Origin of the sequence: Ferrovibrio sp. (assembly GCF_035304305.1) — a bacterium.
In the GTDB taxonomy this organism is placed as follows: Bacteria; Pseudomonadota; Alphaproteobacteria; order Ferrovibrionales; family Ferrovibrionaceae; genus Ferrovibrio.
Genome location: NZ_DATGQG010000124.1, coordinates 1 through 55,385 on the forward strand (window position 1 = coordinate 1; position 55,385 = coordinate 55,385).

Below are 55,385 nucleotides of genomic sequence, written 5' to 3' on the forward strand. Positions count from 1 at the left end.
CACCGCACCGCCAACGTGAACGAGTATTCGGCGCGCTACTCGATCCTCGACAACGAATTCTACATCCCCGCGCCCGACCAGCTGGCGGCGCAGTCCAGCAGCAACCGCCAGGGCCGCGGCGACCTGCTGACCGGCGCCGAGGCCGCCCGCGTGCTGGAACTGCTGAAGCGCGACGCGCTGCAGTCCTATGCTTCCTACGAGGAGATGCTGAACGAGCATCCGGATGGCAGCAAGCGCGACGAGAACCGCCAGGGCCTGGCGCGCGAGCTGGCGCGCATGAACCTGACGCTGAACTTCTATACCCAGTGGTACTGGAAGACGGATCTGCTGAACCTGCTGCATTTCCTGTCGCTGCGCGCCGACAGCCATGCCCAGTACGAGATCCGCGTCTATGCCGAGGCGATGCTGGAGACCGTGAAGCGCTGGGTGCCGGCCTGCTACGACGCCTTCATGGAATACCGCGTCGGCGGCGCCAGCCTCTCGGCGACCGCCATCAAGGTGGTGCGCCGCATGCTGGCCGGCGAGAAGGTCGAGCAGGCCGACTCGGGCCTGAGCGCCCGCGAATGGCGCGAGCTGATGGCGGTGCTGAAGCCGGAAGGCTAGCCCTTCTCGTTCGTCACCCTGGCGGCAGCGCCACGGTTGAGCAGCCAGACGAGGCCGCCGAACACCGCCGTCCCGCCGAAGGCCAGGCCCAGCGAGAGCGGATCGCCGGCCGGAAACAGCGAATTCGCCGCCGAGCCGAAGCCGCCGCCCACCGTCTGCAGGAAGCCGGACAGCGCCGCCCCCGCGCCCAGGGTCGCGGGATTGACGCCCACGGCGGCCACCACGGTATTGGGCAGCGCCAGCCCCATGCCGATCGCCCAGAGCAGGCGCGCGCCGATAATCGCGCTCACGCTCGGCTCGAGCAGTTCCACCCAGAGCGCCAGTCCCGCCGCGCCGGCCAGCATGCAGACCACCCCGGCATCGATCAGCCGCGTCATGCCCAGCCGGCCGACCAGCCAGGAGGACAGCAGCGCACCGATGAAGAAGCCGGCGGCGCCCAGCGCGGCGAGGATGCCGAACAGCACCGGGCTGAGGCCGAAGGTGTCGATCAGCACCGCTGGCGCGCCGGCATTGAAGCCATGCAGGCCGGCGAAGATCGCGAGGTTCAGCAGGCCGAAGGTCAGGAAGGCCCGGCTGGTGAGCAGGAAGCCGTAGGCCCGGGCGATGCCGCGCAGCAGCGGTCCGGCATCGCCGCTCGGGCGATGGGTTTCGGGCAGCCGCCGCATCAGGATCAGCAGCACCGCCGCCGTGATCCCGCCGCTGATCCAGAAATTCCAGCGCCAGCCGAGATACTGCTCGATCAGGCCACCGAGCAGTGGGGCGATGATCGGCGCCAGCGCCAGCGAGGCGCTGATCGTCGCGGTCGCCCGCGCCGCCTTCTGGCGGTCATAGGCATCGTTGACGATGGCCCGTCCCACCGCCATGGCGCTGGCGGCGCCTAGGCCCTGGATGGCCCGGGCCCAGAGCAGCGCGGTCAGGCTCCCTGCCAGCGCACAGGCCGCCGAGCCCAGAACCATCACGACCAGGCCGCCCAGCAGCAGCGGGCGCCGGCCGTAGCGGTCGCTCAGGGGGCCGTAGACCAGCTGTCCGGCGGCAAAGGTGGCGAAATAGACCGTCAGGGTCAGCGGCAGGGTATCGGCCGGCACCGCGAAATCCCGCCCCATGGCCGGCAGGGACGGCAGATACATGGTCGCCGCCAGGATACCGTTGGCAAAAAGGACGCTGAGGAGCAGAACCAGTCCGGTCGGCGCCGTTTTCGGGAGAGATGGGGAGAGCACGTTACCCAATGGTAGAAATGACGAGCCAACTATCCACATTTAGTAGCACGGATCGGTTGGCTTGGCTCTATCCTCGATATATATATGATTGGAAAAGTAATTCCGCGAATCTGAGGGCCGCGGCAGGGCGGCTTTCCGGGGGGTGCCGACAGCCATGTCGGAGAAGATCGACTTCAGCCATGTCCGCTTCCTGGTGGTCGACAGCAACAAGCTGATGTGCCAGCTGGTGAAGGACATCCTCATGATGCTGGGGGCCACCCAGGTCACGACAGCCCGCGACAGCGAGAAGGCGATCGCCTCGCTGCGCTCCGGCGGCATCGACGTGGTCATCACCGAATGGAATCTGAAGCCACGCACCGGGCTGGAACTGCTGGACTGGCTGCGCACCGACGGCACGTCGCCGGACCGGATGATGCCGGTGATCATGCTCACCGCGAATTCGGAGGTCGACTATGTCGTCGAATCCCGTGACAAGGGCGTCACGGAATTCCTCGCCAAGCCCTTTACCGCCGAAGCCATGTACCGCCGCCTCGTCTCGGTCATCGCGCGGCCGCGCGACTTCGTCAGCGTGAAGGACTACTTCGGCCCCGATCGCCGGCGCCGCCAGCTTCCCTTCGAAGGCGTCGACCGGCGTCAGCAGAAGCCGGAATAAGCGGCATCGGACAGGCCATGCGCCGAACCATCATCCCCAATCGCGGCGATCTGCGGCGCAAGGCGGTCAATTACAAGACCGGCCTTGACCTCAAGCTCGACGACGAGATGCTTCAGAAGATGGAGGCTCTGGTCCAGAACTCCTCCGCCCAGTTCATCGACCAGACCGTCGAAACGCTGAAGGCGCTGCGCGAAACGCTCGCCCGCGCCGCGGCCGACCCGGCGACCCGCGCGGAAGCGCTCGAGCAGATCCGCGAGGAGGCGTTCCAGATCAAGGGCATGGGCGGCGTGTTCGGCTATCCCCTGCTGACCGAGTTCGCCAAGTCGCTGCATGATTTCCTGAAGGAGCTGAATGACCTCGACGAATTGCAGCAGGAGATCGTCAGCATCCATATCGACACGCTGTATGTCGTCGTGTCGCACCGGATCGCGGGGTCGGGCGGCCCGCTGGAAGCCCAGCTGCGCGCCTCGCTGAAAGCCGCCATCGACAAGGCCAAACCCGGCGCCAAGGCCTCCGCCGGCTGAGCCACAGCGGGGCCGTTCCGGCCCTTTTCTGGACAGCCGGACCCTGCCGCCCTATAACCCCGGCATGACCCCGCAAGGCGCCCTCCCCTTCGTCAAGATGCACGGACTCGGCAACGATTTCGTCGTGCTGGATGCGCGCGCCCATCCGGTGCCGCTGGACAATGCCGCGATCCGCCTGCTCGGCGACCGCCGCCGCGGCATCGGGTTCGACCAGATGATCACCATCGAGCGCTCCGACAAGGCGGATGCCTTCATGCGCATCCACAATTCGGATGGCAGCGAGGTGGAATCCTGCGGCAATGCGGCGCGCTGCATCGCCGCCCTGCTGATGCAGGAAACCGGGCGCGATGCCGTCAGCATCGACACGCTGGGCGGCTGGCTGCAGGCCCGCGCCGGAGCGCAGGGCCGCGTGACCGTCGACATGGGCGAGCCGCGCTTCGACTGGCAGGCGATCCCGCTGTCGCGCGCCATGGACACGGTGGCGCTGGATTACAGCCATGGCGGCTACAGCCAGCCGGGTGCGGTGAATGTCGGCAATCCGCATGTCGTCTTCTTCGTCGCGGATGCGGAAGCCGTGCCGCTGGACCGGATCGGCCCGGAGATCGAGCATGACCCGCTGTTCCCGCAGCGGATCAACGTGGAATTCGCGCAGGTGATCAGCCCCGAATGCATCCGCATGCGTGTCTGGGAACGCGGCGCCGGCATCACGCGGGCCTGCGGCACCGGCGCCTGCGCCACCCTGGTCGCCGCCGTGCGCCGCGGCCTGAGCGCGCGCAAGGCGGAGATCCTGCTCGATGGCGGGCCGCTCACCATCGAATGGGCGGCGGACAACCATGTCTACATGACGGGTCCCGCCACCGAGGCTTTCCGCGGCGAGATTCCGGCGAGCTTCTGGGCCGCTCTGCAGCCGGCCTGACCGGACCGCGCGCCATGACCGTCGTCAATTTCGGCTGCCGGCTGAATGCCTATGAAGGCGAAGCCATCCGCAGCGCGCTGGCGCAGCAGCACCGCGACGATGTCGTGGTGATCAACACCTGCGCGGTCACGGCAGAGGCGGAGAAGCAGGCCCGCCAGGCGATCCGCCGCCTGCGCCGCGAACGGCCCGATGCGCGCATCGTGGTCACCGGCTGCGCCGCCCAGGTCAATGCCGCCGCCTTCGCGGCCATGGACGAAGTCGACCATGTGGTCGGCAATCGCGAGAAACTGGATGCCGCCCTCTGGCAGACGATCGGCGATGCCGCCCCCCGCATGGCGGTGGGCGACATCCAGACCGCCGCACCCGCCGCCCTGCCGGCCGTCACCCATTTTCCCGGCCGGCCGCGCGCCTATCTGGAAATCCAGCAGGGCTGTGACCATCGCTGCACCTTCTGCATCATTCCCTATGGCCGCGGACCGAGCCGTTCGCTGCCGCTCGGCCATGTCGTGGAAACCGCGCGCAGCCTCGCGGCAAGGGGCTATCGCGAATTCGTCCTCACCGGCGTCGACATCACCTCCTACGGCCACGATCTGCCGGGCCGGCCGAGCCTAGGCCAGGCGGCGCGCCGCCTGCTGGCGCTGGTGCCGCAGATCGAGCGGCTGCGCTTCTCGTCGCTGGATCCCGCCGAGATCGACGAGGACCTCTTCCGTCTCTATGCCGACGAGCCGCGCGTCATGCCGCATGCGCATCTCAGCCTGCAGGCGGGCGACGACCTGATCCTGAAACGCATGAAGCGGCGCCACAGCCGCCGGCAGGCGCTGGAGGTTGCCGACCGGCTGCGCAGCCTGCGGCCGGGCATCGCGCTCGGTGCCGACCTGATCGCCGGCTTTCCGACCGAAAGCGACGCCGCTTTCGAAAACAGCTTGTCCATGATCGACGAAGCCGGCCTTGCCTGGCTGCACGTCTTTCCCTATTCGCCGCGCGAGGGTACGCCGGCCGCACGGATGCCGCAGCTGCCGGCCGGGCTCCGCAAGGCGCGCGCGAAGCTGCTGCGCGAGCGCGCTGCCGTTGCACTGGATCGTTTCCTGGCCAGCCGGGTTGGCCTGCAGGCCAGCATCCTGGTCGAGCAGACCGGTGTCGGCCGGGACGAAACCTACGCGCCGGTGGTTCTGCCGGCCGCACATGACAAGGGAAGCATCATCCAAGCCCGGATCGCCGCAGCGCGTGACGGAAAACTCTGGCTGGAGGCGGCGTGAGCGAAGGTGAGAACGAAAAGAAGGCCGGTTGGTTCGGCCGGCTGAAGGCGGGTCTGTCGCGCTCCGCCAGCCAGATCGGCGGATCGATCACGGCGCTGTTCACCAAGCGCAAGCTGGACCAGGCAGCACTGGACGAACTGGAAGAGACGCTGATCCAGGCGGATCTCGGCGTTACCACCTCCGCCCGCATCATCCAGACGATTGCCAAGGACCGTTTCGACAAGGAAGTCTCGCCCGAGGAGATCAAGGGCGCGCTGGCCGATGCGGTCGCCGCCCTGCTGCGGCCGGTGGAGCATCCGCTGGTGCTGGAAGGCGACAAGCCGCAGGTGATCCTCGTCGTCGGCGTCAACGGCGTCGGCAAGACCACCACGATCGGCAAGATCGCCTCGCACCTGCGCGACCAGGGCCGCAAGGTGATGCTGGCCGCGGGCGATACCTTCCGCGCCGCCGCCATCGAGCAGCTGAAAATCTGGGGCGATCGCGTCGGTGCGCCGGTGATCGCGCGCGAGACCGGCGCGGATGCCGCAGGCCTTGCGTTCGACGCCCTCACCCAGGCGAGCGCGACCGGCACCGATGTGCTGCTGATAGACACCGCCGGCCGGCTGCAGAACAAGGCCGACCTGATGGGCGAGCTGGCGAAGATCATCCGCGTGCTCAAGAAGCAGGTGCCCGACGCGCCACATCACGTTCTGCTGGTGCTGGATGCGACCACGGGACAGAACGCGCTGAACCAGGTTTCGGTGTTCAGGGAAATCTGCGCCGTCACCGGACTGGTGGTCACCAAGCTGGACGGCACCGCGCGCGGCGGCGTGCTGGTCGCCATCGCCGACAGGTTCGGGCTGCCGGTGCATTTCGTCGGCGTCGGCGAACAGGCCGCCGACCTGCAGCCCTTCAATGCCGCCGCCTTCGCCCGCGCGCTCGCCGGACTGGATCAGGCCGCCGGATAATTACCCGTCTCGCCCGGCGGATTCGAGAAAGGCGGAAACGCCTCGCGGCCGAGCACGCTGCGATACTGACCCAGCGCCCAGTGCACCGAGGGGAAGGCAAGATCGCTCCAGGGAATTTCCGACCATTCCACCAGGCGGACCTCGAGCGATTCCGGCCCGGCGGCGATATCGGGCCGCACCAGCGTGGCGCGATAGATCAGCTGCACCTGGCTGATGCGCGGAATGTTGTAGACGGCCAGAAGCTGGTCGATGGCGATCTCGGCGCAGGCTTCCTCCTGCGCCTCGCGCATCGCGCCGGCCTCGGTGGTCTCCTTTTCCTCCAGATATCCCGCCGGGATGGTCCAGAATCCCCGCCGAGGTTCGATGGCGCGGCGGCAGAGCAGGATGCGCCCCTCGTGGCTCACCACCGAGCCGACCACGATTTTCGGGTTGGTGTAGTTGATCCAGCCGCAAGTGTCGCAAACCAGCCGCTCGCGCGTGTCATCCTGCGGAATTCGTTTGGAAAAAGAGAAATCCCTGGGGTTCTGCACCGCCCCGCCTCCGGAGAAGTCCTTGCATCCACAACAACCTATCTTGCGGATTTGTCATCGCGCAAACAATTACAAGCTGGACGAAGCCCCCTCGACTGGCGTTTTATCAGTGGACTGAGAAGCGGAAAATCCGCCCAGCTAACAGGAAGGCTTGCAACAATAACCAATAAGGGAGGCTCCATTGTCGGGGGACACCCAGGCCATCACGGCCGATTCACTGCTCAACTTCAGCCTGCATGACTCACCGGGACATCTGCTGCGGCGGTGTCAGCAACTGGCAGTCGATCTCTACACCATGGAGGTCGGCGCGAACGGACTGACGCCGCGGCAATTCGCGCTGCTGCTCGCGGTCTACCAGAAGGCGGGCATCAGCCAGGTCGATCTGGTCCGCCAGACCGGCATCGACCGCTCCACCGTCGCCGAGATGGTGGCGCGGCTGATCAAGCGCGGCCTGCTGGTGCGCCAGCGGACGGAGAACGACCGCCGCACCAATGCGCTGGCCATCACGGCCGAAGGCGAGCGGCAGCTGCGGCTGGCGCAGCCCGGCGTGATGCGGTCGCAGGAAAGGCTGATCAGTCCGATTCCGGTCAACCGCCGCGCCGAATTCATCGCCATGCTGCAGCAGCTGATCGAGCAGCTCGAACAGAATCCCTGACGCCGGTCAGGGATCGCGGTCGCAGCGCGTCAGGTTGTCGGCCAGGCGCGCCTGCAGGGCGCCGATGTCGATCTGCTGCACGGAACCCGCGCCGGCGAGGTCGAGCGCGTGGGCCGCGGCGGCGCCCATCGCGATGCAGGGGCCCATGACGCGCACCGAACTGAGTGCGGCGGCATCGCCGTCGATGCAGCGGCCGGCCGCCACCAGATTGTCGGCCTCGCGCGGTACCATGCTGGCGAAGGGCAGGTAATGCATATGGTCGTCGCCGAATTCCTCCCAGTGGACGTCTTCGGCGCGGTCATGCAGCTCCACCGGCCATGAGCAGCGGAGGATGGCGTCGGCGGGTTTCACGCCGGCACGCACCTCGTCGATGGTGAGGCTGCGGCGGGCGGCAATCCACCGGGTCTGCCGGATGCCGAGCAGGCCGTACTGCCGCACCCGCGCATCGGCGAAAACCTCGGGATATTCGCCGCGCAGGAAGGCCACCACGCGATCGGCCTGGGCGCGGCCCTCGGCCTGCGCCCTGCTGTAGCCGAGCGGATCGAGCGGCGTCTCGACATGGGTCATGTTGACGGTGGCCTGCCCCTTGCCCGGAAAGGCGAAGACGAAGCCGTCGCGACGCACCAGACCATAGGCGTCGCCCTTTTCGGCCAGGCGCTTCTGCATCGCCCAGCGATCCAGCTTCAGGGCGGCGGCTTCGTCGAAGCCCTCCAGAATGAACATCAGCGTGCCCATGATCGGCGTTACCGGCTCCTGGCATTCGAAGCCGGCCGCCCAGGTCAGGGCCGCGTCGCCGGAGGCATCCACGAAGCCGGCGCCGCGCAGCTCGACCGGACCGAAACGGGTGGCCAGAAGCAGCCCGGCGATGCGGCTGCCCTCGCGCCGCACCTCGAGCAGCGCGGCGCCCAGCAGCACGTCGATCTTCGCTCCCATGACCGCCTGTTCGATCCAGCGCACCAGCGCCTGCTCGCGGTAGAGCGGGATGAAGGTGTTGCGGCCGCGGCGGATATGGAAGGCATCGGCCTTCCTCAGATGCGCGAACATCTCGTCCACGATGCCGTAGACGACGCGATACGGCTCCGGCCCGTTGGAATAGAAGCCGCAGAAGGTGCCGAGCAGCGACCCGGTCGACTGGCCGCCCAGCTGCATGCCGGCGTCGACCAGCGCCACGCGGCGGCCGAGCCTGGCCGCCTCCAGCGCCGCCGAGATACCGCTGATGCCGGCGCCCAGCACGACGATGTCGGCCTCCAGCCGGCGCGGCGCGGCAGGCGCGGCATCGCGGCGGACGCGGCGGGTGGCAGGGATCGGGTGGTCACTCATTCGCAGCCTCCGGTCAGCGCCAGCGCAGCAGCGTCTTCTCGAGCCGGCTCAGCAGCCAGGAGATCGTCAGCCCGAGCAGCGACAGCAACACTACGCCGGCCACCAGCTGGTCGGTCTGCATCAGGTTGCCCGCCGCCAGCACGAAGGCGCCGATGCCGAACTGGGCGCCGATCATCTCGGCCGCGACGACCAGGATCAGCGCGATGGACGAGGAAATCCGGCAGCCGGCGAGAATGCCCGGCATGGCGCCCGGCAGGATCACCTTGGTCACGATCATCCGCGTCGGGAGGCCGAAACTCTGCGCCATGCGGATCAGGTTGCGCGGCACGTTGTCGACCGCGGAATAGGTGCTGACGACCGTGGGGAAGAACACGCCGAGCGCAATCGTCGCCACCTTCGAGGGCTCGCCGATGCCGAACCACAGGATGAACAGCGGCAGCAGCGCGATCTTCGGAATCGGAAACAGCGCCGCCACCACCGGCAGGCCGACCGAGCGCGCCAGCACGAAGATTCCCATGGCGAAGCCGATGGCAAGGCCGGCGGCCGAGCCGAGCAGCCAGCCGATCACGATACGCTGCAGCGAGGCGCCGATATGGACGAAGAGCTGGCCGTCGACGAGCAGCGCATGCAGCGCCAGCACCACCTCATGCGGCGCCGGCATGAACAGCGCCGGCAGCAGGCCGGTCAGCGAAGCCGCCTCCCAGGCCGCGAGGATCAGCGCGAAGGCCAGCCACGGCGCCCAGCGCCGGCTGCCGGTGACGAAGCCGCCGCCGCGGAAGCGGACGGTCTCGCGGCGCGTGTCAGACATTCTGCACCTCGCGATCGGCCACCTTGGCCTCGGCCTTGATCAGCGTCCACAATTCGTCATGCAGGCGCTGCAGGGTGGCGGCATGCTCGGGCCTGTGGCGCTCGGCGACCGGCACGTCGATGGCGACGATCTGCTTGATGCGGCCGGGCCGGCGCGACAGCACGACGACCTTGTCGGCCAGCCGCACGGCCTCGGAGAGATTGTGGGTGACATAGAGCGTCGTGGTGCGCTCGCGCGCCCAGATCGCCACCAGGTCTTCCATCAGCAGTTCGCGCGTCTGGGCGTCCAGGGCCGAGAGCGGCTCGTCCATCAGCAGCACGGCGGGCCGCACGGCGATGGCGCGCGCGATGCCGACGCGCTGGCGCATGCCGCCGGAAAGCTGCTTCGGCAGCGCGTCGGCGAAATCCGACAGGCCGCAGAGCTGCAGCACCTCGCGGATGCGCGCCTCGCGCTCGGCGCGGCCCAGGGGATGATGCTCCAGCGCCAGCGCGACATTGCCGGCGACGCTGCGCCAGGGCAGCAGGGCGAAATCCTGGAACACGAAGGTCAGCGGATTGAGGCAGCCCGGCGGCGCATCACCGACGGTGGCGATGCGGCCCTGCTGCTGCGGCAGCAGGCCGCCGACGAGGTTGAGCAGGGTGGATTTGCCGCAGCCCGACGGGCCGATCAGCGCCGCGGTCTCGCCTTCCGTAACCGTGAAACTGATGCCGTCCAGCACCTGCAGGTCCGCGAAGGCAAAGCCGACCTCCTCCAGCAGGACCTGCATGATGCCACGGCTCCGGACGCTTACTGCTTCGGAAGGTCGAGATGGCCCTTCACGAAGCTCAGGTCGAGGAAGTCGTTCGCGGAGAAACCCTTATCGACGAGGCCCTGCGCCTGGTACCAGGCAAGCTGGTCGTGGATGTTCTTCACCAGCAGCCGGCCCTGGGGGTCCATGTAGTTGGCGGCCACCTTCACGGTGTCGATGGTGGGCTTCGGCTGCACCCACTTCTCGAGGATCGGCAGCACCGCCTGCGCCTTTTCGCCGATCATGCGGTTGCCTTCGCTGTCCTTGGCGAGGAAAGCTTCGGCGTAATCCTTCAGGCCCTTCTGGTAGGCCTTCACGAAGCGCTCGACCATCGGCCGCCGCTCCTTCACGTTCTTCGTCGAGGTGAACAGCGCGCCGAGCTGCCACGGCGTGTGCTCATGCACCCAGCCGATGATCTTGCCCGAGCCTTCGGCTTCCAGCTTCAGTGCGTTGTTGGCCGGCAGGATGGTCGCATCGACCTGGCCGCCCGAGAGCGCCGCCATCATGTTCGGGATCGACTGCACCGGCTTCATCTGCACGGAGGCGAGGCTGAAGCCGTATTTGTCGGCCAGCATGCCGAGATTGTAGTGGAAGCTGGAGCCGACGGTAGTGATCGCCACGCTCTTGCCGGCGAAATCCTTCGGCGAGCGGAAGCCGGCGTCGTAGGCCTTCTTCGAGGCGATATAGGCGACGAAATTGTAGCCCGGTTCCTCGCGGCTCTGGGCGGCGACGACCTTCAGCGCGCCCTTGCCCGCCAGGTTGAAGAAACCGCCGGTAAAGGCCGTGATGCCGAAATCGGCATCGTTGGATGCGACCGCGACGGCGACGGCCTGGGCGGCATTGAAAATCTTGATCTCGAGATCGATGCCCTCGGCATCGAAATAGCCGCGCTCCTTGGCGATGAAGACCGGCGCGGTGGAAATGAACGGCAATGCCGAGATGGAAACCTTGTCCTTGGCCTGGGCCAGCGCGGCCGGAGCGGACAGAGCTGAGGCTGCCGCCAGCATGGCGACGCTGAACAGGATCGAACGGCGGTTGGTCATGGCGTTTCCCCGGAATCGGCTTATGGGCTTGAGCGCTGCAGGCTAGAGGAAAACGGTGGCAAGTTGAAGGGCCGCTGCCGTCGGTCGTCAGCCCAGTTGCGCGCGCCATTTGTCCGTGACGGGACGGACGTGCTCACTGTCATGATAGAAGGACCGGCGGGAGTCCTCCAGGGCCCAGCGAATGGCTTCATAGCCTATCCAGAGGCTCGTGCGCTCACGCAGATCATACTCTGCACCAGTCACGAGAAGCCCGTCTGATGCCTGTTGCTCGCAAATTTCCCGAAAAGTGAGAACAGGGCTCGAAAGAATGCCTCATGCTCGCTGTTTCCCGGCGCAATCGCCAAGTCGAATGACTCACCGTAGTAGTATTCGCCTTTACCATCGGAAGCCGGCATGTACTCGGCGTCAGGCAGAAGTCTCGGATCTGCCCCCGGTTGCCACGCAGAACACGCTAGGGCTTAAAACAGACAGCGCCTGCCGCTCCGCCGAGTTCAGGGCGGGTTCAGCGGCTCAGACGACGATGTTGACGTATTGCCCGAGATAGCCGCCGCGGGCGGGGATCGGCGGCTGGTTCGCCGGCTGCGCGGGCGCGGCAAAAGCCGGCCGCTCGGCCACGGACGTGCGGATGGCATTCACAGGCGCGGCCAGCTGGGCGGCGAAGCTGCCGGGCGCGGCGCCGACTTTCGGCGCGTCGGGCGTGCCGGCGGGAGCGGCTGCCGGCTTCGGCGCGGCTGCCGGACGGCCGGACTGCAGCTGCGACAGGGCGCTCAGAAGATTGTTACTCGGTGCGATAGCCATACTGCCCCAACCCCGGGACCGGAGACGGTCCCTGTACCTGCGCCGATTACGCGCAGGAGACTCTTAAACCCGGGTTAACGCGCCGCTCAGCGCGACAGGCCGGCGATCCGGTCAGCCAGTTCCCGCGCCTCCGGCGAGCCCAGCGGCAGCAGGCCGAGCAGGCGGTTCCAGTGTTTCGCAGCCGCTTCTTTATCGCCGGCCTCATAGGCGCCACGGCCGACGAACCACAGCGCCTGGGCATGATCGGGCGCGCGTTTCAGCACCTCGGCGAATTCCGCCACCGCCTCGCGCGGCAGCGGCTCGCTGCTCTTCACGGTCGGGCCGGCGAGATTGAAAGCGAGCGCCACCCGCGCCTCGACCCGCTCGGGCTGCAGCGCCACGGCTTTGCGCAAAGCCTCGCGCGCGGCCTCCTGCTCGCCCATTACCTCGCGGGCGCGCGCCAGCCGCAGCCAGCCATCGGCATCGTCGGGATTCTGCTTCAGCCGCTCGGCAAGGCGATCGACCATGCCGCGCACCATCGCGGCACGATCCTCCTCCGACATCTGCCCGGCGGCATCCATCTGCTCGCGGCTCGGCCCCGGCTCTTCTGCAGCGGCCGCCGGCTGCGGTTCGGGCACGGCCTGGGCGAGTGGAATGCCCAGCCGCGGCGCGAGTTCGCGCAGACGCCCCTGCACCAGATCGAGCCAGGACGCATCCGCCGGCGCGGCCGCTGCCAGCGCATACCAGTCGTCATAGGCGCCGCGCTCGTCGCCCTGCTGCAGCCGCGCCAGACCGAGATAATAGCGCGCGCCGGGATGCTCGGGATTGCGTTCCAGCGCCGCGAGGAAATCCTGCTGCGCGGCCGGCGTCACCGAACCGTCAGCCGCCACCATCAGCGCCTCGCCGCGCATCACATAGGGTTCGGCATCATCGGGCCTGAGCGCGATGGCGCGGCCGAACGCATCGGCCGCTTCCGACGGGCGCTCCGTCACCAGTAGCGAGCGGCCGAGCAGGAACCAGCCCTCGGCGCGATCCGGCTGCGCCTCCAGGCGCTGGCGCAGCTGCGCGATCATCTGCTCGGCATCCTGGCGCAGACGGGCAGTCTGTTCCGCTTCGGCCCGCGCCGAAGCCATGTCGATGGAGGCCGCCTCCGGGCGGCCGAGAGAGAGATACAGGACGCCGGCAACCAGCGGCACCGCCATAAGCACCACGGCGGTGATCATCTGGACATGGATGCCGGGCTTGCGCGGCGCTGCGGCCGCCTCGTCGCCTTGGTCGGCGCGCAGCAGCCGGCGCTGGATCTCGAGGCGGGCCGCGTCGGCCTCGGCCACGCTCAGCGCGCCGCGCGCCAGCTCCTGATCCACCTCCGCCAGCTGGGTGCGGTAGACGGCGAGATCATGCGCCCGGCGGCTTGCGACGGCATGATGGTCGCGCAGCAGCGGCCGGAACAGGAAAGCCAGCGCGATGAGGGCGAGGATCGCGAAGCCGAGCCAGAGCATCAGCGTCCGCCCTCGCCTTCGCCCTTCAGCAGCAGCTCCAGGCGGGCCTGTTCCTCCGCGCTGAGGGGCGGGGCAACCGGGGCCGCGCTGCGCTGACGGCGCAGGACGAGCGCCACCACGATGCCGCCGATGACCAGGAAGAGCAGCGGCCCGAGCCAGAGCAGCAGGTTCTGCCAGCTGAAGCGGGGCTTCAGCAGCACCCACTCGCCGTAGCGCGCCACGAGATAATCGAGGATGGCGCTGTCGCTGTCGCCGGCAGCCACGCGCTCACGCACGATGCGGCGCAGGTCGCGCGCCAGCGGCGCATTGGAATCCTCGATCGACTGGTTCTGGCAGACGAGACAGCGCAGCTCGCGTGAAATCTCCCGCGCGCGCTGCTCCTGCGCCGGATCGGGCAGTGTCTCGTCCAGCGGCTGCGCGAGGCCCGGCCAGGCGAGCAGCAGAAGCAGCAGAAAGGAGACCGTCTTCAGCATTTGACGTCGCTCGGCCGGCCGGCCTTCAGGTCGCGCAGCAGCGGCCTGATCTTGTTGTCCATGTCCCAGGCGGTCAGCGGCCCGACATGCTTGCAGCGGATACGGCCCTCACCGTCGACGACGAAGGTTTCCGGCACACCGTAAACGCCCCAGTCGATGCCGACCCGACCATTGCGGTCGGCACCGGTGCGGGTGAAGGGGTCACCGAGCTGATCCAGCCATTTCGCAACGTCGGCCGGATCGTCCTTGTAGTTCAGGCCATGGATCGGCGCGAGGTTGTCGCGCTGCAATCCCATCAGCAGCGGATGCTCGACGCGGCAGGGCACGCACCAGGAAGCGAAGACATTCACCACGCTGGGTTCGCCGGTCTTCAGGTCGGCCGTCGACAGACCGAGATCGCGCCCCTGCACCGGCGGCAGGCTGAATTCCGGCACCGGCTTGCCGATCAGCGCGGAGGGAATCTCGCGCGGATTGAGCGTCAGGCCGACGGCGAGCGCGATGCCGATCAGCAGGAAGACGAGCAGTGGAATGAGATAGCCGAGACGCATGATCCTACTCCGCCGCTGCAGGCGCCAGACGCCGGCGGGCCGGCACGCCGATGCGGTGCCGGCGGTCGGTCAGGCTGAGCAGGCCGCCGAAGGTCATCACCAGGGCGCCGAGCCAGATCCAGGACACCATCGGCTTCCAGTAGAGCCGCACCGCCCAGCCGCGGGTCGCATCGCCCTCGCCCACCACGGCGTAGAGGTCGGCCACTGGCGAGGGCCGGATGGCGGCTTCCGTCGTCTCCATCGGCGGCTGCTGATAGCGGCGCTGCGACGGCGTCATCTCGCGGATCACGCGGCCGCCCGCCAGCACCTCGAAACGGGCCTGCTGCGCCGTGTAGTTCGGACCCCGGACCGGCGCGACGCCGAGCAGGCGGAACTGCACCGGCCCGACGGACACCGTCTCGCCCGTTTTCATCACCTGCTGCACCTCGACCTGCCAGGTGGTTGACACGGTGATGCCGAGCACCAGCATGGCGACGCCCAGATGCGCCACCGTCATGCCCCAGGCCGCCCGCGGCAGGCCACGCGCACGGCGCAGGCTTTCCGCCCAGGGAGCGGAAAACAGTTTCACCCGCAGACCCCATTCGCAGAGCGAACCGACACCGATCCAGGCGCCCAGGGCAAGCCCGAGCAGTGCGAGCAGGCTGCGACCATCCAGCAGCCACAGGCCAATCCCCAGCGCGACCAGAACGGCGACGAATGCGGGCGCGAGATGACGCAGGGCGGCAGCGGCATCGCCGCGCTTCCAGGCCAGCAGCGGGCCGATCGCGAGCGCCGCCAGCAGCGGCGTCATCAGCGGAATGAAAACGGTATTGAAATACTGCGGGCCGACGGAAACCTTGGCACCGGTCAGCGCATCCAGCGCGATGGGATAGAGCGTGCCGAGCAGGACGGCCGCCGTCGCCACTGCCAGCAGCAGATTGTTCAGCAGCAGCGCGCCCTCGCGGCTGAGCGGCGCGAAGACGCCGACGCCCTGCAATGCAGGGGCGCGGATGGCGTAAAGCGCCAGGCTGCCGCCCACCACGATGCAGAGGAAGGCGAGGATGAAGACGCCGCGGGTGGGATCGGTGGCGAAGGCATGCACCGAGTTGATCACGCCCGAGCGGACCAGGAAGGTGCCGAGCAGGCTGAGCGAGAAGGTCAGGATGGCGAGCAGCACGGTCCAGCTTTTCAGCGTGTCGCGCTTCTCGACCACGATGGCGGTGTGGACCAGCGCCGTGCCGGCCAGCCAGGGCATGAAGGAGGCGTTCTCGACCGGATCCCAGAACCACCAGCCGCCCCAGCCGAGTTCGTAATATGCCCACCACGAGCCGAGCGCGATGCCTACGGTGAGAAAACACCAGGCGGCCAGCGTCCAGGGCCGCACCCAGCGCGCCCAGGCCGGATCGACGCGGCCTTCGATCAGCGCGGCGACGGCGAAGGAGAAGGCAACCGAAAAGCCGACATAACCCAGATAGAGAAACGGCGGATGGAAGGCGAGTCCGGGATCCTGCAGCAGCGGGTTGAGGCCGCGGCCTTCGGCCGGCACCGGCAGCAGCCGCTGGAAGGGATTGGAGGTGAACAGGATGAAGGCAAGGAAGCCGACGCCGATCAGCCCCTGGATGCCGAGCACGCGGGCCTTCAGGGTTTCCGGCAGGTTGCGGCCGAACAGCGCCACCGCCGCGCCGAAGACGGTGAGGATCAGCAGCCAGAGCAGCAGCGAGCCCTCGTGATTGCCCCAGACGCCGGTGACCTTGTAGAGCATAGGCTTCAGGCGATGGGAATTCTCGGCAACATTGAGCACCGAGAAATCCGAGGTCACATAGGCGTAGGTCAGGCAGCCGAAGGCGAAGACGACCAGCAGGGCCTGCCCCATCGCCGCCATCGGCGCCACGGCCATCCAGCCGACGATGCCGCGCGCCGCGCCGATCAGCGGCAGCACGCCCTGCACCAGCGCAAGCGTCAGCGCCAGGATAAGCGCGATATGACCGAGTTCAGGAATCATCCAGCTATTGTGTACGACCGGTTACGAGCCGGGCTTCAGATTGGCGTGATCGCCGGGTTTCTCATGCCACTGGCCGGATTTCCGCAGGGCCTCGGCGACCTCCGGCGGCATGTAGTTCTCGTCGTGCTTGGCCAGAACCTCGGTGGCGACGAAGCGGCCGTCTTCCCCGAGCTGGCCGTTGGCCACCACGCCCTGCCCCTCGCGGAACAGGTCGGGAAGCATCCCGGTATAGCGGACCGCCACGCTGTTGCTCAGGTCGGTCACCACGAAGTCGGTCACCAGACCATCGCGCTTCACGCTGCCCTCCTCGACCAGCCCGCCGATGCGGAAGCGCTTGCCGGTGGCAACCCGCTTCTCCGCCACATCCGACGGGCTGTGGAAGAAGACGAGATTGTCGTTGAAGGCGGTAAGCACGAGCGAGACGGCAACGCCCAGACCGGCGACGAGGCCCAGCACCGCGAGAAGGCGCTTATGCTTGCGCTTCACGGCTGCCTCCTTCGCCCCGCAGATCGCGGCGGGCTTCGGCGTTCTCCCGCTCGGCCGCCTTCATCCGGGCGCGGCTCTGCAGGCCGAGGCCGAGCAGAACCGCCAGCGCCAGGCCGAAGGACGGCCAGACGAAGCCGGCATGGCCGCCCATGGCGAGAAAATCCGACAGCGAGGTCCAGTACACCGATAAATCCCTGATTTTCCGGCCCCGGATGGCCGCAAGTCGATGAAAATATAGGTTTCCTGCCTGCGGGGCTAGGCGGCGCGGCGATCCGCCGCGGCGCTGAAACGCAGGATCCGGGCCTGCCGCTCCAGGATTTCGGCGCGCACGCGCAGGCAGAGCATCCAGACGTAATAGGCCTGCGCCCCCAGGGCCGTGATCAGCAGCGGCCAGAGGATGTCGGCATGGATTTTCGGCCCCGCCATGGTCAGCACGCTGGCCGGCTGGTGCAGGGTATTCCACCAATCCACGGAGAATTTGATGATCGGCAGGTTCACCGCGCCGACCAGCGCCAGGATGGCCGCCGCCCGGCCGGCCCGCGCGGGATCGTCGAAGGCCTCCCAGAGGGCGATATAGCCGAGATAGAGGAAAAACAGGATCAGCATGGAGGTGAGCCGGGCATCCCAGACCCACCAGGTGCCCCACATCGGCTTGCCCCAGAGCGAGCCGGTGACCAGACAGATCAGCGTGAAGGCCGCGCCGATCGGCGCCGAGGCCTTGGCGGCCAGTTCGGCCACCGGATGCCGCCAGACCAGGGCCGCCGCCGAGGCGACCGCCATGGCGGCATAGATGAACATCGCCATCCACGCGGCCGGGACGTGGAGATACATGATCCGCACCGTCTCGCCCTGCTGGTAGTCCGGCGGCGAAAACAGCAATCCCCAGCCGAGGCCAATCGCCAGGCCGAGCACGGCGAGGACCGCCGCATAGGGGCGGATCGCCGCCATCAGGCGGAGAAAGCGGGCAGGATTGGCGAGGGCGTGCATCGGGGCTGTTATAGGGCCCGGCCTATTCCAAGGCCAGCTTGATCGCCCCGGCCAAGGCGAAGGGACTCAGCGCCAGCGCCGCTGCCAGAAACGCGCCCAGCAGCAGCAGATGCGGCTGGGCCGAAAGGCCGTAAGCGGCGGCATCGACGGCGCCGACGCCGAAAATCAGCACCGGAATCACCAGCGGCAGGGTAATCAGCGGCACCAGCACGGCCCCCCGGCGCGCGCCGAGGGTCAGCGCCGCCCCGATGGCGCCGATCAGGCTGAGCGACGGCGTGCCCAGCAGCAGCGACAGCAGCAGGACCGGAATGGCCTCCGTCTCCATCTGCATGAGCAGGGCCAGCAGCGGCGCGATCAGGGCCAGCGGCAATCCCGTGGTAAGCCAGTGCGCCAGCGTCTTGGCCAGGGCGACCAGCCCGAGCGGCAGGGGCGCCTGGGCCAGCAGATCCAGCGTGCCGTCCTCCTGGTCGGCCTGGAACAGGCGGTCGAGCGACAGCATCGCCGCCAGCAACGCCGCCACCCAGATGGCGCCGGAGGCAATGCGCGCGAGGATCTGGGGCTCGGGTCCGACGCCGAGCGGAAACAGGCTGACCGCCAGCACGAAGAAAAGCAGCGTGGTGAGCATGGCGCCCTGCGCACCGGCGCCGAGGCGCAGATCGCGCGCCACGATGGCGAGAAAGGCGGTCATGTCAGCCGCCCGTCGGGCAATTCCAGCAGGCGCGCATCGGGCAGCGGCACCGGCACATGGCTGGCCAGCACGACCATGCCGCCCTTCGCGCGGTGCTGCGCCAGGATTCCGCCAAGCCAGTCCACGGCGGCCCGGTCCAGCGCGTTGCTCGGCTCGTCGAGCAGCCAGAGCGGCACGTCGGTGAGCAGCAGACGGGCGAGCGCGACGCGGCGTTTCTGACCCGCCGAGAGATAACGGCTGGGCAGGCGTTTCTGCCGCTGCAGCCCGGCGGCATCCAGCGCCTGATCGGCGGCGGCTTCGGCACGCTCCGCGGCGAGGCCCGAGAGCCGCGCCCAGAATACGAGATTGTCGCGCGCCGAAAGCTGCGGCTTCACTGCGTCCTGGTGGCCGAGATAGCAGAACCGGCCGCGCAGCCCGTCCGCCTCTTCATCGTCCGGCACCGTTCCGTCCCAGACGATGCGTCCGGCAGCCGGCGCAAGGAACCCGGCCAGCATGCGCAGCAGGCTGGATTTGCCGCTGCCATTCGGGCCATGCAGCAGCAGCGCCTCGCCGGGAGCGAGCCGGAAGGTCAGATCAGAGAACAGCTGGCGCTCGCCGCGGATGCAGGCGAGCCTGTCGACGCCCAGGGCCATAGCGCGGCGGAGTGTAGCGAGGCCGGGGCCGTTTCGATAGGGCGGGCTACTGGTAGGAGCGCAGGTCAGCGATGACCTTGCCGTCATTCGGTAGGCTGCCCGGCTCGACGATCTCCACCTCGCCGCGCAGCTTGCAGACCGACTGGAAGGTCTCGGCGACAGCCTTGGCGAGATCCGGCCGTTCGCCGCGCGCCTCCACCTTCAGCACCATCGTGTCGAGATTGTTCGCCGAGCCGACTTCCAGCCGCGCCCGGGCAATCTCGGGATGCCGCTTCACGACTTCGGCAACCTGGCCCGGCGTGACGAACATGCCCTTGATCTTGGTCGTCTGGTCGGCGCGGCCGAGCCAGCCGCGGATGCGGGTATTGGTGCGGCCGCAGGGGCTGGTGCCCGGCATGATCGCGGACAGGTCGCCCGTGGCGAAGCGGATCATCGGATAGGCCGGATTGCCCAGCACGGTAACGACCACCTCGCCCACCTCGCCCGGCGGCAGGGGATCGCCGGTACCGGGCCGCACGATCTCGACGATCACATCCTCGTCCAGGATCATGCCTTCCATGGCGGATGTCTCATAGGCCACCAGACCGAGTTCCGCGGTGCCGTAGGATTGCAGCGCGTCGACGCCGAGCGCCTTCAGCTCGGCGCGCAGGGAGGGCGGCAGCGCCTCGCCGCCGACCAGTGCCTTCTTCAGCGACGACGGACCCCTGTTGGCCTCCCTGCCCTTCTCCAGCAGGATTTTGAGGAAGGAGGGCGTGCCGCAATAGAATTTCGGCTTCAGCTGCGCGATGGCTTCGAGCTGCAGCTCGGTATTGCCGACGCCGGCCGGAAAGACCGGGCAGCCGATCGCCTGGGCCGAGCCTTCCGTCAGCCGGCCAGCCGGCGTCAAGTGATACGAAAACGTGTTGTGCACCAGATCGCCGGGCCGGAAGCCGGCCGCCCACATCGCGCGGGCAAAGCGCCAGGGATCCTTCATCTTCGCCGTCGGCCGGGCATAGGCCTCGTACAGCGGCCCGGGCGACTGGAAATAGTTGGCGATCTCGGACGGCCTGGCGGCCTCGAGCCCACCGAGCGGCGGCTTGGCCTTCTGGCGCGCGCCGAGTTCGGATTTGCGGGTGACCGGCAGCTTCGCCAGCGCCTCGAGCGAGGTGATGCTGGCCGGCCGCACCGATTTCAAGATCTCGCGGTAATACGGGCTCGCCTTCTTCGCATGGGCGATCAGCGCCTGCAGCGCTGCGATCTGCGCCCGGCGCCGCGCGGCCGGCGCGCGCGTCTCGCGCCTGTCGAAATATTCGTCTGCCGCGATTTTGGGACGTCGCTGTTTAGGCTTGGCCGCTCCTGCCACGGCAATCTCCTGTATATGGTCGTTCAGGCCAGCCAGCGTTTGCGGCGGCGGTAGTGTTTGACGTCGCGGAAGCTCAGGCGTCCCCCGGCGCCCAGGCCGAGGTAGAATTCCTTGACGTCGGAGTTCTCGCGCAGCTTGGCTGCCTCGCCATCCATCACGATGCGGCCGTTCTCGAGGATATAGCCGTAATCGGCATAGCGCAGCGCCATGTTGGTATTCTGCTCGGCAACCAGGAAGCTGACCTTCGTTTCCTTGTTGAGCTTGTTCACGATCTCGAAGATTTCCTCGACCAGCTGCGGCGCCAGCCCCATCGAGGGCTCGTCGAGCAGGATCATGTCGGGCTTGCTCATCAGCGCGCGGCCGATCGCCGTCATCTGCTGTTCGCCGCCCGAGGTATAGCCGGCGATGGATTTGCGCCGAACCTTCAGACGCGGGAAATAGCTGTAGACCATCTCGAGGTCCTGATCGATCGCCTTGCCCCCGTCCCTGCGGGTGAAGGCGCCGGTGAGCAGGTTCTCCTCGACGGTCAGGTGGGCGAAGCAATGACGCCCTTCCATTACCTGGATCAGGCCCTTCTTGACCAGGGCCGAAGGATTGAGCTGGTCGACGCGCTCGCCGCGATAGTCGATCTGCCCCTTGGTGATGTCGCCGCGTTCGGCACGCAGCAGATTGGAAATCGCTTTCAGGGTGGTGGTCTTGCCGGCGCCGTTGGCGCCGAGCAGCGCCACGATGCCGCCCTCGGGCACCTGCAGCGACACGCCTTTCAGCACCAGAATGACGTGATTGTAGATCACTTCGATGTTGCTGACGGAAAGCAGCGGCTGGGCAGTCATCGGGATTGGCCTCGGCGGCAGGCGGGAGGACAACCCCGCCGGCCGGAGCCGGCGGGGTCGCTCGCTGGGATCAGGACTTGGCGCAGGAACGCGCGGGAATGTTCTTCTCGCGCTGATACTGTTCCGCACCGGCCAGATAGAGCGGCATCAGCTTCTGGTTCTCGGGCGCGATCCAGTCGCTGACGGTCTTCCACTTGTCGCCTTCCCACTGGATGATCAGGATCTTGCCGTCACCCTGGTGGTTGTCGCAGCTGAGCTTGATCGGCTGGATGAAGCCCTTCAGGCCCAGCTTGACCAGGCGGTCCTCGGTCAGGTTGAGGTTCTCGAAGCCCCAGCGGGACTGCTCGCCGTCCATGACCTTGTTGCCGAACTTCTCCTGGGCAGCCCGCAGTGCCTCGGTGGTGAACACCGCATTCAGGACGCCGCGCATGTAGCCCACCTCGCCGAGATGCTTGCCGTTCTGGCTCGCCTGGCCCTTGTCGATCACATGCGCCTTGATCTGCTTCACGACCTCAAGGTCGCGATCGACGCTGTGGAAGGTCAGGCCGCGGAAGCCCTTACCGGCCGGACCGGCGCCCACGACGTCGCTGTCCTGCGAGGTGTACCAGCCGCCGAGAATCTTCTCACGCGGGAAGTTCACCGCCGCCGCCTCCTTCAGCGACACGGCATTCATCGCACCCCAGCCCGTCAGATAGACGAAATCGGGGCGCATCTGGCGGATCTGCAGCCAGATCGACTTCTGCTCGAGGCCCGGGGCCGGAACCGGCACCAACTCGAGCTTGAAGCCGAGCTCGTCGGCGTAGTTCTGCAGAACCGGGTTCGGCTCCTTGCCGTAGGGGATGTCGATGAAGACATGGGCGATCTTCTTGCCCTTCAGCTTGTCCTTGCCGCCGACTTCCTTGGCGAAGAACTGAATTGCCGCCGAAGCGCCAGACCAGTAGGTCACCGGAGCATTGAACACCCAGGGGAAGATGCTGCCGACCATGGCCGAGGCGCGGCCATAGGCCATCGAGAAGATCACCGACTTGTCGGTCGGCGCGCGGTCGATCAGCGCGTAAGTGATGCCGGTCGAATAGGGGCTGAAGATGGTGCCGCCCATCGCCTTGAGGCGCTCATAGCACTCGACGCCGCGCTCTGTGTTGTACGCGGTCTCGCATTCCTCGACCTTCAGCTTCACGCCGTTGAGGCCGCCATCGCGGTTGTTCAGCAGCGTGATGTAGTCGTGGAAGCCGTCAGCGGTCGGCGTGCCGCTCGGCGCATACGGGCCGGTGCGGTAGACCATCGACGGAATCAATTGTTCCTGTGCCGAGGCGGCAAAGGCCCCCGCGACCAGGGATGCGCCTACGACGACAGACGCAATCCAGTTGCCTGACTTCATTTGGTTCCTCCCGTTTCCAACCCGTCACTCCGGCGGGTATTCGTTTTAAAACCTAGCACGCCCACAGGGGCGGACAAACACGCTTTGCGGCCGGCCGGCTCAGTACGGGAACGGCCAGGTGCGCAGCTTTTCCTTGGCGAGCTGCCACAGCCGCGCCAGGCCATGAGGCTCCACGATCAGGAAGAAGACGATCAGCGCGCCGAAGACCATCAGCTCGGTATGGGCGATGGCGGCGGTGGACAGATCGAGGCCGATCAGCGGCAGGCCGCGGGTCAGGAAAATCGGCACGAGAAGGATGAAGAAAGCTCCGAGAAAACTCCCCATGATTGAACCCAGACCGCCAATGATGATCATGAACAGCGCCTGGAAGGAGAGATTGATGTTGAAGCCGTCGGGCTCAGCCGATCCGAGGTAGACGAACAGGTACAGCGCGCCGGCCACCCCGATATAGAAGGAGGAGACGGCAAAGGCGCTCAGCTTGGCGATTACCGGGCGAATGCCGATGATCTCGGCCGCGATATCCATGTCGCGGATCGCCATCCACTGCCGGCCGGGATTGCTGCGCACCATGTTCTTGGCCGCGAGCGCCAGCAGCGACACGATACCAAGGGTGAAGAGGTATTTCTCCACCGGCTGGTCGATCGTCCAGCCGAAGAGCTCGAGCCGCGGCACGGTGATGACGCCCGAGGCGTTGTAGTTGGTGAACCAGCCGACCTTGACGAACAGCCAGGGCAGGAAGAACTGCGCCGCCAGGGTCGCCACCGCCAGGTAGAAGCCCTTGATGCGCAGGCTGGGCAGACCGAAGATCACGCCGACCGCCGCGGCAATCAGCCCGGCGATAATGAAGACGACCAGCAGGTTGAGCTCGGGAATGCGGAACGCAAGGTTCCACGCCGCCACCGCGCCGACGCCCATGAATGCGCCGGTGCCCAGCGAGACCTGGCCGCAATAGCCGGTCAGAATATTGAGGCCCAGGGCGGCCAGCGCCATGCACAGCGAGGGAATGATCAGCGCGGTGTACAGGTAGTCGGTGGCAACGAAAGGCACCCCGACGAAGGCCGCCAGCATGAGCAGCAGAAACAGGACGCGATCCTGCGGGATGGTGAAGATCGCCTGGTCGGCGGAGTAGCTGGTCTTGAACTGACCGGATTCGCGATACAGCATCTGCTTCCGCTCCTAGACGCGCTCGATGATTCTTTCGCCGAACAGGCCCTGCGGCCGGATCAGCAGGAAGGCGAGCGCCAGCACATAGGCAAACCAGTTCTCGATGCCGCCGCCGAAGAATGGCCCGATATAGACCTCGGCCAGCTTCTCGCCGGCGCCGACGATCAGGCCGCCGACGATGGCACCGGGCACGGAGGTGAAGCCGCCGAGGATCAGCACCGGCAGCGCCTTGAGCGCGAGGCCGACGATGGCCGGCTGCATGCCGAGCTTGGACCCCCACATCACGCCGGCGACCAGCGCCACCATGCCGGCGATCGACCAGACGATGATCCAGATCACGTTCAGCGGGATGCCGACCGACTGGGCAGCCTGGTGATCGTCGGCCACTGCGCGCAGCGCCCGGCCGATGCGGGTCTTCTGGAACAGCACCAGGGCAATCAGGAGGGCGCCGGCCACCACCGCGGCCCAGAGGTCGAAGGACTGGAGCAGGATCTCGCCGTCCAGCAGCAGGATCGGGTCGGTCGGGATGCCGATATCGATCTGGCTGACGCCGGACCCCCAAATCGACTGGCCGAAACCGTCGATGAAAAACGACACGCCGATCGTGGCCATGAACAGGATGATGTCGGGCTGGTTCACGAGATGCCTCAGCACCAGCCACTCAATCGCTATCGCGAGCAGGACCATCACCACGAGGGTGAGGATCACCGACAGCCAGATCGGCACGCCCAGGCCGATGAAACCGACGAAGAACAGGCCGGCAAAGAGCACCATGGCGCCCTGCGCGAAATTGAACACGCCCGACGCCTTGAAGATCAGCACGAAGCCGAGCGCGACGAGCGAATACATCACACCGGCCATCAGGCCGCCGATCAGCACTTCCAGGAAGAATGCCATGCCTGTCTCGCTTCCTTCTGCCCGACTAGTGCTGCACGCCGAGATAGGCGTCGATCACGGCCTGGTTGTTCTTTATCTCTTCGGGCGGGCCGTCGCCGATCTTGCGCCCGTAATCCAGCACGACGACCCGGTCGGAGATGTCCATCACCACTCCCATGTCGTGCTCGATCAGGCAGATCGTGGTGCCGAACTCGTCGTTCACGTCGAGAATGAACCGGCACATATCCTGCTTCTCTTCCAGGTTCATCCCCGCCATCGGCTCGTCGAGCAGCAGCAGGGACGGCTCGGCGGCCAGCGCGCGGCCCAGTTCGACCCGCTTCTGCAGTCCGTAGGGCAGCCGCCCGACCGGCACCTTGCGGATCGCCTCGATCTCGAGGAAGTCGATGATGCGCTCGCAGAACTCGCGATGCTCGATCTGCTCCTTTTCCGCCGGCCCCTTGTAGAGGGCGGAACTCAGCAGGCCGCATTTCATCTTGAGCAGCCGTCCGGTCATGATGTTGTCGAGCGTCGACATGCCCTTGAAGAGAGCGATGTTCTGGAACGTGCGCGCGATGCCCTGGCTGGCGGCTGCATGGGGGCGCATCTGCTTGCGGGTCTCACCCCGGAAGGTGATCGTGCCCTGCTGGGGATGATAGAAGCCGTTGATGCAGTTCAGCATCGATGACTTGCCGGCGCCGTTCGGACCGATGATCGCCAGGATTTCGTGTTCCCGGATCTCGAAGCTGATATCGGTCAGCGCCTTCACGCCGCCGAAGGACAGGCTGATGTTGTCGACCTTCAGGAGAACGTCGCCGATATTCTTCTGTGACGCTGCCATTCTTGTCAGCCCGCCTTGCGCATTGCGGAATAGGTTTCGGCGTCCGAAATGCGAAGATTGGCCCTGAAGCTGCCGGTGCGGCCGTCTTCAAAGGTGATCTTCGCATCGACCGCAATCGACGTCGCGTCCGAGTAGAGCGCCTGGATGAGGTCGCCGTACCGCTCCGCGATGATGCGGCGCCGCACCTTGCGGGTGCGCGTCAGTTCGCCGTCATCGGCATCCAGCTCCTTGTGCAGGATCAGGAAGCGGCGGATCTGGCTCGCCACCATGCTGCTGTCCGACGCAAGGTCGCGATTGACCTGCTCGATGCAGGATTTGATTTGCGCGTAAACCTCGGGCCGGCCGGCCAGATCGGCGTAGGAGGTGTAGGCGATGCCGTTGCGCTCGGCCCAGGAGCCGACCGCGCCGAGATCGATATTGATGAAGGCGGTGACGAAATCGCGCTCATGGCCGAAGGCAACCGCTTCCTTGATGAACGGGAAGAATTTCAGCTTGTTCTCGATGTATTTCGGCGCGAACAGGCTGCCGTCGTTGAGGCGGCCGACATCCTTGGCGCGGTCGATGATGCGCAGATGGCCGTCATCTGTGAACACGCCCGCGTCGCCGGTATGCACCCAGCCGTCCGGCGTCTTGGTTTCCGCCGTGGCTTCCTCGTTCTTGTAATAGCCGACGAACACGCCCGGGCTGCGGTACAGCACCTCGCCGGTATCGGGATCGAGCTTGAGCTCGATACCCGGTCCGGGCGGCCCGACCGTGTCGGAACGCACGTCATTGTCCGTCTGCAGGCACAGATACACCGTCGACTCGGTCTGTCCGTAGAGCTGCTTCAGGTTGATGCCCAGCGCGCGGAAGAAGTCGAAGATGTCGGGCCCGATCGCCTCGCCCGCGGTATAGGCCAGGCGCAGGCGGCTGATGCCCAGCACGTTCTTCAGCGGCCCGTAAACCAGCAGATCGCCCAGCGCGTACATCAGTCGGTCCCGCAGCGACACCGGCTTGCGCTCGAGTATCCGCCGGCCGACCCGTTTGGCCAGGGCGATGAAATAATGGAACATGCCCCGCTTGATGGCGCCGGCATCCTCCATGCGGATCATCACGGTGGTGAGCAGGTTCTCGAAAATGCGCGGCGGCGCGAAGAAATAGGTCGGGCCGATCTCGCGCAGGTCCTGCAGCACGGTTTCGCCCGATTCCGGGCAGTTCACGCAGAAGCCGGCAATCGCGCTTTCCGCGTAGGAAATGAAGTTGTCGCCCACCCAGGCCAGGGGCAGGTAGGCCATGATCTCGTCTTTTTCGGTGATGTTGTCGAACGCGATCGCCAGATTGGCCGACTTCACGACATTGTCCTGGCTCAGCATCACCCCCTTGGGGCGACCGGTCGTGCCGGAGGTATAGCAGATGATCGCGATATCGCTGCCGCTGCCCTTGGCCATCTCGGCGTCGAAGAAGCCCGGCTGCGCCTTGTCGAAGGCGGCGCCCTGCTCCATCACGGAGTCCAGCGAACGCAGGAACGGCTGGTCATAATGTCGCAGGCCGCGCGGATCGCTGTAGATGATCAGTTCCAGCTTCGGCAGGCGGTCCTTTACGGACAGCAGCTTGTCGACCTGTTCCTGGTTCTCGGCCACGGCGAAACGGGCTTCGGCATGGTCGATGACGTACTGCACTTCGTCGGCGACGCTGTCCTGGTAGATCGGCACCGGGATCGCCCCCAGCGACTGGGTGGCGCCGAGCGTCCAGTAGAGCTCCGGCCGGTTATCGCCGATGATGGCGCATTTGTCGCCGCGCTGCAGGCCGGCCGCGGCCAGGCCGCAGGCGAGCTGCCGGACCCGGGCGCCGACCTCGCCCCAGGTCCAGCTCTGCCAGATTCCGAGATCCTTCTCCCGCATGGCGGGGCGGTCGCGGCGGTGCTGCGCATTGTAGGCGATGTATTTAGGGATGGTGTCGCGCCCGGACGGATCGCGGCCATCGGCCTTGGCCGAAGTCTCGGACATGTTTACCTCCCTTTACGCAGCACTGCCCGTGGCAGCACCATCGTTATACTTTCGTTGATAATGGCTCGGGCTGTAGGCCGTCAAGGGGCGTCCGGATACCCCCTCGACATTGCCTAAATTTCGACCCGGGTTGAGGTTTCTTCCCGGCACTGCCCCTTGGCAAAGGACGGGATTTGCGGCACCTATGGGCAGCAATTTTCGGGTGGGCGGCGCCCGCTTGTGGCGCCGCTCGCATATCCAGCACCGCTACGAAAGGATCGCCCCGTGAAAGCCGCGAAGAAGACGACGCGCAAGTCTGCCACCCCCGCGCGCAGGAGCCCTGCAAAGGCCAAGTCCGCGAAGGCCAAGTCCGCCAAGACTGTCCGCAAGGTCGCGAAGGCGGCGAAAAAGGCCGTGAAGGCGACCCGGAAGGCCGTCAAGAAGGTTGCCCGGCCGGCCGTCAGGAAGAAGGCGGTGGCCCCGGCGCGCAAGACCGCGGTCAAGCCTGCCGCCAGCAAGGGCGCGGCGCGCGCCGTGCCGATCGTGGTCGGCCAGGACACGCTGAAAACCCGCCGCACCCTCAAGGTCGGCAACAAGACCTACGCCTATTACAGCATCAAGGCGGCCGAGAAGGCCGGCCTCGGCGACCTGTCGCGCCTGCCCTACTCCCTGAAGGTGCTGCTGGAAAACCTGCTGCGCTACGAGGACGGCCGCAGCGTGTCGGTCGACGACATCAAGGCCGTGGCAAAATGGCTGAAGAACCGGCGGTCGGATCGCGAGATTGCCTACCGTCCGGCACGCGTGCTGATGCAGGACTTCACCGGCGTTCCGGCCGTGGTCGATCTGGCTGCCATGCGCGATGCCATGACCGCGCTGGGCGGCGACACGCGCAAGATCAACCCGCTCTCGCCGGTCGATCTCGTCATCGACCACTCGGTGATGGTCGACTATTCGGCCTCCAAGGATTCCTTCCGCCGCAACGTCGATCTGGAATACGAGCGCAACGGCGAGCGCTATGCCTTCCTGCGCTGGGGCCAGACGGCGTTCGACAATTTCCGCGTCGTCCCACCCGGCACCGGCATCTGCCACCAGGTGAACGTCGAATACCTGGCCCAGACGGTGTGGACCGGCATCGACGGCGACATGGAAGTCGCCTATCCGGACACGCTGGTCGGCACCGACAGCCATACCACGATGGTTAACGGCCTCGCCGTGCTCGGCTGGGGCGTCGGCGGCATCGAGGCCGAGGCGGCCATGCTGGGCCAGCCGATCTCGATGCTGCTGCCGGAGGTGGTCGGTTTCCGCCTCTCGGGCAAGCCGAAGGAAGGCACCACTGCCACCGACCTGGTACTGACCGTCACGCAGATGCTGCGCAAGAAAGGCGTGGTCAACAAGTTCGTCGAATTCTACGGCCCCGGCCTGGACGAACTGTCCATCGCCGACCGCTGCACCATCGCCAACATGGCACCGGAATACGGTGCGACCTGCGGCTTCTTCCCGGTGGATGCCGAGACCATCGCCTACCTGAAGGCGAGCGGCCGCGATCCGCAGCGCGTCGCCCTGGTCGAGGCCTATGCCAAGGCGCAGGGCCTGTGGCGCACCTCGCGTTCGGCCGACCCGATCTTCACCGATACGCTCGAACTCGACCTGTCGACGGTCGAGCCCTCGCTGGCCGGCCCGACCCGTCCCGAGGGCCGCGTGCCGCTCAGCCGCTCGGCGACCGAGTTCAAGGACGCGCTGACCAATTTCTACGGCAAGAAGACGGCGCTGGACTTCCGCGCCAAAGTCGAGGACGCCAATTTCGACCTCGGCCATGGCGACGTGGTGATCGCCGCCATCACCTCCTGCACGAACACCTCGAACCCGAGCGTGCTGCTGGGTGCCGGCCTGCTCGCGCGCAACGCCATCAAGAAGGGCCTGCGCACCAAGCCGTGGGTCAAGACCTCGCTGGCGCCGGGCAGCCAGGTGGTCACCGACTACCTCGCGCAGTCGGGCCTGCAGAAGGATCTCGACAAGCTGGGCTTCCAGATCGTCGGCTACGGCTGCACGACCTGCATCGGCAATTCCGGCCCGCTGCCGGACAACATCTCGAAGGCGATCACCGACAATGACTTCGTGGTCGGCGCGGTGCTTTCGGGCAACCGCAACTTCGAGGGCCGCGTGCATCCGCTCACCAAGGCGAACTACCTAGCCTCGCCGATGCTGGTGGTTGCCTACGCGCTGGCCGGCAACCTGAAGGTCGACCTGACCAAGGATCCGATCGGCCATGATGCCAAGGGCAAGCCGATCTACCTCAAGGACATCTGGCCGTCGAACAAGGAGATCGCGGCGCTGGTGCGCAAATACGTTACCCCGGCGATGTTCAAGAAGCGCTATGCCGACGTCTTCAAGGGCGATCCGCACTGGCGCAGCATCAAGGTCGGCACCGGCCAGACCTACAGCTGGGATTCGAAGTCGACCTATGTGCAGCATCCCCCCTACTTCGAGGGGATGAGCAAGACGCCGAGCCCGGTGACCGATATCAAGGGTGCCCGGCTGCTCGCCATCCTCGGCGACAAGATCACGACCGACCACATTTCGCCGGCCGGTTCGATCAAGAAGGACGGCCCCGCGGGCAAGTACCTGATGGAGAACGGCGTGGCTTACGCCGACTTCAACTCCTACGGCGCCCGCCGCGGCAACCACGAAGTCATGATGCGCGGTACCTTCGCCAATATCCGGCTGCGCAACGAGATGGTGCCGGGCACCGAGGGCGGCATCACGAAGTATGTGCCGACCGGCGAAGTCATGTCGATCTACGACGCGGCGATGAAGTACAAGGCCAGCGGCACGCCGCTGGTGATCGTCGCGGGCAAGGAGTACGGCAACGGCTCGTCGCGTGACTGGGCGGCCAAGGGCACCATCCTGCTCGGCGTCCGCGCGGTGATTGCCGAAAGCTACGAGCGCATCCATCGCTCGAACCTGGTCGGCATGGGTGTCGTGCCGCTGCAGTTCCTGAACGACATGACCCGGGAAACCCTGCGGCTCGACGGCACCGAGAAGTTCGACATCACCGGGCTGGCTTCGGGCCTCAAGCCGCGCATGAAGCTGCCGGTGACGATCACTCGCGCCGACGGGTCGACCCAGACTATCGAGGTGCTGTGCCGCATCGATACGCTGGACGAGATCGACTACTACAAGAACGGCGGCATCCTGCATTACGTGCTGCGCAATCTGGCGACTGCCGCCTGAGGCTCAGCGACAGGCAGATGCGAAAACGGCCGGGGAAACCCGGCCGTTTTTTTGTGTATGATCCATCCATGACAGACGCCGCATCCGCCCGGATCACGGCCATGGTCGCGGCCGATCCCTGGGCAATGGACATTCTCCGCATCGCCCGGCGCCTTGCCCTGCCCGACTGGGCGATCGGCGCCGGCTTCCTGCGCGGCATGGTCTGGGACCGGCTCTGCGGCTTTGCGTCGCGCACGGCGCTGAACGACATCGATGTCGTCTATTTTGATACCACCGATACCGGCCGGGACCGGGAAAATGCCGCGGAGGCGCAACTGCACGCGTGGCGTCCCGATCAGGTCTGGTCCGTGCGCAACATGGCACGCATGCACCTGCGGAACGGGGATGCGTCGTACCGCGATACCGAAGATGCCATCAGCCACTGGCTCGAAACGCCTACGGCTGTCGCTGTCAGCCTGGACGCCGACGACAGCCTGCGGCTTCTGGCACCCCATGGTGCAGACGATCTGCTGGCCGCACATGTGCGGCCGACGCCGCAGGGGCGGCGCAAGATCGACCAGTACCAACTGCGCGTGACGACGAAGAACTGGCCGGCGCGCTGGCCTTGCGTAAAGGTGGAAGCGCCTACTTGAGCGCGATCAGCTCGACGTCGAAGATCAGCGTCGCGTTGGGCGGGATGACGCGGCCGGCGCCGCGGGCCCCATAGCCGAGCTCCGGCGGGATGATCAGCGTGCGCTCGCCGCCCGGCTTCATGCCGACCACGCCCTCGTCCCAGCCCCGGATAACCCGGCCGGCGCCCAGCGGAAAGGCGAAGGGCTCGCCGCGATCGCGGGACGAATCGAATTTCCGGCCCTTCTGTCCGCCCTCGCTCAGCCAGCCGGTGTAATGCACGATGGCGGTCTGCCCGGCGCGGGCAGCCGCGCCGCTGCCGGTTTTCACGTCGACATAGCGCAGGCCCGACGGTGTCGCCGTTTCCTGCTGTGCGGAAGCGGGGCCGGCAAGAACCAGACCGAATGCCAGAGCGGCGAAGCTGCGGCGCGACAGATGCATCGATGAACTCCCTCGGGATGGCAATGGTGATCGGAGGGTTTGATCAGCAGAATGGGGCGAGAGCAAGGCTCCGGCCAACGGTCAGCGGACGCCGACCAGCTCGATCTCGAAGAACAGCGTCGCGTTGGGCGGGATGATGCGGCCATTGCCGCGGGCGCCATAGGCCAGATAGGGCGGGATCAGCAGCGCGCGCTTGCCGCCCACCTTCATGTAGGAGACGCCTTCATCCCAGCCCTTGATGACCTTGCCCTGGCCGAGCTGGAATTCGAACGGCTGGCCGCGCTTGTAGGAACTGTCGAAGGCGCGGCCCGGCTTCCCGTTCTCCCAGATCCAGCCGGAGTAATGCACGGACACCATTTTGCCGGGCTCGGCCTTGTCGCCGGTTCCCACAACGATGTCGCCCACGCGCATGCCCGACGCGGTCTGACGGAGGTTGACCGCCTGCTGCTTGCTGCCGAGACCGATTGCACCAAGTATGGAAGACAGAACACCCATGCCCCGAGAATACCGCGCAAATTTGCCCGGGGCCAGCGTTTCATCCACAGGCCGGCCGCCGCGAATCGCGCGACTCGGCTGCCGCCAGCCGGATCGCATATCCCGGGACTCGCACCAGACTCTCCGAGGCCGGACCATTCCCGTTCGGGGAGAGGCCGCGCATTGCGCCTTGAACGAAACCGCGGCGCGCACATCGCCAGCGAGGACGTGCCGTGAAAATGTGCTGGCGCAGATGGTGGTTCGCCAACAGTCGCCCCAACAGAAAAGGGCCTGCCGTCGGGCAGGCCCTCGATCCGTCTCAGACTCCTGAGCGGAGGATCAGATCGCGTCCTTCAGCACCTTGCTGGCGCGGAAGGCAACCTTCTTGGAAGCCTTGATCTTGATCGGCTCGCCGGTCTGCGGGTTGCGGCCCATGCGGGCAGCGCGCTTGCGGACCTGCAGGATGCCGAGGTCGCCCAGGCGAACGCGCTCGCCCTTCTTCAGCGACTTGGTCACGGCTGCGAAGAAGTCGTCGAACAGCGCGACGGTCGACTTCTTCTGCAGTTCGTTCTTTTCCGCCAGCATGGTGGCGATCTGCTTGGCGGTCGTGGTGACCGTCTTGGTGGCGGCTGCCTTAGCCATGGTCTCTCTCCTCAGAAAGGTGAAATCGCTTGTTTTTTGCGAATCGGGAGTTGTTTCCCGAATCCTCCATAGCACCGCCAGCGGATGTTGCCCATCGGGGAATGCAAAAAATCCGCTAGTGATGCGGGTTTGCGACACCCCACCCGAATCGGAACCGCCAACCATGCGGGTTTTGCGGCGCCTACCCCTGCTGCCAGCCGGCGCGGGCCCGCATCCGGGTGGCGACCAGGAAGGCGAGCACCGACAGGATGCCGCTGGCCATCATCGTCCAGATCATCGGGTACTGGCTGGGGTCGATATCCTGCCCGTAGCCGACGATGACCGCCGCCGCCGCGCCGACCAGCATCTGGAGCGCGCCCGACAGCCCGGCCGCCGCTCCCGCCGCCCGGGGGTTGACCGAGACGGCGCCCGCCGTGCCGTTGGGGAGAGTCAGGCCGTTCGACAACGCCACCACCGCCATAGGCAGGAAGATCGCCGGCAGGCTGAGCAGCCCGAGCCAGCCGGTGACCGCCTGGGTGGCAATGCCGACCAGCGCGATGGTTGCCCCGGCGGCGATCATGCGGTCGATCCCGAACCGGACGGAAAACCGGCCGGTCAGAAAATTGCCGACCAGGTAGCCGATCGAGACCACCACGAACCACAGGCCGTAGCTGGAGGGGGGCAGGCCGAGGACGGTCACCACCACGAAGGGGGCGCCGGCGATGAAGGCGAAGAACATCCCCGAGGTGAAAGCCGTCTGCAGGGCATAGCCGCAGAAGGCCGGCGAGCGCAGCAGGTCGCGGTAGCCCCGGAGCAGGCCGGCAATGCCTTCCCCGCCGCCCCCCGGCTGCAGGGTTTCGGGCAGGACCAGCAGAACCCAGAGAAAGACGATGGCCCCCGCCAGGCTGCAGAAGGCGAAGCTGGCCCGCCATCCCATCCAGATGTCGAGATAGCCGCCCAGGGCAGGCGCCAGCATGGGCGCCAGGGTCATCGCCATCGTCACATAGCCGATCATCGCCGCCGAGCTGTCGCGGTCATGCAGGTCGCGGATGATCGCGCGGCCCAGCACCAGACCCGAGCAACCGCCGATGGCCTGCAGCATGCGCCCGAGCACCAGCACCTCGATCGAGGAGGCGGCCGCGCAGATGGTGCTGCCGGCAAAGAAGATCGCCAGCCCGCAGAGCAGGACCGGGCGGCGGCCGTAGCGGTCGCTCAGCGGTCCGTAGACGAGCTGCGCGACGCCCAGACCGATGAGGTAAAGCGTCAGCGTAAGCTGCACCGCCCCGTAATCGATGCCCAGAGTCACGGCAAGGCCGGGCATGGATGGCATGAAAATATTCAGCGCCATCGGTCCGAGAGCGGACATGGCAACGAGAACGGCGAGCGACGGCCGGGAACCTGGACGAGGCATGCGAGTTGCTGGTGCTTATCTTTGTTTCCGGACCTGGTCCGGCGGGGAGTGCGGCACGATAGCGTCATTCCGCGCCGGCACCAACTGTCTGCAGAGGTCAATCAAGGGTCGTAATCCGGTATGCCGGACCCGCGAATCAGGTGCAGAGAAATTTATCAAGAGGAAGTTATCAATTGGTCACGGCTGCCACGGTCGGCGGCATCCATAATATGATCGCACTCGGCGTATGGGTCTGGTCTGTTTCAGTCAACCGGGTACTCGGGTGCGTCTCTCCAGAAAGAAAGACAGGTCCCGCGTAATGCCGGAAGGCTTGAAAGCACGCAGCATAAAGGGGCTGCTGTGGTCGACCAGTGAAAGTATCGGCGTTGCGGCATTGTCGCTGGGCTCCTTTATCGTGCTGGCCCGGCTGCTCGATCCGGCCGACTTCGGTGCCGTCGCCCTCGCCAGCGCCTTCATCATCTGCTTCAACCTCGTTGTGGCGCACAGTTTTGCCGACGCCGTCGTGCTGCGTTCCAGGCTGCAGCCGTCGCATCTGGATACCGCCTTCTGGAGCACGAACCTGCTCTCCCTTGCCATGGCCGCGGCCTGCTATGGCGGCGCCGGCTTTCTCGCCGACTGGCTGGGCGAGCCGAGGCTGGCGAACCTTCTGCCGTGGCTTGCCTTCGTGCTGGCGCTCAACGGCGCCGGCATGATTCCGATCGCGCTGTTCCGCCGCGAGCTGCGCTTCCGGACCATCGCGATCTGCAATCTCTGCGGCCGGTTCGCCGGGGCGACCGCCGGCATCACGATGGCAATCCTCGATTTCGGCGCCTGGAGCCTCGTCGGACAGCAGCTCGTCACCGCCATCGTCACCAACATCGCGGTCTTCACGGCTGTCCGCTGGCGGCCGCGCTTCCGCTTCTCGCTGGCGTATCTGCGCGAAACCGCGGGTTTCGGCTTCCATGTCTCGGCCAGCCAGGTGGTCGGCGGTGTCGGCGAGCAGGCACTCAATCTTCTTGTCGGCACCCTCTTCGGCTCCGTCGTCCTGGGGCATTTCAGCGTCGCATGGCGCATGATCCAGCTGATTCGCTCCCTGATCGCGACGGCCGTATATCAGGTGGCCTTCAGCGCCTTTGCCAGACTGCGCGACGACCGTGCGGCCTTCGTGCGCGCTTTCGAGCAGGCGACGCAGATGAGCTGCTTCGTCGGCTTTCCGATCAGCATCGGCCTGGCCCTTACTGCCGAGCCGGCCCTGCTGTCCCTGTTCGGCAGCAAATGGGTCACCAGCGTCCCGCTTTTCGCCATTCTCGCGCTGGAGATGATCCCGGCCTTCTTCCTGATGTTCTTCAGCGCGGCCTACCGCGCCATGAACCGGCCGGCATGGGGACTGGCCACAGCCCTGCTGTATTTCGGACTGGGCATCGGCGGCATCTTCGCCCTGGCACCGCTGGGCATCACCGCCGTCACCGCCTTCTGGGCATTCAAGTCCTTCGTGATCCTGCCCGTGCATCTGGCGCTGATGGCCAGACTGCTCGCCACTCCGGTGCGGGCACTGATTTCTCCCTCGCTGCGCCCGGCCGCCGCGACCATCCTGATGGCTGGCGCCGTCGGCCTGCTGCTCTGGGCCATGGAGGATCAGGAGAATGCCGTCCGGCTGGCGGCGGCAATCATCACCGGAATTGCGAGCTATGCCGGCGCGGTCCTGCTGATTGCCCCGGATCTGATGCGCACCGTGCTTCAGGCCGGCGGGATCATGCTAAGGCCGGCGGGAAAGCCGGAAACGCCCCGGCCGCCGGCTCCGGCAAATGATGCCGGGACGACCTACCACCGCCCCAGAGTGATGATGAAGTCCGAGCACTGAACCGGCGGGGGCCACCGGTGTCGGGCTCACCAGATCTTCCAGGGCGCGCCGCCCTCGCGCCACAGCGCCTCCAGAACCTTCCGGTCGCGCAGGGTATCCAGATTCTGCCAGAAGCCGCGGTGACGGTAGGCCGCCAGCTTGCCCTCGCGGGCCAGCCGGTCCAGCGGTTCGCGCTCCCAGACCGTATCGTCGCCGGGGATATAGTCGAACACTTCGGGCTCAAGAACGAAGAAGCCGCCATTCACGAAGGTGCCATCCTCGTTCGACTTCTCGCGGAAGCCCGAGACGTTGTTTTCGCCGGGCAGCATGTTCAGGACCCCGAAACGGCCCGGCTGGTGGACGGCCGTGACGGTAGCCAGAGAACCGGACGCCCGGTGGAAGTCGATCAGATCGCCGATGTCGACATCCGAAACGCCGTCGCCATAGGTGAAGCAGAAGGTGTCGTCGCCGACATAGGAACGGACACGCTTCAGCCTGCCGCCCGTCATGGTGTTCTCGCCCGTATCGACCAGGGTGATGCGCCAGGGCTCCACGCCGTTCTTGTGAACCTGGATCTTGCTGCTCCGCAGGTCGATCGTAAGATCCGACAGCTCGAAGGCGTAGTTGCGGAAGTAGTGCTTGATCTGATTGCCCTTGTAGCCGCAGCAGATGATGAAGTCGTTCAGTCCGTAGGACGAATAGATCTTCATGATATGCCACAGGATCGGCTGTCCGCCGATCTCGACCATGGGTTTGGGCCTGATGGCATTTTCCTCGCTGATCCTAGTGCCATGCCCACCGGCAAGAATGACCACCTTCATGACAGTCTCCTATCCTGCGGCCTCAGGGGGCCGATTGCCCCGCCACGCGGCGCGGCGTTTCCGCCTCCGGGGACAGGGGCATATCCGTATTCGCGGCATCCCGCCGCCGGGTTGAAAGCAGCTGCTCGTACAACTCGAGATGACGATGCGCGATCTTGCGGATGTCGAAGCGCCGCAGCGCCTTCTCGCGCGCCCGCAGCGACAGCTCGGACCCGGCACCGGAGCGTTCCAGGCACCAGGCGAGGCCCTCCGCGAGGTCGTCGGACGACAGGTTCTCGGCCAGATAGCCGTTGACCTTGTGATCAACGATGTCGAACTGCCCGGTATTGGCGAAGGCGACGACCGGCGTGCCGCAGGCCAGCGACTCCAGCGCGGTCTTGGCGGCATTTTCATAGACCGAAGGCACCACCATCACATCGGCGCAGGAATAGAGCATGGCCAGGCTGACATCGTCGTGCAGGCGGCCGACGAACCGGATCGGGAAACCGTAATCCTCGTCTGAGCCCTGGCCGCCGAAAACCACGGCCATGACGCGGTCCTTCCACGGACTGGTGCCCAGCTTGCGCAGGGCTTCGGCCAGATAGGTGAAGCCCTTGCGCGGATCCTGCGCGCCATGCAGGGCGCCGAACAGGATGATCTTGCGGTCCGGAGGCAGATTCCAGGCCGCACGCGCGGCTGCCCGGTCGATCGGCTTGAACCGTTCGAGGTCGACGCCGTTGGGAATGACCGTCACATCGTTGCCGAAGGTCAGCGGGCTTCTGCGCGCCAGATCGGCAAGCCAGTTGCTCAGGGCGACGAACTGGATCGGTACGCCCTGCCAGTGCCGGTGCTTCTGCCGCCACTGCCAGCGGCTGACGTCATAGCGCGAGTTCGAGCCGAGTTGCGGGCATTCCCCGCAGCCGGAGGTGAACTTGAAGCATTCGCCGGAATAGTGGCAGCCTCCGGTGATCGGCCACATGTCGCGCAGTGTCCAGACCAGGGGATAATGGCGCAGCTGCGCAATGGTGCGGATCGGCGCGGCGCCACGTCCCGCCCAGTGGAACTGCACGATATCCGGCCGCAGGTAATCGACCGCTTCCTTGATGTCGTAGGGCAGCCAGCCGACCGTGAACCAGTTCCCCGGATGCCAGTCGTAGAAACGCAGCGGCAGGCGGTCGAGCGGGTCGCGCAGATTGTCGAGCGGGCGGCTCGGCTTTCCGCTCCGCGTCAGCACCGAAGGGTCATTGGTATACTTGCGCAGCACCAGCATCAGGGATTCGACGCCGGTGGCCTGCACCGCCTTGTGCAGCTTGTAGGCGCCGACATTGGCGCCGCCGTCGTAATCGGCCGGCGAGATATGGAGAACGCGTGTCATGCTTTACCGTTGGAATCTGGTTGCTGCGGGAAGGCAAAGGCGATGTTGCCGGGCTTCAGGGGATTCCGGCCCGACGCCGACCGCGACACGGGCTGCAGATGCCGGTAGATCTTTTCCGGATGCAGGATCGCGTCCGCCAGCTCTGCCGCCATGGCGCGACCGAGGCTGCGGGCATCGGGCGTCCTCCGTGCTTCCCGCAGGCCGGCCAGATGGAAATTCAGGTAGTCACGGCCGCGGCCGGTAATGGCGCCCCGAACCAGCAGGCGGTACCAGCGCCGCAGGTGTTTCTCTTCCAGCTCATCAAGCTCGGCGCGCGTGAAATAGCGCAGGCCGTAGTCCTGCAGCAGGAACAGCCATTCACGGATCAGGGTCTGCCTGACCTCGGCAACCGTCGTCGTGATGGAGCCGGCATGCTCGCGGGAAAAGAACAGCACTTCATGGATAAAGCCGAAATCCACCTGGTCGAGCAGGTCGAAATAGGCCGCCAGATCCGTATGGAGGTAACGGGCGGGATAGAAGGGCCGCCGCGCCCTCACGAGGTCAGACCGGATCAGGCAGGCTGTCGGCGCAAAACCGAAGACCTCCTGCCGGATGAACAGGCGGGCCACCTCCCTGCCGGAGAAAACCTCGCGGTCCCGGGGCAGACCGTCGCATTCGACCCGGTCGCCGCGTAGCCGCAGCGACCCGACGATCCCGATACCGGAATTGCGCTCGGCAAGGCCGACCATCTTCTCCAGGCATTGCGGATACAGCAGATCGTCGGCATGCAGCACCTTGCAGTAGCGGCTGCTATCCGAGACCTGCTCCATCGCATGGTTCCAGTTGTCCACCATGGACAGCTTGGCCGGCTTGGACAGGACGCGGATGCGGCCATCCTTCGCCGCATAGCTTTCCGCAATGGCCCGGGTCTCGTCGGTGCTGGCGTTATCGACGATGATGCACTCGAAGGCGCCGTAGCTCTGTTGCAGGACGCTCTCGATGCACTCCTGCAGGAACAGGCCGCCGTTATGGACCGGCGTGACGATACTGACGATCGGCGGGGTCGACATCGGCATGCCGCTCACGCCCGGGCGGCCGGAAAGGGCGAAGGCGCCTCGGAATCAGGTGCCAGTGTCCGCGGGCGGCTGGCGGGAGCAGGCTGCCCGGTGTCGGCATTCAGCTGCACGACCTCGATACGCGCAGCAGACCTGTCATGATCCCACTCCCCCGTGGTGGGGATGACATGCTTGCCGGCGGCGGTCGCAAGCCGCACGATCGCCCTGCTCAGGACCGGATCATCTGCCGTTTCGATCACCGCATCGATCAGCGGACTCTCGCAGAGCAGCTGCCAGTTCCGGGTTATGGCGGGCTCTTGCCACCGTATCGCCGCCTGCAATCCAAATGCGGATTCGACCACGCGCGGAATCCGCAGTCCCGCCTCGGTCACAATCCGGCGAGCGGCATCAAGCCGTTCATCAGCGGCCGCAACCAGCGTGATACCCGGCAGGCTGGCTGCAATCTGGATTGCGATGGGATGCGACAACGGTCCTGCGCCGATCAGGGCGACACGAACCGGGCTGCCCACGCCGGTGCGCTGCTGCAGATTTTCTGTGGCCTCTTTCATGGCGCCATTTAGCGGCTCACCCGTGTGATCGGGTGTGATCAATGCGTGTCCATCCCATTCGCGGATTCCCCGCGTGAGTCCCCGAAATCATTCGGTTTTTTCACGGAGGAGACGCCGGGCGCCATGTACCGTAACGGCGTCGCGCAGGCGGCGCCGCGACCACAGGTTACCGAATCGCAACTTGGCATAACTCCCGGCCAACGCGATCCTGCGTCATCGGGCTGCCGGCGTACGGCCCGTCCGGAGAACGGTATGTCGCAGCGATTTCTCGCCGAATTGTGGTCGATTCTTCTCTATATCGGCAGCCCTGCGCTGATCGGCGGAATGATGCTGGCACTGCTGGCCATGGTGGGGCTGCTGCTGACAAGGCGTCACCGCATGCGGGACGGGCGCACGCCCTGGAAACGGCTTACGGCCGCATTGGTCGGCCTGATCGCGCTGAGTCCGCTGATTGCCACCGGAGCGCTGGCCGGAATGGAGCAGGCGGGCATCGCCGTCCAGAGATCCGCCCTGCTGGTCCAGGGGGCGAAGGCCATTCCGGGCACGCAGACCATCGCCGTCATCCTGCTGGCCTGGCTGTCGTCGCGCCTGCCGGTGCAGCGCCGCAGCTGCTATGCCCTTTACGGCATCGCAGGCATTTTCGTGAGCTTCGGCGGCAGCGTCATGCTGCTCTACGTGCTGCGCTGATCTATTTCAGCAGCACCTTCTGCACCGCCTTCTGCCAGCCGGCATAGAGCCGCTCCCGGTCGGACGCCGTCATGCGCGGCTCGAAGCGGCGCTCGCACTGCCAGCCATAGGCCACGGCATCCTGGCCGGCATAGACACCGGTTGCCAGACCCGCCAGATAGGCGGCGCCAAGCGCGGTGGTCTCGATCACCCGCGGCCGCTCGACCGCCACATCCAGCATGTCGGCCAGAAACTGGCACAGCCAGTCGTTGGCGACCATGCCGCCATCGACCCGCAGGGCGGTGGGTGTCTGGGCACCATCGGCTTTCATGGCGCCGGTCAGATCGCGCGTCTGATAGGCCACCGATTCCAGCGTCGCGCGGGCGATATGCTCGACTCCGGCATCAAGAGTGAGGCCGAGAATGGCGCCGCGCGCATCCGGATCCCAGTAGGGCGCACCAAGTCCGACGAAGGCCGGCACCAGGTACACGCCATGATTCTCCGGCACCATCGCGGCGAGACTTGCCGTTTCCGCCGCGTCCTTCACGCAGCGCAGCCGGTCGCGCAGCCATTTCACCGCCGCACCGGCGACAAAAATCGAGCCTTCCAGCGCATAGGTGACCTGCCCGTTCAGGCGGTAGGCCACCGTAGTTAGCAGTCGGTTGTTTGAAATCACGGCATTGCTGCCGATATTGAGCAGCGCGAAACAGCCGGTGCCGTAGGTCGATTTGATCATGCCGGGCTGGAAGCAGGCCTGGCCGAAGGTGGCAGCCTGCTGGTCGCCGGCAATGCCGGCCACGGGAAGGCTGGTGCCGAGGATCTCCGGCAGGGTGGCGCCGAATTCACCGCTGCAATCCTTCACCTCAGGCAACATGGCGCGCGGCACGTCAAAGATCTTCAGTAACGCGTCGTCCCAGTCCTGCCGATGGATGTCGAACAGCATGGTGCGCGAGGCATTGGTGGCGTCCGTCGCATGTATCCGGCCGCCGGTGAGCATGAACAGCAGATAGCTGTCGATGGTGCCGAAGCAGAGTTCGCCCTTCTCGGCCCGCTGGCGAGCGCCGGGCACGTTGTCGAGCAGCCAGGCAATCTTGGTCGCGGAAAAGTAGGAGTCTATCAGCAGCCCGGTCTTTGCCTGCACGGCCGAACCGACGCCCTCGGCCAGCTTGCGGCGGCAGTCTTCCGCCGTACGGCGGTCCTGCCACACGATGGCGCGATGGATCGGCTGCCCGGTGGCGCGTTCCCAGACAACGGTGGTTTCGCGCTGATTCGTAATGCCGATGGCGGCGATGTCGCCGGTGCCGAGCTGCGCGCGCGCCACCGCCTCGCGCATCACGTTCTGCACGTCACGCCAGATTTCCTGCGCGTCATGCTCCACCCAGCCGTCGGCCGGGTAATGCTGCGTCAGTTCCTTCTGGGCCGTCGCAACCGGCAGGCCGGCGGCATCGAAGACGATGGCACGCGACGACGTCGTGCCCTGGTCGATGGCGAGGACATACTTGTTCTTGGACATGATTGCTCAGGCTTTCGGAATGCAGCCTTCCGGCTTGAAGATGCGCCTGGTGCTGGCCGGGTATTTCGCCAGCATTGCCGCCGGCCGGATCGGGCGCGGCACGAGATTGCCGCCGCAATTCGGGCAGGTGCCGCTCAGAGGACCCTCGGCGCAGTTGCGGCAGAAGGTGCACTCGAAACTGCAGATCATGGCCAGCCGGGAATCCGGCGGCAGATCGCGGTCGCAGCATTCGCAACTGGGGCGCAGTTCCAGCATGCTCAGGTCCTCTTGAACAGATCGACAGTGCGCCTGGCCAGCGCCTCGATGCCGGCCCAGTCGCCGGCAGCGATCTTTTCCTTCGGCGCCATCCAGGAACCGCCCGCAGTGAAGACATTGGGCAAGGCCCGATAAGCGGCGACATTCTGCTCGTTGACCCCGCCGGTCGGGCAGAAACGCATCTGCGGGAAGGGCCCCTGCAGGCTTTTGAGCGCCGCAATGCCGCCATTCGCCTCGGCGGGGAAGAACTTGGCCAGGGTGCACCCCTGGTCGAGGGCGCGCATGATCTCCGAGGGCGTGACCACGCCCGGCAGGAAGGCGAGGCCGGTATCCTTCGCCGCGGCATAGAGAGAATCCGTCGCGCCGGGGCTGACGATGAAGCGCGCGCCGTTCACCTGGGCGGCGGCAAACTGCGCCGGGTTCAGCACCGTGCCAGCTCCGACGATGGCGGCGGGCACTTCGGCGGCGATGCGCCGAATCGCCTCCAGCGCGGCATTCGACCGCAGCGTGATTTCCAGCATGGGCAGGCCGCCGGCAACCAGCGCCTGGGCCAGCGGCACGGCGAAGGTCGCATCCTCGATCACCAGGACAGGGATGACCGGTGGCGGATTGTCGGCAAACAGCGACTGGTCGGCGGCTCTCTCGCTCATGACTCCTCCCGTCACGGGCATTTAGCCAAATTACGGGCCGCGATGCCACGGCCTGGCAATGCCGTCCTGCGATTTTCGCAGGCAGACGCGGCCTTGAGAGGGACGCCGGACTCTATTCCTTCAGACCGCCGCTTTTCAGGATGAAATCGGCGATTTCCGTCACCCCCTGCTCCGCCTTCAGGTTGGCAAAGATGAAGGGCCGGCTGCCGCGCATCTTCCTGGCATCGCGATCCATTACCTCGAGCGAGGCACCCACCAGCGGCGCGAGGTCGATCTTGTTGATCACCAGCAGGTCGGAGCGCGTGATGCCCGGTCCGCCCTTGCGCGGGATCTTGTCGCCGGCCGAGACGTCGATGACATAGATGGTGAGATCGGCCAGCTCGGGCGAGAAGGTCGCGGCGAGATTGTCGCCGCCGCTTTCCACGAAGATGACGTCCAGGCCGGGGAAGCGCTGCTGCATGTCCGCCACCGCGGCGAGGTTGATCGAGGCATCCTCACGGATCGCGGTATGCGGGCAGCCGCCGGTTTCGACGCCGACGATGCGCGCCGGCTCCAGCGCCCCGGCCCGGGTGAGGAATTCCGCGTCTTCCCGCGTGTAGATGTCGTTGGTGACGACCGCGATGTTCCAGTCATCCCGGAGATGGCGGCAGAGCCGCTCGACCAGCGCGGTTTTGCCCGAGCCGACCGGTCCGCCGATGCCGACTCTGAGGGGATTGGAGCTCATGACCGGAACAGCCTCGTATACTGGGTTTCGTGCATCATCGAAGCGATATCCACCATGGTTGCCGCCGTGCCGCAATCCTCGAGGTCGCAGGCAAGTGCGCAGGGCACGACACTATCCACCACCGGCATCAGCGCCTGCAGGCTGCGCTGGCCGTCGGTCTGGCCAAGCGGAATGAGCCGGACCGCCGCCGAGACCAGATTGGCCGCGAAGGCGTGCAGGTAGGCCGCCATCACCGCCGCAAGGTCCAGCCCATGCGCCTGTGCCGCGATGCCGATCGCGACGCAGAGCGGCACCGGCCGGCCCTTTCGGCGTTCCGCGAAGGCGTCCAGCGCCTCATGCCCCCAGGCGGCGCGGGTGACGCCCAGGAAGGACCCGCCCTGCTGCGTGGATTCCAGGGCTGTTTCCGCCGTTCCCCGCCATGCGCCTGCAAGATCGGCCAGTTCGTCGAGCCGCCGGGGGTCGCCGGCGGCCCTGTAGGCCTCCTTGAGCAGCACTGCATCCAGCCAGCCCGCGCCATGGCGCAGGATATGGCCGATCCAGTCGCTGAGCGTCGCGGCATCCCTCACCCAGCCGGCCTCGACGGCCGTTTCGACTCCGTGGCTGTAGGAAAAGGCGCCGATCGGGTAGCTGGGCGAGAACCAGGCGAGCAGGCGGTAGAGGTCAGTGGTGGTGGTCATCGTCGCCGTGGTGGTGATGATGACCGTGGCCATGGGCATGATCATGGCTGTGCGGCTGTTTGCCGTAGCGCGAGCCGAGGCCGTAGGGGTGCGACGGATCGTGATTGTGCTGACCGTAGGCGCCGCCTTCGGGATCGAAGGGCGCTTCCGTGTGCCGCACCTCGGCGCCGAGACCTTTCAGCATGTCGACGATGACATGGTCGTCGCGGATCAGGATACGGTCGGCATGGATTTCCGCCGGCAGATGCCGGTTGCCGAGATGCCAGGCCAGCCGCGCCAGCAGCTGCGGCGTTCCGGCGCGCACCTCGACCAGCGGCTCCGGCGCCGCCTGCACCTCGATATAGCCGCCCTCCTCCAGCTTCAGCCCGTCGCCATGGCGCAGCACGGTGGCCTCGGCGAGATCGAGCAGGAAAGCGGTGCCGTCGTCGGCGGTCAGCCGGATGCGCCGGCGATGCCGGTCGTGATGGGCCAGGGTTACCGTGGCGCGGCGCCCGGACTTCGGCCAGTGGCCGGCACTGAATATCTGTGTCGAGCGGAGCATGGCCATTCAGAACAGAAAATACCGCTGCGCCATGGCGAGCTCCGAAGCCGGCTCGCAGGTCAGCATCTGGCCATCGGCCCGTACGACATAAGTCTCCGGGTCGACCTCGATCTTCGGCATGTAGTTGTTGTGCACCATGTCCTTCTTGGTCACCGTGCGGCAGCCCTTCACGGCGACCAGCGGGCGCTGCAGCCCGAATTTCTGCGCGATCCCGGCCTCCAGCCCCGCCTGGCTGACAAAGGTGAGACTCGACTGCACCATGTTGCGACCGAAGCTGGCGAACATCGGCCGGTAATGCACCGGCTGCGGCGTCGGGATCGAGGCATTGGGATCGCCCATCGGCGCTGCGGCAATGCTGCCGCCCTTCAGCACCAGATCCGGCTTCACGCCGAAGAAGGCCGGCGACCAGAGCACCAGATCGGCGAACTTGCCGACCTCCACCGAACCTATCTCGTGGGCGACGCCGTGAGCGAGCGCGGGATTGATGGTGTATTTCGCGACGTACCGTTTGCAGCGGACATTGTCGTTGTCACCGGTTTCCTCGGGCAGCCGGCCACGCTGCTTCTTCATCTTGTCCGCCGTCTGCCAGGTGCGGATGATCACCTCGCCCACCCGGCCCATCGCCTGGCTGTCCGACGACATCATCGAAAACGCGCCGAGGTCGTGCAGGATGTCTTCGGCCGCAATCGTCTCGCGCCGGATGCGGCTGTCGGCAAAGGCAACGTCTTCGGGGATCTTCGCATCCAGATGATGGCAGACCATCAGCATGTCGAGATGCTCGTCCACGGTATTCACCGTGTAGGGCATGGTCGGATTGGTGGAGCTGGGCAGTACATTGGCGAGCCCCGCCACCCTGATGATGTCCGGCGCGTGACCGCCGCCGGCTCCTTCAGTGTGGAAGGCATGGATGGTGCGGTGCCTGAAGGCCGCAATCGTGTCTTCGACAAAGCCGCTTTCGTTCAGCGTGTCGGTATGGATCGCCACCTGGATGTCATGCCGTTCGGCCACGGTCAGACAGTTGTCGATCGCAGCCGGGGTGGTGCCCCAGTCCTCGTGCAGCTTCAGGCCGCAGGCCCCGGCCTCGATCTGCTCGTTCAGCCCGGCCGGCAGCGAGGCATTGCCCTTGCCGAGAAAGCCGAGATTCATCGGAAAGGCCTCGGCAGCCTGCAGCATTCGCATGATGTGGAACGGCCCCGGTGTGCAGGTGGTGGCCGAGGTGCCGGCTGCCGGTCCGGTGCCGCCGCCCATCATGGTGGTGACGCCGGAATACAGCGCCTCCTCGATCTGCTGCGGGCAGATGAAGTGGATATGCGCATCAAACCCGCCGGCCGTGACGATGCGGCCCTCGCCGGCAATCACCTCGGTGCCCGGGCCGATCACGATATCGATGCCCGACTGGATGTCCGGATTGCCGGCCTTGCCGATAGCCGCGATGCGACCGCCCCTGAGGCCGATATCGGCCTTCACGATGCCCCAGTGATCGAGGATCACGGCATTGGTGATCACTGTATCGACGGCGCCGGCGCTGTTCGGCTGCTGGCTCTGCCCCATGCCGTCGCGGATCACCTTGCCGCCGCCGAATTTCACCTCTTCGCCATAAAGCGGCGCGTTGGATGAATAGCCGCCCTGCCCATTCCGGGCGATCGGCGGCTGCGCGGTGAAATCCTTCTCGATCTCGATGAAGAGCTCGGTATCGGCGAGCCGGACCCGGTCGCCCAGGGTCGGGCCATACATGCCGGCATAGGCCGAGCGGGGAATGCGGTTGGCCATGCGTCTCCCCTACAGCTTGCCCATGACGGAGCCGCGGAAACCGAACACCGTGTGCCCGCCGCCGAAAGCGACCAGCGACACCTGCCGCGTCTGGCCCGGCTCGAAGCGCGTGGCCGTTCCGGCCGGGATGTCGAGGCGCATGCCGCGGGCTTTCTCACGGTCGAATTTCAGCGCCGGGTTGGTCTCGAAGAAATGGTAGTGGCTGCCGACCTGGATCGGCCGGTCGCCGGTATTGGCAACGTCGAGCGTCACGGTGGGCCGGCCGGCATTCAGTTCGATCTCGCCGGGCGCGCAGATGATTTCACCAGGGATCATGCCATCGCCCTCACCTGATCGGATTATGCACGGTCACCAGCTTGGTGCCGTCCGGGAAGGTCGCCTCGACCTGGATGTCGTGGATCATCTCAGCGATGCCGGGCATCACCTGATCGCGGGTCAGCACCTTGGCGCCGTCGCGCATCAGCTCGGCCACGCTGCGACCGTCGCGCGCGCCTTCAACGACGAAATCGGTGATCAGCGCTACGGCTTCGGGATGGTTCAGCTTCACGCCGCGCTCCAGCCGCCGGCGCGCCACGATGGCCGCCATGGCGACCAGCAGTTTGTCCTTTTCGCGGGGCGTGAGATTCATGCCGCGCGCCTCCCCTCTCCTGCAATCGGATCAGACGGTAAGATACCGGCGGACCTCATCGCTATCCAGCCCGGATGCATCGCCAGCGACGACAACCTCGCCGCGCTGCAGCAGGATGAAGCGATCGGCCAGTTCCCGGGCAAAGTCGAAATACTGCTCTACCAGCACGATGGCCATCGTGCCCCGGTTGGCCAGGCCACGGATGACGCGCCCGATATCCTTGATGATGGAGGGCTGGATGCCTTCGGTCGGCTCGTCCAGCAGCAGCAGCCGGGGGCGCGTGACCAGGGCCCGCGCGATCGCCAGCTGCTGCTGCTGCCCCCCCGAGAGGTCGCCGCCCCGTCTGTTCCGCATCTCGTGCAGGATGGGAAACAGGGCGAATATGTCATCCTCGATCCGCTTTTCGCCGCGCGGCAGCGGTGCGAGGCCGGTCTGCAGATTCTCATAAACCGTGAGCCGAGGGAAGATCTCTCGCCCCTGGGGCACCAGTGCAATGCCACGCCGGGCGCGGTCATGGGGCTTCAGCGCCGTGATATCCTCTCCTTCCCAGGTGATCCGGCCGCTGCGCACGGCATGCTGCCCGACCAGTGCCCGCATCAGGGAGGTCTTGCCGGTGCCGTTGCGCCCCAGGACGCAGGTGATCCGGCCGGGTTCGGCGGCGATGCTCACGTCGCGGAGCGCGTGACTGGCGCCGTAGTAGAGATTCAGGTTATCCGCAGCCAGCATGTCAGCGCCCCAGGTAAACTTCGATGACACGGGGGTCGTTCTGGACGTGATCGACGCTGCCCTCGGACAGCACGCTGCCTTCATGCAGCACGGTCACCCGGGCGCCGAGATCGCGGACGAACTCCATGTCATGCTCGACCACGATCAGCGTGCGCTCGCCCCGGAGCGACAGGATCAGTTCGGCGGTCTGCCGCGTTTCCGCATCGGTCATCCCGGCTACCGGCTCATCGAGCAGGATCAGCTGCGTGTCCTGCACCAGCAGCATGCCGATTTCCAGCCACTGCTTCTGGCCGTGGCTGAGGCTGCCGGCATCGTGGCGCAGCCTGTGACCCAGGCCGACCGTGTCCAGCGCCCAGGCCATGCGGTCGAGCGCTTCGGAGTCCAGCCGCGCGCCCAGCGTTTTCCAGGCGCCGCGCGGCGCCTTCAGCGCCAGCTCGAAATTCTCGAACACGGTGAGATTTTCGAAAACGGTCGGCTTCTGAAACTTGCGGCCAATGCCGAGATTGGCGATTGCGGTTTCATCCAGTTTGGTGAGATCCACGCGGCCGGCAAACAGCACTTCTCCGCTGTCGGGGCGCGTCTTGCCGGTGATGATGTCCATCATCGTGGTCTTGCCAGCGCCGTTCGGCCCGATGATGGTGCGCAGTTCGCCGGGCGCGACCATCAGGGCAAGGTTGTTGATCGCCTTGAAGCCATCGAAACTGACGCTCACGCCGTCGAGATAGAGCTGCGTATCGGAAACCCGGGGGCGTTCGATGATATCGGGCGCCATGCCCGCCGTGGCGGGCTGGATCAGCGGCGAGGGTACGGGAATAACCGGGCGCATCATTCGGCCTCCGCGGTTCTGTAACTCTGCCGCTCGGCCCGCCAGCTTTTCCACTGCCCGAGCAGGCCGACCACACCCCTGGGGAAGAGCAGCGTGCTGGCGATGAACAGGCCACCCAGCACGAAAAGCCAGAGATCCGGCGCCGCTCCGGTCAGCCAGGTCTTGATCAGGTTGACCAGTACGCCGCCCAGAATGGCGCCATAGAGCGTGCCGCGGCCACCCACCGCGACCCAGATCGCGATCTCGATGGAGTTGGCCGGCGAGAATTCCGACGGATTGATGATGCCGACCTGCGGCACATAGAGGGCACCGGCAATGCCGGCGAGCACGGCCGAGAGCGTGAAGGCAAACAGCTTGGCCGAGGTCGGTGAGTAACCGAGGAACCGCACCCGGCTCTCGGCATCGCGCAGCGCCAGCAGGACGCGGCCGAGCTTGGAGCGCGTTACGTAGCGGCAGAGCAGGAAGCAGCCGCCAAGCGCCGCAATGGAGGCGACATAGAGCCCGATCCGGGTGCCCTGCGCCTGGATCGGGAAGCCCAGAATTTCCTTGAAATCGGTCAGGCCGTTATTGCCGCCGAAGCCCATGTCGTTGCGGAAGAAGGCCAGCATCAGGGCAAAAGTCATCGCCTGGGTGACAATCGAGATATAGACACCGGTGACGCGGCTGCGGAAGGCGAACCAGCCCAGCACCAGCGCCAGCAGGCCGGGCGCCAGCACGATCATCAGCAGCGCGAACGGAAAGCTGTCGAAGCCGTACCAGTACCAGGGCAGCTCCTTCCAGTTCAGGAAGACCATGAAATCCGGCAGTTCGGCATTGCCGTAGACACCGCGGCTGCCGATCTGCCGCATCAGGTACATGCCCATGGCATAGCCGCCCAGCGCGAAGAAGGCGCCATGGCCGAGACTGAGGATTCCCGCGTACCCCCAGACGAGGTCGAGGCTCAGCGCCAGAATCGCGTAGCAGGCATATTTGCCGAGCAGCGGCACCAGATAGTCCGGCAGATGCATGGCCGATCCGGCGCCCGGCAGCAGGTTGAGCAGCGGCACGAGCACGATCAGCAGGAAACCCAGCCCGAGGAACAGCGCCCAGCCACGGGGGGAAAGCAGCGGCGCCGGTCGTGCCAGCGCGGTCAGTTCGTCACGCATCGGCCGCCCTCCCCTTTGCCGCGAACAGGCCGCGCGGCCGCTTCTGGATGAACAGGATGATGCAGACCAGCACCACCACCTTGCCCAGCACGGCGCCAGCCACCGGCTCGAGGAACTTGTTCACGATTCCAAGCGTGAGCGCGCCGACCAGCGTACCCATCAGGTTGCCGACGCCGCCGAAGACGACGACGAGGAAGCTGTCGACAATGTAGATCTGGCCAAGATTGGGCGAGACATTGCCGATCTGGCTGAGCGCCACGCCGGCCATGCCGGCAATACCGGACCCGAGGCCGAAGGTGAGCGCATCCACCCGCGCCGTCGGAATGCCCATCGTGGCCGCCATGGCGCGGTTCTGGGTCACGGCCCGCATATGCAGACCAAAGCTCGTGCGCTGCAGGATCAGCGCGATCAGACCCAGTACGGCAAAGCAGAAAATGATGATGTAGATACGGTTCCAGGTGACGCTCAGTCCTCCGGCGATCTCGATGGCACCGGTCATCCATTCGGGATTGGCCACTTCCTTGTTCGGTGCGCCGAAGATCATGCGCACCGCCTGCTGCAGGGCGAGGCTGACACCCCAGGTCGCCAGCATGGTCTCCAGCGGGCGGCCGTAGAGGAAGCGGATCACCCCGCGTTCGATCGCGATGCCGACAAGGGCCGCGACGAGAAAGGCCACCGGCAGGGCGGCGATCAGATAGGCGCCGATCCAGGACGGCGGCAGCACGGCACGGAAGATTTCCTGCGTCACATAGGCCGAGTAGGCGCCGAGCATGATCATCTCGCCATGGGCCATGTTGATCACGCCCATGACGCCGAACGTGATGGCAAGACCCACGGCAGCCAGCAGCAGCACCGAGCCCAGAGAAATGCCCTGGATCAGGTTCTCCACATAACCGTAGAGCGTAATCCTGGTCTGGATCCTGTCGAAGGCAGAGGCGATGACGGCCCGGACATCCGGATCGGCCTCCTGATTCAGCCGGGCCTGGAGGATCGCCCGGACCCGGAGATCGGAGGCGCCGGCCAGCACGGCTACAGCAGCAACCCTGCCTGCCTTGTCCGCATGGACAACGTCGGCAGCGGCGAGGCTGAGTGCCATCGCGTCGCGCACGTAGGCGACGCTTTCCCTTGCATAGGCCTCGCGCAGCAGCGTGGCCGTCTCCGGCGTGATGCCTTCCAGCAGCGCGTCGGCTGCCCGTGCGCGAACGGCAGCGTCCGGACTCATCAGGCCAAGATGCGCAATCGACTCGCGGAGGACGTTCCGCAGATTGTTGTTGACGAAGACCGCGTCGAGATCCGCGGGCGGCACGATCCCGGCCGGCTCGAGCGTCGTCGCAAGCGTGATCCGGATATCGTTGCCGCTGCGGTCGCCGATCACCAGCGCGCCGTCGCTCTTCCGCGCAAACAGCCGGCCGTCGGCCAGGGCCTGGAAGACCGGCATGGCGCGGGGGTCACCCAGGGCGGTGAGCTTCGCGATGGCCTCGCCCTTCTCGGCGAAGCTCTGCGCTTTCAGGCCGTTTACGCCCGCGGCGAAGTCGAACGGGCCGGTTTCCCTGACTTCCGCGGCGCCGCCCAGCAGCGCCCGGGTCTGGTCGTCCAGTTCAATCGGCTTCAGCTCATCGGGCTCCGCCATGGCCTCGATGTCGCCGGTCAGCGCATTGGTGATGACATACTGCTCGCCATCCTTCTCACCGATGACGACGGCGTTGTCCTCCAGCCGGATGAACAGCCTGCCCTTGGCCAGCGCGGCGGCCGCGGCCTTTGCCCGGTCGTCACTGCTGGCGGCCAGCGCCTGCACGGCCGTTTTCGGATCGTCATAGGTGAGCCCGGTCAGGATCTCCTCGAGGTCCTGCGCCTGCGCCGGAGGGGCGAGCAGCAGCACCAGGAGGCCGAGTGTCTGGATCAGTCGGGCCATGGTCTCGGTTCGCAAGGAATGAAACGGACGGATTTTTTTGTTCTTGGATCCGGCCACCCCGCTGTCGCGGGATGGCCGGTCGTCGGTTGCCGGACCGGTCAGTTGGCCAGCGCGGCGTATTTCGGCTTTTCGCAGTTGCCGCAGACCCAGGGGAAGGTCCAGTCCGCCGTCAGCTTGGCGCTTTCGGGGATGTACTTCGACCAGGCATCGGCCTTCACCGGGCCCTTGGTCTGCCAGACGATGTTGAACTGGCCGTCAGGGCGGATCTCGCCGATCAGGACGGGCTTGCTGAGATGATGGTTGGTGTTCATCACCGCGGTGAAGCCCGACGGCGCCTTGACCTTCTGGCCGTACATGGCCTGGCGGACGGCGTCGACCTGGGTGGTGCCGGCCTGGGCCACGGCCTGCGCCCACATCTTGAAGCCGATATAGGTGGCTTCCATCGGATCGTTGGTGACGCGCTTGTCATCCTTGATGAAGGTCTTCCACTGCTTGATGAAGGCCTCGTTGACGGGGCCCTTCACCGACTGGAAGTAGTTCCAGGCCGCCAGATGGCCGACCAGGTTCTTGGTGTCGATGCCGGCCAGCTCTTCCTCGCCGACCGAGAAGGCGACCACCGGGATGTCGGAGGCCTTGATGCCCGCATTGGCCAGTTCCTTGTAGAAGGGCACGTTGGCGTCGCCGTTGATGGTCGAGACCACGGCCGTCTTCTTGCCCGCCGTGCCGAACTTCTTGATGTCGGCGACGATGGTCTGCCAGTCGGAGTGGCCGAACGGCGTGTAGTTGATCATGATGTCTTCCTGGGCGACGCCCTTGGACTTCAGGAAGGCTTCCAGGATCTTGTTGGTGGTGCGCGGATAGACGTAGTCGGTACCGGCCAGCACCCAGCGCTTCACCTCGCCGCCTTCCTTGCTCATCAGGTATTCGACCGCGGGGATCGCCTGCTGGTTCGGCGCGGCGCCGGTATAGAAGACGTTCTTCGAGCTTTCCTCGCCCTCATACTGGACGGGGTAGAACAGCAGGCCGTTCAGTTCCTCGAAGACCGGCAGGACGGATTTGCGTGACACCGAGGTCCAGCAGCCGAACACCACCGCGACCTTTTCCTTCGACAGCAGCTCGCGCGCCTTTTCGGCGAAGAGCGGCCAGTTCGAAGCCGGATCAACCACCACGGCCTCGACCTTCTTGCCGAGCAGGCCGCCCTTCTTGTTGATGTCGTCCACCATCATCAGGACCGTGTCCTTGAGGGTGGTTTCCGAGATCGCCATCGTGCCCGACAGCGAATGCAGCACGCCGACCTTGATCGTGTCCTGGGCCTGCACGGCGGTGCCGGTGGCAAGGACGCCCAGCATGGCGCCAGCCGCGGCCAGTCCTCGCATGAATTTGCTCATTATTCCTCTCCTGCGCTTGCGGCGGCCCCCCGAGGGCTCGGCCTACGGAGATGGAATGGCAAGGAGTGTGCCAGAGCGGCCAGAAGCGGCGGCCTGACCCGGCCCGGGGCTGTAATTGCCTGATTCAGCGCGGCAAAGGACAGAGCCGCTCTTCGCATCTGCACAAAGAGCGTCGCGATTCATGCTCAGGCAGGATCAGGCAGGGCCGCCCAAAAAAACGGCATGGGCCTGCATAAATTTGGCCGCCGATCAAAAAATGAGCAGGCGAACGCCCGGTTCAGAACCGCCAGTGACGGGGCATCACCGGCTCGCGGCCGAGCGCGGGCCGCAGCACGGCCCAGAGCAGGGCGAACTCCCGCCGCAGCGCTGCGGCGTCGTCATTGAGCAGACGGACCAGCAGCAACCCGTCGAGGATGGTCGCGCCCGCACGCATGCCATTTTCCCGGATCAGGTCCCGCAGCCGGTCCCGCTCCGCTGCAACCTCGGGAAGCTGCGCCAGGATCAGCGCTTGGGCGACCGCGCCGGCGAAACCGGCCGGATGACCCAGCGTCTCCCCGATCGCACCGTCCAGACGCAGACTGTCGGTCCAGACGAGCCGGCCATCACGGCGGATCTGCCAGCGATCGAACAGCAGCCCTTCACTGAGCCGCTCGCCGCGCGCGATCCGTCCGAAGACGGTGATATCCCCGGCCAGGCAGATTGCATCCCCGGCCAGATCGAGCGTGACGGAGCGGCGCAGCCGTGCGCCGTCGAACAGGATCATTTCCTGCGGCAGCCATTCCAGCCGGGCGCCGGATGCGGCGCCCAGCCTGACGTCGATGGAAGCGGTTTCCTCGGCGGTGGCACGATAGATCTTCTCGGCGGCCTGCGGGGTGCAGAGCAGATCGCTGCCAACACCCGCCGCGATATCGAGCTGCAGGCTGTCGCCCCCGGTGAGGCCGCCGGCGGTGGTGATCAGAACTGCCGTAACCGGTTCGCCCGGATCGGGCGCCGGCGTCAGCGCCCGGCAGGGGTCGGTCTGGTAGACCTCATCCAGTCGCGTTCTGCCCCCGGCAGCCGAGAAACCGAGCGACAGCCGGCCCTTCGCGCGCTGATGGGTCAGCGCCATTCAGTCGTACAGATCCGGCTGCTCGGCCAGCATGGGCTGGTCGATGTCGCCGGGAGCGAATTGCAGATCGCCGCCCTTGAGAGGCCAGGCGATGGCCAGCTTCGGGTCACGGGCATTGATCCCGCGCAGCAGATCGGCGTGATGCGGCGCGCTCGCCTTCACCAGGATTTCCGTCGCCGGCTCACGGCTGCACCAGCCAAAGGCGAAGCCCGGCATGACATAGAGCTGGTCGCCCGCCATGTAGGACAGATCGGCGGTGACGGCGCGACCGAATGTCTGCGAGCTGCGCCGCAGATCGGCCACCGCAACCGTGGCGCTGCCGCGCAGGACCCGGATCAGCAGCGCCTGCGCGGCCGGCGGCAGCTGGTAATGCAGGCCGCGCAGACTGCCCGGCTTGTCGGCATAGAAGATCGTGTCCTGGACGAAGCGATCGTGGATGCCCGCCGCCGCGAATGACGCCTCGCTGTAGAGCGTGGTCTGCCAGCCCTGGGAATCCATCAGGGTGCTCGGCAGCAGCCGTAGGACGCCGGGAATGGCGAGGGGCGAGGACTGGAGCATGGCGTATCCGTGGCGCGGGGGCGGGCCCGCATCATCGGGAAGCTCATGACGCAATTCAAGGGCCGGCAGCCCGCCGCCCGGACGATCAGACCACGGTGCGGTGCCGCTCCTGGCAGACGCGGAGAACCTCATCGGCATCCCGCTTCCACCAGTTCCCGGCGGACATGATCTCGACCTCGCAGAAGCCCCT

At 66.2% G+C, this 55,385-nt stretch carries 59 protein-coding genes (1 of these 59 running past the window's edge); 11 read left to right on the forward strand and 48 right to left on the reverse strand.

Features of this window, described 5'->3' with window-relative positions; translation table 11 throughout:
* Positions 1-603: FAD-dependent thymidylate synthase (thyX, locus tag VKZ87_RS13855; protein WP_324221850.1), on the forward strand; the 603-nt coding region annotated here is incomplete at its 5' end.
* Here the strand turns inward: thyX and VKZ87_RS13860 are convergent.
* On the reverse strand, positions 600-1,859 hold the full coding sequence (locus tag VKZ87_RS13860) for a multidrug effflux MFS transporter (protein ID WP_324221851.1): 1,260 nt from the start codon (positions 1,857-1,859) through the stop codon (positions 600-602). The two genes, thyX and VKZ87_RS13860, sit on opposite strands and share 4 nt — an antisense overlap.
* Before the next feature lie 115 nt (positions 1,860-1,974).
* Between VKZ87_RS13860 and VKZ87_RS13865 the strand changes: the two genes are divergently transcribed.
* From VKZ87_RS13865 to ftsY, 5 genes are all read left to right on the forward strand, one after another.
* Positions 1,975-2,472: a response regulator gene (locus VKZ87_RS13865; RefSeq protein WP_324221852.1), complete on the forward strand. Its 498-nt coding sequence runs from the start codon at positions 1,975-1,977 to the stop codon at positions 2,470-2,472.
* A 17-nt stretch (positions 2,473-2,489) separates the two neighbouring features.
* Positions 2,490-2,996: an Hpt domain-containing protein gene (locus VKZ87_RS13870; RefSeq protein ID WP_324221853.1), complete on the forward strand. Its 507-nt coding sequence runs from the start codon at positions 2,490-2,492 to the stop codon at positions 2,994-2,996.
* 64 nt (positions 2,997-3,060) lie between these two features.
* On the forward strand, positions 3,061-3,912 hold the full coding sequence (gene dapF, locus VKZ87_RS13875; protein ID WP_324221854.1) for a diaminopimelate epimerase: 852 nt from the start codon (positions 3,061-3,063) through the stop codon (positions 3,910-3,912).
* 14 nt (positions 3,913-3,926) lie between these two features.
* Positions 3,927-5,168, forward strand: coding sequence for a tRNA (N(6)-L-threonylcarbamoyladenosine(37)-C(2))-methylthiotransferase MtaB (gene mtaB / locus VKZ87_RS13880; protein WP_324221855.1), 1,242 nt, complete (start codon positions 3,927-3,929; stop codon positions 5,166-5,168).
* Positions 5,165-6,115: a signal recognition particle-docking protein FtsY gene (ftsY, locus tag VKZ87_RS13885; protein WP_324221856.1), complete on the forward strand. Its 951-nt coding sequence runs from the start codon at positions 5,165-5,167 to the stop codon at positions 6,113-6,115. The genes mtaB and ftsY overlap by 4 nt, the downstream gene beginning before the upstream one ends.
* Here ftsY and VKZ87_RS13890 read toward each other — a convergent pair.
* Entirely contained in the window at positions 6,100-6,645 is a 546-nt protein-coding gene (locus VKZ87_RS13890) for an NUDIX hydrolase (protein WP_324221857.1), read from the reverse strand. The genes ftsY and VKZ87_RS13890 overlap by 16 nt on opposite strands.
* Before the next feature lie 181 nt (positions 6,646-6,826).
* Here VKZ87_RS13890 and VKZ87_RS13895 point away from each other — a divergent pair, with 181 nt between their 5' ends.
* On the forward strand, positions 6,827-7,300 hold the full coding sequence (locus VKZ87_RS13895) for a MarR family winged helix-turn-helix transcriptional regulator (protein ID WP_324221858.1): 474 nt from the start codon (positions 6,827-6,829) through the stop codon (positions 7,298-7,300).
* 6 nt (positions 7,301-7,306) lie between these two features.
* Here the strand turns inward: VKZ87_RS13895 and VKZ87_RS13900 are convergent, their stop codons facing one another.
* From VKZ87_RS13900 to VKZ87_RS14000, 21 genes are all read right to left on the reverse strand, one after another.
* Positions 7,307-8,620: an FAD-dependent oxidoreductase gene (locus VKZ87_RS13900; protein ID WP_324221859.1), complete on the reverse strand. Its 1,314-nt coding sequence runs from the start codon at positions 8,618-8,620 to the stop codon at positions 7,307-7,309.
* 13 nt (positions 8,621-8,633) lie between these two features.
* The gene (locus tag VKZ87_RS13905; protein ID WP_324221860.1) at positions 8,634-9,428 is read right to left on the reverse strand and encodes an ABC transporter permease; all 795 of its coding nucleotides are present in this window, start codon (positions 9,426-9,428) and stop codon (positions 8,634-8,636) included.
* Positions 9,421-10,194, reverse strand: coding sequence for an ABC transporter ATP-binding protein (locus VKZ87_RS13910; RefSeq protein ID WP_324221861.1), 774 nt, complete (start codon positions 10,192-10,194; stop codon positions 9,421-9,423). The genes VKZ87_RS13905 and VKZ87_RS13910 overlap by 8 nt, the downstream gene beginning before the upstream one ends.
* A 20-nt stretch (positions 10,195-10,214) precedes the next feature.
* The gene (locus VKZ87_RS13915) at positions 10,215-11,258 is read right to left on the reverse strand and encodes an ABC transporter substrate-binding protein (protein WP_324221862.1); all 1,044 of its coding nucleotides are present in this window, start codon (positions 11,256-11,258) and stop codon (positions 10,215-10,217) included.
* A gap of 510 nt (positions 11,259-11,768) precedes the next feature.
* On the reverse strand, positions 11,769-12,056 hold the full coding sequence (locus VKZ87_RS13920; RefSeq protein WP_324221863.1) for a hypothetical protein: 288 nt from the start codon (positions 12,054-12,056) through the stop codon (positions 11,769-11,771).
* Positions 12,057-12,142: 86 nt separating this feature from the next.
* Positions 12,143-13,534 (reverse strand): c-type cytochrome biogenesis protein CcmI, encoded by a 1,392-nt coding sequence (ccmI, locus tag VKZ87_RS13925; protein ID WP_324221864.1) that lies wholly within the window; start codon positions 13,532-13,534, stop codon positions 12,143-12,145.
* Complete coding sequence (locus VKZ87_RS13930; protein WP_324221865.1) at positions 13,534-14,007, reverse strand: cytochrome c-type biogenesis protein; 474 nt, start codon at positions 14,005-14,007, stop codon at positions 13,534-13,536. Before VKZ87_RS13930 ends, ccmI begins: the two co-directional genes overlap by 1 nt.
* Positions 14,001-14,555, reverse strand: coding sequence for a DsbE family thiol:disulfide interchange protein (locus tag VKZ87_RS13935; RefSeq protein WP_324221866.1), 555 nt, complete (start codon positions 14,553-14,555; stop codon positions 14,001-14,003). The genes VKZ87_RS13930 and VKZ87_RS13935 overlap by 7 nt, the downstream gene beginning before the upstream one ends.
* A 4-nt stretch (positions 14,556-14,559) precedes the next feature.
* Positions 14,560-16,536, reverse strand: a complete 1,977-nt coding sequence (locus tag VKZ87_RS13940; protein ID WP_324221867.1) for a heme lyase CcmF/NrfE family subunit — start codon at positions 16,534-16,536, stop codon at positions 14,560-14,562.
* A 21-nt stretch (positions 16,537-16,557) separates the two neighbouring features.
* Positions 16,558-17,022, reverse strand: a complete 465-nt coding sequence (gene ccmE / locus VKZ87_RS13945) for a cytochrome c maturation protein CcmE (protein WP_324221868.1) — start codon at positions 17,020-17,022, stop codon at positions 16,558-16,560.
* Positions 17,006-17,206: a heme exporter protein CcmD gene (gene ccmD / locus VKZ87_RS13950; protein WP_324221869.1), complete on the reverse strand. Its 201-nt coding sequence runs from the start codon at positions 17,204-17,206 to the stop codon at positions 17,006-17,008. The genes ccmE and ccmD overlap by 17 nt, the downstream gene beginning before the upstream one ends.
* 71 nt (positions 17,207-17,277) lie before the next feature.
* Entirely contained in the window at positions 17,278-18,009 is a 732-nt protein-coding gene (locus VKZ87_RS13955) for a heme ABC transporter permease (RefSeq protein ID WP_324221870.1), read from the reverse strand.
* A 22-nt stretch (positions 18,010-18,031) separates the two neighbouring features.
* On the reverse strand, positions 18,032-18,697 hold the full coding sequence (gene ccmB, locus VKZ87_RS13960) for a heme exporter protein CcmB (protein ID WP_324221871.1): 666 nt from the start codon (positions 18,695-18,697) through the stop codon (positions 18,032-18,034).
* Entirely contained in the window at positions 18,694-19,329 is a 636-nt protein-coding gene (gene ccmA / locus VKZ87_RS13965) for a heme ABC exporter ATP-binding protein CcmA (RefSeq protein ID WP_324221872.1), read from the reverse strand. The genes ccmB and ccmA overlap by 4 nt, the downstream gene beginning before the upstream one ends.
* Before the next feature lie 46 nt (positions 19,330-19,375).
* A complete protein-coding gene (locus tag VKZ87_RS13970) occupies positions 19,376-20,671 on the reverse strand; it encodes a phenylacetate--CoA ligase family protein (RefSeq protein ID WP_324221873.1) in 1,296 nt (431 codons plus the stop codon).
* A 23-nt stretch (positions 20,672-20,694) separates the two neighbouring features.
* Positions 20,695-21,504: an ABC transporter ATP-binding protein gene (locus tag VKZ87_RS13975; protein ID WP_324221874.1), complete on the reverse strand. Its 810-nt coding sequence runs from the start codon at positions 21,502-21,504 to the stop codon at positions 20,695-20,697.
* 70 nt (positions 21,505-21,574) lie between these two features.
* Positions 21,575-22,882 carry an ABC transporter substrate-binding protein gene (locus tag VKZ87_RS13980; RefSeq protein WP_324221875.1) on the reverse strand — a complete coding sequence of 436 codons (1,308 nt, stop codon included), beginning with the start codon at positions 22,880-22,882 and terminating at the stop codon, positions 21,575-21,577.
* A 99-nt stretch (positions 22,883-22,981) separates the two neighbouring features.
* On the reverse strand, positions 22,982-24,046 hold the full coding sequence (locus VKZ87_RS13985) for a branched-chain amino acid ABC transporter permease (protein WP_324221876.1): 1,065 nt from the start codon (positions 24,044-24,046) through the stop codon (positions 22,982-22,984).
* A gap of 12 nt (positions 24,047-24,058) precedes the next feature.
* Entirely contained in the window at positions 24,059-24,943 is an 885-nt protein-coding gene (locus VKZ87_RS13990) for a branched-chain amino acid ABC transporter permease (RefSeq protein ID WP_324221877.1), read from the reverse strand.
* 25 nt (positions 24,944-24,968) lie between these two features.
* A complete protein-coding gene (locus tag VKZ87_RS13995) occupies positions 24,969-25,760 on the reverse strand; it encodes an ABC transporter ATP-binding protein (RefSeq protein ID WP_324221878.1) in 792 nt (263 codons plus the stop codon).
* 5 nt (positions 25,761-25,765) lie between these two features.
* Positions 25,766-27,745 carry an AMP-dependent synthetase/ligase gene (locus tag VKZ87_RS14000; RefSeq protein WP_324221879.1) on the reverse strand — a complete coding sequence of 660 codons (1,980 nt, stop codon included), beginning with the start codon at positions 27,743-27,745 and terminating at the stop codon, positions 25,766-25,768.
* A 513-nt stretch (positions 27,746-28,258) separates the two neighbouring features.
* Here VKZ87_RS14000 and acnA point away from each other — a divergent pair.
* Together acnA and VKZ87_RS14010 are read left to right on the forward strand one after the other, a co-directional pair.
* Positions 28,259-30,955, forward strand: a complete 2,697-nt coding sequence (gene acnA, locus VKZ87_RS14005; RefSeq protein WP_324221912.1) for an aconitate hydratase AcnA — start codon at positions 28,259-28,261, stop codon at positions 30,953-30,955.
* Positions 30,956-31,056: 101 nt separating this feature from the next.
* Positions 31,057-31,587 carry a nucleotidyltransferase family protein gene (locus tag VKZ87_RS14010; protein WP_324221880.1) on the forward strand — a complete coding sequence of 177 codons (531 nt, stop codon included), beginning with the start codon at positions 31,057-31,059 and terminating at the stop codon, positions 31,585-31,587.
* On the opposite strand, the gene VKZ87_RS14015 is transcribed toward VKZ87_RS14010, so the two are convergent.
* The 4 genes from VKZ87_RS14015 to VKZ87_RS14030 form a co-directional block, all read right to left on the reverse strand.
* A complete protein-coding gene (locus VKZ87_RS14015) occupies positions 31,580-32,005 on the reverse strand; it encodes an FKBP-type peptidyl-prolyl cis-trans isomerase (RefSeq protein WP_324221881.1) in 426 nt (141 codons plus the stop codon). The genes VKZ87_RS14010 and VKZ87_RS14015 overlap by 8 nt on opposite strands.
* Before the next feature lie 81 nt (positions 32,006-32,086).
* Positions 32,087-32,500, reverse strand: coding sequence for an FKBP-type peptidyl-prolyl cis-trans isomerase (locus tag VKZ87_RS14020; RefSeq protein ID WP_324221882.1), 414 nt, complete (start codon positions 32,498-32,500; stop codon positions 32,087-32,089).
* A 318-nt stretch (positions 32,501-32,818) separates the two neighbouring features.
* Complete coding sequence (locus VKZ87_RS14025) at positions 32,819-33,121, reverse strand: HU family DNA-binding protein (RefSeq protein WP_324221883.1); 303 nt, start codon at positions 33,119-33,121, stop codon at positions 32,819-32,821.
* Between the two features lie 181 nt (positions 33,122-33,302).
* The gene (locus tag VKZ87_RS14030; RefSeq protein WP_324221884.1) at positions 33,303-34,511 is read right to left on the reverse strand and encodes a multidrug effflux MFS transporter; all 1,209 of its coding nucleotides are present in this window, start codon (positions 34,509-34,511) and stop codon (positions 33,303-33,305) included.
* A 310-nt stretch (positions 34,512-34,821) separates the two neighbouring features.
* On the opposite strand from VKZ87_RS14030, the gene VKZ87_RS14035 reads away from it, so the two are divergent.
* On the forward strand, positions 34,822-36,351 hold the full coding sequence (locus VKZ87_RS14035) for a lipopolysaccharide biosynthesis protein (protein WP_324221885.1): 1,530 nt from the start codon (positions 34,822-34,824) through the stop codon (positions 36,349-36,351).
* 26 nt (positions 36,352-36,377) lie between these two features.
* Here VKZ87_RS14035 and rfbF read toward each other — a convergent pair whose 3' ends face one another.
* From rfbF to VKZ87_RS14055, 4 genes are read right to left on the reverse strand one after another with little or no spacing between them, the layout of a single operon-like run.
* Positions 36,378-37,151, reverse strand: coding sequence for a glucose-1-phosphate cytidylyltransferase (gene rfbF / locus VKZ87_RS14040; RefSeq protein WP_324221886.1), 774 nt, complete (start codon positions 37,149-37,151; stop codon positions 36,378-36,380).
* A 22-nt stretch (positions 37,152-37,173) separates the two neighbouring features.
* Positions 37,174-38,505: a glycosyltransferase family 4 protein gene (locus tag VKZ87_RS14045; RefSeq protein WP_324221887.1), complete on the reverse strand. Its 1,332-nt coding sequence runs from the start codon at positions 38,503-38,505 to the stop codon at positions 37,174-37,176.
* A complete protein-coding gene (locus VKZ87_RS14050) occupies positions 38,502-39,560 on the reverse strand; it encodes a glycosyltransferase family 2 protein (RefSeq protein ID WP_324221888.1) in 1,059 nt (352 codons plus the stop codon). Before VKZ87_RS14050 ends, VKZ87_RS14045 begins: the two co-directional genes overlap by 4 nt.
* 5 nt (positions 39,561-39,565) lie before the next feature.
* The gene (locus VKZ87_RS14055) at positions 39,566-40,150 is read right to left on the reverse strand and encodes a hypothetical protein (RefSeq protein ID WP_324221889.1); all 585 of its coding nucleotides are present in this window, start codon (positions 40,148-40,150) and stop codon (positions 39,566-39,568) included.
* Between the two features lie 210 nt (positions 40,151-40,360).
* Here VKZ87_RS14055 and VKZ87_RS14060 point away from each other — a divergent pair, with 210 nt between their 5' ends.
* The gene (locus tag VKZ87_RS14060) at positions 40,361-40,795 is read left to right on the forward strand and encodes a hypothetical protein (protein WP_324221890.1); all 435 of its coding nucleotides are present in this window, start codon (positions 40,361-40,363) and stop codon (positions 40,793-40,795) included.
* Between the two features lies 1 nt (position 40,796).
* On the opposite strand, the gene glpK is transcribed toward VKZ87_RS14060, so the two are convergent.
* The 17 genes from glpK to VKZ87_RS14145 all read right to left on the reverse strand — a co-directional run.
* Entirely contained in the window at positions 40,797-42,287 is a 1,491-nt protein-coding gene (gene glpK / locus VKZ87_RS14065) for a glycerol kinase GlpK (protein ID WP_324221891.1), read from the reverse strand.
* Positions 42,288-42,293: 6 nt separating this feature from the next.
* Positions 42,294-42,542: a DUF1272 domain-containing protein gene (locus VKZ87_RS14070; protein ID WP_324221892.1), complete on the reverse strand. Its 249-nt coding sequence runs from the start codon at positions 42,540-42,542 to the stop codon at positions 42,294-42,296.
* Between the two features lie 2 nt (positions 42,543-42,544).
* Complete coding sequence (gene eda, locus VKZ87_RS14075; RefSeq protein WP_324221893.1) at positions 42,545-43,192, reverse strand: bifunctional 4-hydroxy-2-oxoglutarate aldolase/2-dehydro-3-deoxy-phosphogluconate aldolase; 648 nt, start codon at positions 43,190-43,192, stop codon at positions 42,545-42,547.
* A 112-nt stretch (positions 43,193-43,304) separates the two neighbouring features.
* Positions 43,305-43,916, reverse strand: a complete 612-nt coding sequence (gene ureG / locus VKZ87_RS14080; protein ID WP_324221894.1) for an urease accessory protein UreG — start codon at positions 43,914-43,916, stop codon at positions 43,305-43,307.
* Positions 43,913-44,626 carry an urease accessory protein UreF gene (locus VKZ87_RS14085; protein WP_324221895.1) on the reverse strand — a complete coding sequence of 238 codons (714 nt, stop codon included), beginning with the start codon at positions 44,624-44,626 and terminating at the stop codon, positions 43,913-43,915. The genes ureG and VKZ87_RS14085 overlap by 4 nt, the downstream gene beginning before the upstream one ends.
* Positions 44,577-45,134 (reverse strand): urease accessory protein UreE, encoded by a 558-nt coding sequence (locus VKZ87_RS14090; RefSeq protein WP_324221896.1) that lies wholly within the window; start codon positions 45,132-45,134, stop codon positions 44,577-44,579. The genes VKZ87_RS14085 and VKZ87_RS14090 overlap by 50 nt, the downstream gene beginning before the upstream one ends.
* Positions 45,135-45,140: 6 nt before the next feature.
* Positions 45,141-46,904: an urease subunit alpha gene (gene ureC / locus VKZ87_RS14095; protein WP_324221897.1), complete on the reverse strand. Its 1,764-nt coding sequence runs from the start codon at positions 46,902-46,904 to the stop codon at positions 45,141-45,143.
* Positions 46,905-46,913: 9 nt separating this feature from the next.
* Positions 46,914-47,219, reverse strand: coding sequence for an urease subunit beta (locus VKZ87_RS14100; RefSeq protein ID WP_324221898.1), 306 nt, complete (start codon positions 47,217-47,219; stop codon positions 46,914-46,916).
* A 10-nt stretch (positions 47,220-47,229) separates the two neighbouring features.
* On the reverse strand, positions 47,230-47,532 hold the full coding sequence (locus VKZ87_RS14105) for an urease subunit gamma (protein ID WP_324221899.1): 303 nt from the start codon (positions 47,530-47,532) through the stop codon (positions 47,230-47,232).
* 30 nt (positions 47,533-47,562) lie between these two features.
* Entirely contained in the window at positions 47,563-48,258 is a 696-nt protein-coding gene (gene urtE / locus VKZ87_RS14110; protein ID WP_324221900.1) for an urea ABC transporter ATP-binding subunit UrtE, read from the reverse strand.
* 1 nt (position 48,259) lies between these two features.
* Positions 48,260-49,030, reverse strand: a complete 771-nt coding sequence (gene urtD / locus VKZ87_RS14115) for an urea ABC transporter ATP-binding protein UrtD (RefSeq protein WP_324221913.1) — start codon at positions 49,028-49,030, stop codon at positions 48,260-48,262.
* Between the two features lie 53 nt (positions 49,031-49,083).
* Entirely contained in the window at positions 49,084-50,229 is a 1,146-nt protein-coding gene (gene urtC, locus VKZ87_RS14120) for an urea ABC transporter permease subunit UrtC (protein WP_324221901.1), read from the reverse strand.
* Positions 50,222-52,141, reverse strand: coding sequence for an urea ABC transporter permease subunit UrtB (gene urtB / locus VKZ87_RS14125; protein WP_324221902.1), 1,920 nt, complete (start codon positions 52,139-52,141; stop codon positions 50,222-50,224). Before urtB ends, urtC begins: the two co-directional genes overlap by 8 nt.
* 98 nt (positions 52,142-52,239) lie before the next feature.
* The gene (gene urtA / locus VKZ87_RS14130; protein WP_324221903.1) at positions 52,240-53,529 is read right to left on the reverse strand and encodes an urea ABC transporter substrate-binding protein; all 1,290 of its coding nucleotides are present in this window, start codon (positions 53,527-53,529) and stop codon (positions 52,240-52,242) included.
* 277 nt (positions 53,530-53,806) lie between these two features.
* Positions 53,807-54,637 (reverse strand): urease accessory protein UreD, encoded by an 831-nt coding sequence (locus VKZ87_RS14135; protein WP_324221904.1) that lies wholly within the window; start codon positions 54,635-54,637, stop codon positions 53,807-53,809.
* On the reverse strand, positions 54,638-55,195 hold the full coding sequence (locus tag VKZ87_RS14140; RefSeq protein WP_324221905.1) for a dTDP-4-dehydrorhamnose 3,5-epimerase family protein: 558 nt from the start codon (positions 55,193-55,195) through the stop codon (positions 54,638-54,640).
* 85 nt (positions 55,196-55,280) lie between these two features.
* A protein-coding gene (locus VKZ87_RS14145; RefSeq protein ID WP_324221906.1) for a sugar phosphate isomerase/epimerase crosses the window boundary here: on the reverse strand, positions 55,281-55,385 show its end. The gene runs 732 nt beyond the window's last position; only the last 105 of its 837 coding nucleotides appear in the window; its start codon lies beyond the right edge, outside the window; it ends in the stop codon at positions 55,281-55,283.

Bases quoted from the DNA above. Each gene is read 5' to 3' on its own strand.
- VKZ87_RS14000 (WP_324221879.1), bottom strand. From the start codon at position 27,745: ATGTCCGAGACTTCGGCCAAGGCCGATGGCCGCGATCCGTCCGGGCGC.
- VKZ87_RS14105 (WP_324221899.1), bottom strand. From the start codon at position 47,532: ATGAATCTCACGCCCCGCGAAAAGGACAAACTGCTGGTCGCCATGGCG.
- rfbF (WP_324221886.1), bottom strand. From the start codon at position 37,151: ATGAAGGTGGTCATTCTTGCCGGTGGGCATGGCACTAGGATCAGCGAG.
- ureC (WP_324221897.1), bottom strand. From the start codon at position 46,904: ATGGCCAACCGCATTCCCCGCTCGGCCTATGCCGGCATGTATGGCCCG.
- VKZ87_RS13940 (WP_324221867.1), bottom strand. From the start codon at position 16,536: ATGATTCCTGAACTCGGTCATATCGCGCTTATCCTGGCGCTGACGCTT.
- VKZ87_RS13935 (WP_324221866.1), bottom strand. From the start codon at position 14,555: ATGCGTCTCGGCTATCTCATTCCACTGCTCGTCTTCCTGCTGATCGGC.
- VKZ87_RS14100 (WP_324221898.1), bottom strand. From the start codon at position 47,219: ATGATCCCTGGTGAAATCATCTGCGCGCCCGGCGAGATCGAACTGAAT.
- VKZ87_RS14015 (WP_324221881.1), bottom strand. From the start codon at position 32,005: ATGCATCTGTCGCGCCGCAGCTTCGCCGCTCTGGCATTCGGTCTGGTT.
- VKZ87_RS13870 (WP_324221853.1), top strand. From the start codon at position 2,490: ATGCGCCGAACCATCATCCCCAATCGCGGCGATCTGCGGCGCAAGGCG.
- VKZ87_RS13910 (WP_324221861.1), bottom strand. From the start codon at position 10,194: ATGCAGGTCCTGCTGGAGGAGGTCGGCTTTGCCTTCGCGGACCTGCAG.
- VKZ87_RS13975 (WP_324221874.1), bottom strand. From the start codon at position 21,504: ATGACTGCCCAGCCGCTGCTTTCCGTCAGCAACATCGAAGTGATCTAC.
- urtE (WP_324221900.1), bottom strand. From the start codon at position 48,258: ATGCTGGCTGCGGATAACCTGAATCTCTACTACGGCGCCAGTCACGCG.
- urtD (WP_324221913.1), bottom strand. From the start codon at position 49,030: ATGGCGCCCGATATCATCGAACGCCCCCGGGTTTCCGATACGCAGCTC.
- VKZ87_RS14025 (WP_324221883.1), bottom strand. From the start codon at position 33,121: ATGGCTAAGGCAGCCGCCACCAAGACGGTCACCACGACCGCCAAGCAG.
- VKZ87_RS13915 (WP_324221862.1), bottom strand. From the start codon at position 11,258: ATGACCAACCGCCGTTCGATCCTGTTCAGCGTCGCCATGCTGGCGGCA.
- glpK (WP_324221891.1), bottom strand. From the start codon at position 42,287: ATGTCCAAGAACAAGTATGTCCTCGCCATCGACCAGGGCACGACGTCG.
- VKZ87_RS14140 (WP_324221905.1), bottom strand. From the start codon at position 55,195: ATGCTCCAGTCCTCGCCCCTCGCCATTCCCGGCGTCCTACGGCTGCTG.
- VKZ87_RS13985 (WP_324221876.1), bottom strand. From the start codon at position 24,046: ATGCTGTATCGCGAATCCGGTCAGTTCAAGACCAGCTACTCCGCCGAC.
- ccmB (WP_324221871.1), bottom strand. From the start codon at position 18,697: ATGACCGCCTTTCTCGCCATCGTGGCGCGCGATCTGCGCCTCGGCGCC.
- mtaB (WP_324221855.1), top strand. From the start codon at position 3,927: ATGACCGTCGTCAATTTCGGCTGCCGGCTGAATGCCTATGAAGGCGAA.
- VKZ87_RS13995 (WP_324221878.1), bottom strand. From the start codon at position 25,760: ATGGCAGCGTCACAGAAGAATATCGGCGACGTTCTCCTGAAGGTCGAC.
- urtB (WP_324221902.1), bottom strand. From the start codon at position 52,141: ATGGCCCGACTGATCCAGACACTCGGCCTCCTGGTGCTGCTGCTCGCC.
- VKZ87_RS14070 (WP_324221892.1), bottom strand. From the start codon at position 42,542: ATGCTGGAACTGCGCCCCAGTTGCGAATGCTGCGACCGCGATCTGCCG.
- VKZ87_RS13955 (WP_324221870.1), bottom strand. From the start codon at position 18,009: ATGCACGCCCTCGCCAATCCTGCCCGCTTTCTCCGCCTGATGGCGGCG.
- VKZ87_RS14135 (WP_324221904.1), bottom strand. From the start codon at position 54,637: ATGGCGCTGACCCATCAGCGCGCGAAGGGCCGGCTGTCGCTCGGTTTC.
- VKZ87_RS13920 (WP_324221863.1), bottom strand. From the start codon at position 12,056: ATGGCTATCGCACCGAGTAACAATCTTCTGAGCGCCCTGTCGCAGCTG.
- VKZ87_RS14060 (WP_324221890.1), top strand. From the start codon at position 40,361: ATGTCGCAGCGATTTCTCGCCGAATTGTGGTCGATTCTTCTCTATATC.
- VKZ87_RS13990 (WP_324221877.1), bottom strand. From the start codon at position 24,943: ATGGCATTCTTCCTGGAAGTGCTGATCGGCGGCCTGATGGCCGGTGTG.
- urtC (WP_324221901.1), bottom strand. From the start codon at position 50,229: ATGCGTGACGAACTGACCGCGCTGGCACGACCGGCGCCGCTGCTTTCC.
- VKZ87_RS14090 (WP_324221896.1), bottom strand. From the start codon at position 45,134: ATGCTCCGCTCGACACAGATATTCAGTGCCGGCCACTGGCCGAAGTCC.
- VKZ87_RS14030 (WP_324221884.1), bottom strand. From the start codon at position 34,511: ATGCCTCGTCCAGGTTCCCGGCCGTCGCTCGCCGTTCTCGTTGCCATG.
- VKZ87_RS14010 (WP_324221880.1), top strand. From the start codon at position 31,057: ATGGTCGCGGCCGATCCCTGGGCAATGGACATTCTCCGCATCGCCCGG.
- VKZ87_RS14045 (WP_324221887.1), bottom strand. From the start codon at position 38,505: ATGACACGCGTTCTCCATATCTCGCCGGCCGATTACGACGGCGGCGCC.
- ccmA (WP_324221872.1), bottom strand. From the start codon at position 19,329: ATGGCCCTGGGCGTCGACAGGCTCGCCTGCATCCGCGGCGAGCGCCAG.
- VKZ87_RS13930 (WP_324221865.1), bottom strand. From the start codon at position 14,007: ATGCTGAAGACGGTCTCCTTTCTGCTGCTTCTGCTGCTCGCCTGGCCG.
- VKZ87_RS14020 (WP_324221882.1), bottom strand. From the start codon at position 32,500: ATGGGTGTTCTGTCTTCCATACTTGGTGCAATCGGTCTCGGCAGCAAG.
- VKZ87_RS14050 (WP_324221888.1), bottom strand. From the start codon at position 39,560: ATGCCGATGTCGACCCCGCCGATCGTCAGTATCGTCACGCCGGTCCAT.
- dapF (WP_324221854.1), top strand. From the start codon at position 3,061: ATGACCCCGCAAGGCGCCCTCCCCTTCGTCAAGATGCACGGACTCGGC.
- VKZ87_RS13860 (WP_324221851.1), bottom strand. From the start codon at position 1,859: ATGTGGATAGTTGGCTCGTCATTTCTACCATTGGGTAACGTGCTCTCC.
- urtA (WP_324221903.1), bottom strand. From the start codon at position 53,529: ATGAGCAAATTCATGCGAGGACTGGCCGCGGCTGGCGCCATGCTGGGC.
- VKZ87_RS13900 (WP_324221859.1), bottom strand. From the start codon at position 8,620: ATGAGTGACCACCCGATCCCTGCCACCCGCCGCGTCCGCCGCGATGCC.
- VKZ87_RS13980 (WP_324221875.1), bottom strand. From the start codon at position 22,882: ATGAAGTCAGGCAACTGGATTGCGTCTGTCGTCGTAGGCGCATCCCTG.
- VKZ87_RS14085 (WP_324221895.1), bottom strand. From the start codon at position 44,626: ATGGCCACGGTCATCATCACCACCACGGCGACGATGACCACCACCACT.
- ccmI (WP_324221864.1), bottom strand. From the start codon at position 13,534: ATGCTCTGGCTCGGCTTCGCGATCCTCGCCCTCATCGCGCTGGCTTTC.
- ureG (WP_324221894.1), bottom strand. From the start codon at position 43,916: ATGAGCTCCAATCCCCTCAGAGTCGGCATCGGCGGACCGGTCGGCTCG.
- VKZ87_RS13905 (WP_324221860.1), bottom strand. From the start codon at position 9,428: ATGTCTGACACGCGCCGCGAGACCGTCCGCTTCCGCGGCGGCGGCTTC.
- eda (WP_324221893.1), bottom strand. From the start codon at position 43,192: ATGAGCGAGAGAGCCGCCGACCAGTCGCTGTTTGCCGACAATCCGCCA.
- VKZ87_RS13865 (WP_324221852.1), top strand. From the start codon at position 1,975: ATGTCGGAGAAGATCGACTTCAGCCATGTCCGCTTCCTGGTGGTCGAC.